At 74.0% G+C, this 57,671-nt stretch carries 35 protein-coding genes, 1 tRNA gene and 2 pseudogenes (2 of these 38 running past the window's edge); 11 read left to right on the top strand and 27 right to left on the bottom strand.

Annotation, left to right across the window (positions count from 1 at the left end):
* From ACIGXJ_RS30035 to ACIGXJ_RS30000, 8 genes are all read right to left on the bottom strand, one after another.
* Positions 1–2,001: the 5' portion of a beta-ketoacyl synthase N-terminal-like domain-containing protein gene (locus ACIGXJ_RS30035; protein ID WP_399651856.1), read on the bottom strand. It extends 396 nt beyond the left edge of the window; only the first 2,001 of its 2,397 coding nucleotides appear in the window; its start codon is at positions 1,999–2,001; its stop codon lies beyond the left edge, outside the window.
* Positions 2,002–2,012: 11 nt separating this feature from the next.
* Positions 2,013–10,961, bottom strand: coding sequence for an SDR family NAD(P)-dependent oxidoreductase (locus ACIGXJ_RS30030; protein ID WP_399651853.1), 8,949 nt, complete (start codon positions 10,959–10,961; stop codon positions 2,013–2,015).
* A gap of 55 nt (positions 10,962–11,016) precedes the next feature.
* A complete protein-coding gene (locus ACIGXJ_RS30025; protein WP_399651851.1) occupies positions 11,017–17,292 on the bottom strand; it encodes an SDR family NAD(P)-dependent oxidoreductase in 6,276 nt (2,091 codons plus the stop codon).
* A complete protein-coding gene (locus ACIGXJ_RS30020) occupies positions 17,289–18,956 on the bottom strand; it encodes an NAD(P)/FAD-dependent oxidoreductase (RefSeq protein WP_399651848.1) in 1,668 nt (555 codons plus the stop codon). The genes ACIGXJ_RS30025 and ACIGXJ_RS30020 overlap by 4 nt, the downstream gene beginning before the upstream one ends.
* A gap of 83 nt (positions 18,957–19,039) precedes the next feature.
* On the bottom strand, positions 19,040–20,305 hold the full coding sequence (locus ACIGXJ_RS30015) for a cation:proton antiporter (protein ID WP_399651845.1): 1,266 nt from the start codon (positions 20,303–20,305) through the stop codon (positions 19,040–19,042).
* A gap of 37 nt (positions 20,306–20,342) precedes the next feature.
* Positions 20,343–21,611, bottom strand: coding sequence for an NAD(P)/FAD-dependent oxidoreductase (locus ACIGXJ_RS30010; RefSeq protein ID WP_399651842.1), 1,269 nt, complete (start codon positions 21,609–21,611; stop codon positions 20,343–20,345).
* A gap of 259 nt (positions 21,612–21,870) precedes the next feature.
* Entirely contained in the window at positions 21,871–23,055 is a 1,185-nt protein-coding gene (locus ACIGXJ_RS30005) for an AMP-binding protein (RefSeq protein WP_399651840.1), read from the bottom strand.
* Between the two features lie 295 nt (positions 23,056–23,350).
* Positions 23,351–24,145: a BTAD domain-containing putative transcriptional regulator gene (locus tag ACIGXJ_RS30000; RefSeq protein ID WP_399651837.1), complete on the bottom strand. Its 795-nt coding sequence runs from the start codon at positions 24,143–24,145 to the stop codon at positions 23,351–23,353.
* A 236-nt stretch (positions 24,146–24,381) separates the two neighbouring features.
* On the opposite strand from ACIGXJ_RS30000, the gene ACIGXJ_RS29995 reads away from it, so the two are divergent.
* From ACIGXJ_RS29995 to ACIGXJ_RS29980, 4 genes are all read left to right on the top strand, one after another.
* Positions 24,382–24,801, top strand: a complete 420-nt coding sequence (locus ACIGXJ_RS29995; RefSeq protein ID WP_399651834.1) for a hypothetical protein — start codon at positions 24,382–24,384, stop codon at positions 24,799–24,801.
* Between the two features lie 45 nt (positions 24,802–24,846).
* Complete coding sequence (locus ACIGXJ_RS29990; RefSeq protein ID WP_399651831.1) at positions 24,847–27,144, top strand: TOMM precursor leader peptide-binding protein; 2,298 nt, start codon at positions 24,847–24,849, stop codon at positions 27,142–27,144.
* Between the two features lie 112 nt (positions 27,145–27,256).
* Positions 27,257–28,513 (top strand): sensor histidine kinase, encoded by a 1,257-nt coding sequence (locus ACIGXJ_RS29985; protein WP_399651829.1) that lies wholly within the window; start codon positions 27,257–27,259, stop codon positions 28,511–28,513.
* Between the two features lie 100 nt (positions 28,514–28,613).
* Positions 28,614–29,228, top strand: coding sequence for a DNA-binding response regulator (locus tag ACIGXJ_RS29980; protein WP_399651827.1), 615 nt, complete (start codon positions 28,614–28,616; stop codon positions 29,226–29,228).
* 150 nt (positions 29,229–29,378) lie between these two features.
* Here ACIGXJ_RS29980 and ACIGXJ_RS29975 read toward each other — a convergent pair.
* From ACIGXJ_RS29975 to ACIGXJ_RS29920, 12 genes and pseudogenes are all read right to left on the bottom strand, one after another.
* Positions 29,379–30,464, bottom strand: a pseudogene (locus ACIGXJ_RS29975) (acyltransferase domain-containing protein); the annotation flags it as partial.
* A 70-nt stretch (positions 30,465–30,534) separates the two neighbouring features.
* Entirely contained in the window at positions 30,535–32,202 is a 1,668-nt protein-coding gene (locus tag ACIGXJ_RS29970) for a fatty acyl-AMP ligase (protein ID WP_399651824.1), read from the bottom strand.
* A 220-nt stretch (positions 32,203–32,422) separates the two neighbouring features.
* Entirely contained in the window at positions 32,423–33,055 is a 633-nt protein-coding gene (locus tag ACIGXJ_RS29965; RefSeq protein WP_399651822.1) for a hypothetical protein, read from the bottom strand.
* Positions 33,042–34,655 (bottom strand): alpha-isopropylmalate synthase regulatory domain-containing protein, encoded by a 1,614-nt coding sequence (locus ACIGXJ_RS29960; protein ID WP_399651819.1) that lies wholly within the window; start codon positions 34,653–34,655, stop codon positions 33,042–33,044. Before ACIGXJ_RS29960 ends, ACIGXJ_RS29965 begins: the two co-directional genes overlap by 14 nt.
* Positions 34,656–34,853: 198 nt before the next feature.
* A tRNA-Leu gene (locus ACIGXJ_RS29955) sits at positions 34,854–34,941 on the bottom strand.
* A 157-nt stretch (positions 34,942–35,098) separates the two neighbouring features.
* Entirely contained in the window at positions 35,099–35,548 is a 450-nt protein-coding gene (locus ACIGXJ_RS29950) for a MarR family winged helix-turn-helix transcriptional regulator (RefSeq protein WP_399651816.1), read from the bottom strand.
* An 88-nt stretch (positions 35,549–35,636) separates the two neighbouring features.
* Entirely contained in the window at positions 35,637–36,635 is a 999-nt protein-coding gene (locus tag ACIGXJ_RS29945) for a sugar phosphate isomerase/epimerase family protein (protein WP_399651813.1), read from the bottom strand.
* Between the two features lie 14 nt (positions 36,636–36,649).
* Entirely contained in the window at positions 36,650–37,864 is a 1,215-nt protein-coding gene (locus tag ACIGXJ_RS29940) for a Gfo/Idh/MocA family protein (protein ID WP_399651980.1), read from the bottom strand.
* 98 nt (positions 37,865–37,962) lie between these two features.
* Positions 37,963–39,009, bottom strand: a complete 1,047-nt coding sequence (locus ACIGXJ_RS29935; protein WP_399651811.1) for a substrate-binding domain-containing protein — start codon at positions 39,007–39,009, stop codon at positions 37,963–37,965.
* 21 nt (positions 39,010–39,030) lie between these two features.
* Positions 39,031–40,050: an ABC transporter permease gene (locus ACIGXJ_RS29930; RefSeq protein ID WP_399651808.1), complete on the bottom strand. Its 1,020-nt coding sequence runs from the start codon at positions 40,048–40,050 to the stop codon at positions 39,031–39,033.
* Positions 40,047–41,564 (bottom strand): sugar ABC transporter ATP-binding protein, encoded by a 1,518-nt coding sequence (locus ACIGXJ_RS29925; RefSeq protein WP_399651806.1) that lies wholly within the window; start codon positions 41,562–41,564, stop codon positions 40,047–40,049. Before ACIGXJ_RS29925 ends, ACIGXJ_RS29930 begins: the two co-directional genes overlap by 4 nt.
* 264 nt (positions 41,565–41,828) lie before the next feature.
* A complete protein-coding gene (locus tag ACIGXJ_RS29920; protein ID WP_399651803.1) occupies positions 41,829–43,010 on the bottom strand; it encodes an ROK family protein in 1,182 nt (393 codons plus the stop codon).
* Between the two features lie 229 nt (positions 43,011–43,239).
* Between ACIGXJ_RS29920 and ACIGXJ_RS29915 the strand changes: the two genes are divergently transcribed.
* Positions 43,240–44,475, top strand: coding sequence for a low temperature requirement protein A (locus ACIGXJ_RS29915; RefSeq protein WP_399651800.1), 1,236 nt, complete (start codon positions 43,240–43,242; stop codon positions 44,473–44,475).
* An 11-nt stretch (positions 44,476–44,486) separates the two neighbouring features.
* Here ACIGXJ_RS29915 and ACIGXJ_RS29910 read toward each other — a convergent pair whose 3' ends face one another.
* On the bottom strand, positions 44,487–45,164 hold the full coding sequence (locus ACIGXJ_RS29910; protein ID WP_399651797.1) for a GntR family transcriptional regulator: 678 nt from the start codon (positions 45,162–45,164) through the stop codon (positions 44,487–44,489).
* Positions 45,165–45,380: 216 nt separating this feature from the next.
* Entirely contained in the window at positions 45,381–46,328 is a 948-nt protein-coding gene (locus ACIGXJ_RS29905) for a beta-ketoacyl-ACP synthase III (RefSeq protein ID WP_399651794.1), read from the bottom strand.
* Between the two features lie 248 nt (positions 46,329–46,576).
* Between ACIGXJ_RS29905 and ACIGXJ_RS29900 the strand changes: the two are divergent.
* Both ACIGXJ_RS29900 and fdhD read left to right on the top strand, forming a co-directional pair.
* Positions 46,577–46,726, top strand: a pseudogene (locus ACIGXJ_RS29900) (Fe-S-binding domain-containing protein); the annotation flags it as partial.
* A gap of 7 nt (positions 46,727–46,733) precedes the next feature.
* On the top strand, positions 46,734–47,582 hold the full coding sequence (fdhD, locus tag ACIGXJ_RS29895) for a formate dehydrogenase accessory sulfurtransferase FdhD (RefSeq protein WP_399651791.1): 849 nt from the start codon (positions 46,734–46,736) through the stop codon (positions 47,580–47,582).
* A gap of 139 nt (positions 47,583–47,721) precedes the next feature.
* On the opposite strand, the gene ACIGXJ_RS29890 is transcribed toward fdhD, so the two are convergent.
* Together ACIGXJ_RS29890 and ACIGXJ_RS29885 are read right to left on the bottom strand one after the other, a co-directional pair.
* Positions 47,722–48,258: an isochorismatase family protein gene (locus tag ACIGXJ_RS29890; protein WP_399651788.1), complete on the bottom strand. Its 537-nt coding sequence runs from the start codon at positions 48,256–48,258 to the stop codon at positions 47,722–47,724.
* Between the two features lie 172 nt (positions 48,259–48,430).
* A complete protein-coding gene (locus ACIGXJ_RS29885; protein ID WP_399651785.1) occupies positions 48,431–49,471 on the bottom strand; it encodes a bile acid:sodium symporter family protein in 1,041 nt (346 codons plus the stop codon).
* A 262-nt stretch (positions 49,472–49,733) separates the two neighbouring features.
* Between ACIGXJ_RS29885 and ACIGXJ_RS29880 the strand changes: the two genes are divergently transcribed.
* Positions 49,734–50,588 (top strand): LysR substrate-binding domain-containing protein, encoded by an 855-nt coding sequence (locus ACIGXJ_RS29880; protein ID WP_399651782.1) that lies wholly within the window; start codon positions 49,734–49,736, stop codon positions 50,586–50,588.
* 29 nt (positions 50,589–50,617) lie between these two features.
* On the opposite strand, the gene ACIGXJ_RS29875 is transcribed toward ACIGXJ_RS29880, so the two are convergent.
* On the bottom strand, positions 50,618–51,592 hold the full coding sequence (locus tag ACIGXJ_RS29875; RefSeq protein ID WP_399651779.1) for an Lrp/AsnC family transcriptional regulator: 975 nt from the start codon (positions 51,590–51,592) through the stop codon (positions 50,618–50,620).
* Between the two features lie 117 nt (positions 51,593–51,709).
* On the opposite strand from ACIGXJ_RS29875, the gene ACIGXJ_RS29870 reads away from it, so the two are divergent.
* The 3 genes from ACIGXJ_RS29870 (at position 51,710) to ACIGXJ_RS29860 (ending at position 56,359) form a co-directional block, all read left to right on the top strand.
* Positions 51,710–53,236 (top strand): MFS transporter, encoded by a 1,527-nt coding sequence (locus ACIGXJ_RS29870; RefSeq protein WP_399651776.1) that lies wholly within the window; start codon positions 51,710–51,712, stop codon positions 53,234–53,236.
* Between the two features lie 364 nt (positions 53,237–53,600).
* Positions 53,601–55,427, top strand: coding sequence for an AMP-dependent synthetase/ligase (locus tag ACIGXJ_RS29865; RefSeq protein ID WP_399651773.1), 1,827 nt, complete (start codon positions 53,601–53,603; stop codon positions 55,425–55,427).
* Positions 55,428–55,522: 95 nt separating this feature from the next.
* Positions 55,523–56,359, top strand: a complete 837-nt coding sequence (locus tag ACIGXJ_RS29860; RefSeq protein ID WP_399651771.1) for an aldo/keto reductase — start codon at positions 55,523–55,525, stop codon at positions 56,357–56,359.
* A gap of 109 nt (positions 56,360–56,468) precedes the next feature.
* Here ACIGXJ_RS29860 and ACIGXJ_RS29855 read toward each other — a convergent pair whose 3' ends face one another.
* Positions 56,469–57,362, bottom strand: coding sequence for a class I SAM-dependent methyltransferase (locus tag ACIGXJ_RS29855; protein ID WP_399651768.1), 894 nt, complete (start codon positions 57,360–57,362; stop codon positions 56,469–56,471).
* A 154-nt stretch (positions 57,363–57,516) separates the two neighbouring features.
* Positions 57,517–57,671: the end of a glycoside hydrolase family 6 protein gene (locus ACIGXJ_RS29850; protein ID WP_399651765.1), read on the bottom strand. Its footprint extends 1,579 nt past the window's final position; only the last 155 of its 1,734 coding nucleotides appear in the window; the start codon falls outside the window, past its right edge — the gene reads right to left on this strand; its stop codon occupies positions 57,517–57,519.

Genomic DNA, 57,671 nt, shown 5'->3' with positions numbered 1-57,671 from the left:
GGCGCCGGGGCCGCGCAGCGCGTCGAGCCGCAGCTCCGCCCCGGCCTCGAACAGCTCGGCGAGCGCGTCGAGCAGCCCGGTCGCCGCCGCGTCCGGGGTGTCCCCCGCGAGGACGCGCTCACGGCGGCGCCCGTCCGCCTCGAAGACGAGCCGGGCCGGACCGGTCCCGGCCTCCCGCTGCACGGTGCAGCGCGGCCCGAGGCCGCCGATCAGCGCGGCGAGCCCCGCGGCGGGGTCTGCGGGCGGCTCGGGGAAGGCGTACGGGAACGCCTCGGTGAGGGCGGCGTACAGCGGCGAGAGGTCGGTGTCCTCGCCCACGACGAGCCGTGCGGCGCGCGGCGGGGCGCCGGGGGCCGGTCCGGCGATACGGGCGGCGAGCGCGTCGGCGAGCTCGGCCGTGCTGGTGCCGGTGACGGCGATGCGGTGGGGCAGCGGGGCGCGTCCGGCGCGCAAGGTGTGGCACAGCGAGGTCAGTTCGGCCGGCTCGGCGCGGCGCAGCCGGGCGACGACGGCCTCGGTGAGGTCGGTGAGCGCCTGGGCCGACCGGGCGGAGAGGGTGAGCAGTTCGGGCCGGCGGGCCGGGGCCGGGGCGTCGTCGCCGGACTGCGCCTCGTACGCCTCCAGGACCGCGTGGACGTTGGTGCCGCTCATGCCGAAGGAGTTGACCCCGGCGACCCGGCGGTCGAGGCCGGCGGGCCAGGGCTGCCGGGTGCGCGGGACCTCGAAGCGCAGGTCCCGCCAGGGGATGTGCGGGTTGAGGGCGCCGTCGTCGGGTGAGGCGGCGGGCGGTATCTCGCCGTGGTGCAGCATCAGGACGGTCTTCATCAGCGCGGTCACCCCGGAGGCGGCCTCGGAGTGGCCGACGCGGGACTTGACGCTGCCGAGCTGGAGCGGGATGCCGCGTTCGCGTACGGCGGGGCCGACGACCGCGTCCAGGGCGCCGACCTCGATGGGGTCGCCGAGGACCGTGCCGGTGCCGTGGGCCTCGATCCAGCCGAGGTCGGCGGGGTGGACGCCGGCGTCGTCGAGCGCGGCCCGGATGACCTCCTGCTGGGCGGGGCCGTTGGGGGCGGTGAGCCCGGAGGCGGCGCCGTCGTGGTTGACGGCGCTGCCGCGGACGACGGCGAGGACCGGCCGGCCCTCGCGTTCGGCGTCGGCGAGCCGCATCAGGGCGAGGGTGCCGACGGCCTCACCGCGGCCGTAGCCGTCGGCGTCGGCCAGGAAGGACTTGGAGCGGCCGTCGGGCGACAGGGCGCGGGTCTGGCACAGCGACACCATCAGACTCGCCGAGAGGACCAGGTTGGAGCCGCAGACGAGCGCGTAGCGGCACTCCCCCGCGCGCAGGGCGCGCACGGCGAGGTGGAAGGCGGTCAGGGAGGACGAGCAGGCGGTGTCGACGCTCACCACGGGCCCGCGGAAGCCCATGACGAAGCTGATCCGGCCGGCGCCGAAGCACAGTCCGCCGCCGGTGGTGTAGTAGGGGCCGATGCGCGACATGTCGTCGCGGTCCTCGAGGCGTTCGTTGTACTCGGACGCCATCATCCCGAGGTAGACGCCGACGTCGAGCCGGTCCGCGCGGCGCACGGCGAGTCCGGCCCGCTCCAGGGCCTCCCAGGCGGTCTCCAGGAGCATCCGCTGCTGCGGGTCGAGGAGTTTCGCCTCGCGGTGGGAGATGCCGAAGAAGTCGGCGTCGAAGTCGGCGATGTCGTCGAGGAATCCGGCGCGGTCGACGTAGGAGCGGCCGGGCCGGCCGGGCACCGGGTCGTGCACGGCGCGCAGTCCCGGCCGGTCCTCGGGGATGCCGGTGAGGGCCGTGCGGTCCTCGCACAGGAAGTCCCAGTAGCCGTCGGGGGTGTCGATGCCGCCGGGCAGGCGCAGGCCCATGCCGACGACGGCGAGGGGGGCGTGTTTCTCCGCCTCCAGCTCCCTGATGCGTGCCTGGAGGCGTCGGGAGAGCTTGAGTTGCTCCTCCATCAGCTTCCGTACCTGAGAGGAGTCCATCGTGTCCGTCCTCATTTCTCGTGTCTCACGTCCGCCTCGACGGCCCTGAGGAGTTCCTCGAAGGTCAGGTCTTCCGGGTCGGCCTCGTCCTGCCGCGGGAGCGGGACGGGGGTGTAGGCGGGGGCGGTCGCGGCAGGCGCGGGGCTCTCCGTGGGGAAGAGCCGTTCGACGAGGTGTGCGGTGAGCCTGCCGACGGTGGGGTGGTCGAGGGCCACGGTGGCGGGCAGGTCCTCGCCGAGCGCGTGGGAGAGCCGGGTCCGCAGGTCGATGACCATGATGGAGTCCAGGCCCATGTCGCCGAACCCGAGGTCGTCGTCGACGGCGGATCCGTCGCCGAGTACGTCGCCGACGGCCTCGCGCACGCTGTCGCGCAGCCGGTCGTCGCGGGGTTCGGGGTCGAGCCCGCCGAGCAGGTCGCGCAGCCAGCCGCGGGGCGGGGCGGCACCGGCCGCGTGCTGCGGGCGGGCGGTGCCGAACAGTGCGGCACGCGGGTGGCCGGCGAGCTGGGTGGAGTAGCGCTCGCGGTCGACGGCCACGGCGACCAGGCGCGGCCGGGCGGCGCTGACCGCGAGGCGCAGCAGCGGTTCGGCCTCCTCGTCGGTGAGCGGGCGGATGCCCAGCTTGGCGATGGCCTGTGCGGTGGCCTCGGTCGCGGCGAGGCCGCCCTTGCCGGCGCGCGGGGTCCAGGGGCCCCAGTCGACGCTGGTGGCGGGGACCCCGGCGGCCCGCAGCGCCTGCGCGAAGCCGTCGAGGAAGCCGTTGGCCGCGGCGTAGTTGGCCTGTCCCGCCGAGCCGAGGACGCTGGAGGCCGAGGAGAACATCACGAAGGCGGCCAGCCGGTGGTCGCGCAGGGCGGTGGCGAGATTGACGGCGCCGCGTGCCTTGGCGGCGAAGACCTCCTCGAACGAGGTGCGGGTGAGGTGTTCGAAGGCGTGGTCGTCGGTGGCGCCCGCCAGGTGCAGCACGGTCCGCAGCGGCAGGTGCCGGCCCGCCTCGCGCACCGCCCGGGCGCAGGCGTCGGGGTCGGTGACGTCGCCGCGGACGACCTGGACGACGGTGCCGCGGGCGGTGAGTTCGCCGATGACCTGGCGGGCGGCCGCGTCGGGGGCGGAGCGGCCCATCAGCGTGATGACCCGGACGCCTTCCCGGGCGAGGAACCCGGCGACGCTCAGTCCGAGCGCGCCGAGGCCGCCGGTGATCAGGGCGGCTCCGTCGCCGGGCGGCGGCGTCTCGGGCTGGGCCTCGGCGGCGTCGGAGGTCAGCGGGGTCAGCCGGGCCACCCGGACCGAGCCGGAGCCGATGCGCAGCCGGGTCTCCGGGATGGACTCGTCCAGGGACCGGGACAGGGCGCCGGCGAGGGTGCCGGGCTCCCAGTCTGCGGCGAGCGCGATCCGCAGCAGCCTGCGGTCGTGCTGCTCGGCGGCCACCCCGGCGAGCAGGCCCCACAGCGCCTCGCGGACCGGGGCCGCGGTGTCCTCGGCGCCCTCGCCGACCGGGCAGAGGGTGGCGTACGGGATGTGGCGGGGCGCCTCGTTGAGGGTGTGGGTGAGGGCGAGCACGGCCGTGAGGGCGTCGTCGTAGGAGCGCCGTACGGCCGCGGAGGCGTACCGGGTGTCGAGGATCAGGTCGGCGTCCAGGGACCGCAGCCCGTCCGGGCCGGCCTCGGTGACCTGGTGGCCGAGCGCCTCCAGGGCGGCCCTGAGGGCGGGCTCGGGGTCGCCGAGGACCGCGATGCGACGGGGTGTCGGCCGCGGCTGGGCGGGGTCAGGGCGGACGTCCTGCTCGCTCCAGCCGAGCGCGTAGGCGTGGCGCACGTTCTGCCTCAGGGACTGCTCCAGCAGGGCGCGGGGGGCGCTGCGGAAGCGGAAGGCGTCCACGGCGAGCACGGTGGCGCCGACGCTGTCGAACAGGTGCAGGTCGGCGGACTCGACGTGCAGGAAGTCCCGGGAGTCGGCCGCCTGGCGCACGGCCCGTACGTGGCCCCACAGTTCCTGGCCGGGGACGGGCCGGCCGGGGAAGTCGACGCGGGCCGCGGCGAAGGGGATGGCGAGGGCGTCGGCCTCGGGGACCGGGCCCTCGGCGGCGGGGCGGACGGCGAAGCCGACGGTGCTCTGCAGCAGGGAGTCGAGGAGGCCGGGGTGGATCTCGTAGTCGGCGGCGGCCTCGTTCATCTCGTCGGGTTCGGCGAAGCGGATCAGTTCCTCGTCGCCGCGGATCCAGATGTCGCCGATCCAGCGGAAGGACGGGCCGAGGTGGTAGCCGAGGCCGCGCAGATGGGCGTAGAAGTCGGCGCCGGTCAGGTGCCGGTCGGCGGTGGCGATGAACGCGCGCGGGTCGGGTGCGGTGCGCGCGCCCGCCCGGCCGGGGGCCGTCACGCGGGCGGCCAGGTGCTGCTGCCAGCGGCCGTGTTCGGGGTCGACGAGGCTGTGCACGCCGACCACGCGGGTGCCGTGCTCCTCCTCGCGTTCCACGGTCTGCGTCTCGTAGCGCTCGCCGTCGTGCAGCACGAGCGCGCGCGGGAAGTGCAGGTCCTCCAGGGCGACGGGGTCGCCGCCGTGGCCGAGCGCGGACAGCACGGTCGCGGTCTGCGAGGCGCCGGGCACCGACACCACGCCGAACAGGCGGTGGTCGGTGAGGTGGGGCGGGTAGGCGGTGCTGCGCTCGGTGACGAAGACCCGGCCCTGAAGCGCCGGGGAGCGCAGTTCGACCCCCCAGGGCGGTGCGGACCCGGCCGGTGGCGCGGGTGCGGCGGGTGCCGCGGCGGCGGGCGCCCAGTAGCGGGTGTCGGCGAACGGGTACAGCGGCGCGCTGCCCCGCGGGTAGCGGCCGGCCGGGTAGATCCGCCCCCAGTTGAGGTCCTGGCCCTGTTCGTAGAGCGCCTTGGCGGCGGTGAGGAGCGCGGCCCGGTCGCTGCCGCCGCGCCGCAGCGAGGACACGGCGCCGCCGGAGGGGGTGAGGCCCGCGGTGCGGACGAGGTTGACGAGGGTGCGGTCGGGGCCGATCTCCAGGCAGACGTCGATGTCCTGGGCGGCCAGCTGCCGGGCGCCGTCGAGGAAGCGGACGGGGCGGCGGGCGTGCCGGCACCAGTAGTCGGCGTCGTAGGTGTCGGGTCCTGCGAGACGCCCGGTGACGTTGGAGACGACCGGGATGTCGGGCGCGCCGAACTCCAGGGCCTCGCAGTGCCGTCGCAGGCCGGGCAGCACCGGGTCGAGCAGCCGGGAGTGGAAGGCGCGTGAGACGGTCAGCCGGCGTACCCGGACGCCGTCGGCGGTGAGGCGGGCGGCCAGGGCGTCGACGGCGGCGGCGTCCCCGGCGACGACGGTCGCCTCGGGCGCGTTGACGGCGGCGATGTCCAGGCCCGTGCCGTCGGTCCACTCCAGGACCCGCTCCTCGGGCGCGACCACGGAGAGCATGGCGCCCTCGCCGGTGGAGTGCATCAGCCGGGCGCGTTCGGCGATGAGGCCGAGTCCGGTGGGCAAATCCATCACCCCGGCGTGCACGGCGGCGGCGATCTCCCCGACGCTGTGTCCCATGACGAGGGCGGGCGTCACGCCCCAGGACTCCCACAGGGCGGCCAGCGCGAGTTCCAGGGCGACCAGCGCGGGCTGGGTGACCCGGGTGTCGTCGACGGCTCCGGGATCGGCGCCGTAGAGGGTGAGGTCGGCGAGGGAGGCGCCGAGCCGGCCGGCGAGTGCCTGGTCGCAGCGGTCGAACACGTCCCGGAACACCGGCTCGGTCTCGTACAGTTCGCGGCCCATGCCGAAGTACTGGCTGCCCTGCCCGGAGAACAGGAAGGCGATCCGCGGCGGCCGTGCGGCCGGGCCCCTGGCCGGCAGCGCGCGCAGTCCGGCGGCGAGTTGCTCGCGGGTGCGGCCGAGGAGCGCGGCGCGGTGGGGGAAGTGGGCGCGCCGGGCGGCGGCCGCGGCGACGGCGGCGAGGTCGTCGTCGGCCGTCCCGGCCAGCATCTCCCGCCAGGTCTCGGCGAGGCGGGCCAGGCCCTCGGCGTCCGGCGCGGACAGCGGGATCAGCTGGGTGGCGTCCGGGGCGGCGGGCGGCTGCTCGGCGGGCTGCGGGGCGGGCGGGTCGGACAGCACGACATGGGCGTTGGTTCCGGTGAACCCGAACCCGGACACCCCCGCGACGCGAGGCCGCTCGCCCCGGCGCCACGGGGTGGGCGCGTCGACGACCCGGACGTTCATGTCCGCCCACGGCACATGCGGGTTGGGCCGCGCGAAGTGCAGATTGCCGGGGATGACGTCGTGCTGGAGGGCCAGCACGGTCTTGATGACGCCGACGACGCCCGCGGCCGACTCGCAGTGTCCGACGTTGCTCTTGACCGAGCCGAGGTGGAGCGGCTCGCCGGGCCTGCGGCCCTCGCCGAGGGCCCGCCAGGCCGCGCCGACCTCGATGGGGTCGCCGAGCGAGGTGCCGGTGCCGTGCGCCTCCAGGTAGGAGACCTCGGCGCCGCCCACGCCGGCGTCGGCGAGCGCGGCCCGCAGCATCGCCTCCTGCGCGGTGCCGCTGGGGGCGGTCAGGCCCGAGGAGGCGCCGTCCTGGTTGACGGCGGTGCCGCGGATCACGGCCAGCACCCGGTCGCCGTCGCGGCGGGCGTCGGTCAGGCGCTTGAGGACGAGGACACCGCACGCCTCGGAGCGTACGAAGCCGGCCGCGTCGGCGGAGAAGGTGCGGCAGCGGCCGTCGGGCGACAGCATGTGGGCGCGGCTGACGGCGATCCAGGACGCCGGGTCGAGCAGGACGTTGACGCCTCCGGCGAGCGCCGCGTCGCTCTCGCCCGAGCGCAGCGAGCGCACCGCGAGGTGCAGCGCGACCAGCGACGAGGAGCAGGCGGTGTCGACGGCGAGGGCCGGACCGTTCAGGCCGAGGGTGTACGACAGCCGTCCCGCGGCCGCGTTGAGGGCGGTGCCGGTGCTGTAGTAGGCGTCGAGGCGGTCGGGGCCGCCGGCCGCGAGGACGCGGGCGTAGTCGCTGTAGCTGACGCCGACGAACACGCCGGTGCGGCTGCCGCGCAGGCTCCTGGGGTCGATGCCGCCGTGCTCCAGGGCGTGCCAGGACGACTCGAGCAGCATGCGCTGCTGCGGGTCGAGGTTCTCCGCCTCGCGGACGGGGATGTCGAAGAACGCGGCGTCGAAGCGGTCGATGCCCTTCAGGAAGCCGCCCTGGTCGGTGACGATGCGGCCGGCGCCGAGCGCGTCGTCGGAGCCGGTGAAGCGGGAGGTGTCCCAGCGTCCGTCGGGCACGGTGGTGACGCCGTCGCGGCCCTCCATGAGCAGCTGCCAGAACTCCTCGACGGAGTCGGCGCCGGGGAACCGGCCGGCCATCCCGACGATGGCGACGGGCTCGTCGGTGCTCTCCCCCGGCCTCTCCCCCGGCTGCGGGCCGGTGGCCTCGACGGGCGCCGGCGCGGCGGGCACGGTTCGCCGTACGGGCGCGGCGGCCGGCTGCGCGAGCAGGTGCGCGGCCAGGCGTTCCACGGTCGGGTGGTCGAAGACGTCGGCCACGGTCACGTCGGTCTCGAAGGCCTGGGCGAGCCGGGCCGCGAGGTCCACGGCCATGATGGAGTCGAGGCCCAGGTCGAGGAATCCGGCGTCGGTGCGGATCGCGGCGGTGTCGGCGTGCCCGAGCAGGCCGGCCGCAAGCCGGGCGACATGGCCGCGGGCGGCGCCGGCCCGGGCGCGCGCGGGCAGCGCCGCGAGCTCGGCCACCACCGACGGCTCACCAGGCTCCCGGGGCTGCCCGGGCCCGTTCGGGTCCGCGCCGCCCGCCGCGGGGGCGAGCAGGGCGCGGGCGCGGACGGCGGCGGTGACCTCGGCGAGCCGGGCGAGGTCCAGCGGACAGGCGACCACATGGCCGGCCGGCCCCTCGGCGGTACCGGTCAGGGCGGCCCGCCCGGTGGCCGCGTCGAGCGCGCCGACCCCGGCCCGGGCGTACTGTCGGCGGCCCTCCTCGTCGGCCATGCCCTCACCCCCTGCGACGGCCCACGGGCCGTAGGCGACGGCGGTGGCGGGCAGGCCGAGCGAGGCGCGGTGGGCGGCGAGGGCGTCCAGCGCGCCGTTGGCGGCCGCGTAGGCGGCGCAGCCCTCGGTGCCCCACACCGCGGACACCGAGGAGATCAGCGTGAAGAAGTCCAACGGCCGCTCGCGCAGGGCGAGATGCAGCCACCAGGCGCCGTCCGCCTTCCCGGCGAGCGCGTCGGCGAGGCCGGCGGCGCCGAGCCGGTCGAGCGGGACGCGCTCCAGGGTGCCGGCCGCGTGCACAACACCGCGCAGGGGCGGCATGCCGTCCGGCAGGTCGAGGCAGGCCGCGACGGCCTCCCGGGTGTCGCAGCCGCCGCCCCGGTACTCGGCCCGTACGCCGTCGGCGCGCAGCCCGGCGAGGAAGCCCGCGGCCCGCTCCCCCAGCTCCGGCTCGGCGCGGCGGCCGACGAGCAGCAGATGGCGGGCGCCGCGCCGGACGAGTTCCGCGGTCAGTTCCCGGCCGACGGCGCCGAGGGCGCCGGTGACGAGGTAGGTGGCGTCGGCGCGCACGGTGAGCCCGGGGCGGTGGCCGGGCGCGGGCCGCAGCCGGGCGCCGAGGAGGGTGCCGTCGCGTACGGCCACCAGATCCTCGGCGGACTCGCCGCGGCCGCGCCGCAGTTGGGCGGCGGCCAGACCGAGCAGCGCCCGCGCGTCGGCGGGCCCGCTCTCGGCGGGCAGGTCGACGACGCCGCCCCACACGGCGGGGGCTTCGAGCCCGAGGGCGGGGGCGAGGCCGTGCAGGGCGCCGTGGTCGGTCGCGGGGACGCTGTCCTGTCCGGTGGTCCGGCGGGCGGCGCGGGTCACGACGAAGGCCCGTCCGTCGGTCTCGGTCATCGCCCGGACCGCGGTGGTGACCGTGGCGCACACGCCGGCGCCGGAGAACCCGCGCTCCCCGGAGGCGGGCAGGTCGTGGGCCCTCGGGGCGAGCACCAGCGCGGCGGGCCCGTCCCCGGTGCGGCCGGCCCAGAAGGCCCGCCAGGACGGCTCGTCGGTGGGCAGCGGGGCGACGGTCCAGCCGGGCTCCGCGGTGAGTGTGCCCTCGGGCACGAGGAGGGTCCCGCCGTCGGCGGCAGCGGCGAGCCGCCCGAGCAGCTCGACGTCGTCGCCGGCCAGGACGAGCGGGCAGCTGCCGCCGTCCTGGGTCAGGGGTTCCCACACGAGCTGGTGCGCGACGGGGCCGGACGGCTCGGGGGCCGCCGCCGCCAGGGTCTCGGGCGCGTAGCGCTGCCGCTGCCACGGGTAGGCGGGCAGGTCGGCCACCCGCCGGGGCGACGGCGGAGCGGCGGGCCGATCGCCGATGTCCTCGCCGACGACGACGGCGGCCGAGGCGCGGCCCTCCGCCAGGGCGCGCAGCGCGTCGACGGCGGCTGCCGGGTCGGCGGCGGCGACGCGGGCCCGGACCTCCAGGCGGGCGCGCCCGTGGGTGGCGGTGTCGGCGAAGGCGGGGTAGTCGGCCGGGTCGAGCGCGGCCAGCCGGTCGGCGCAGCGCGCGGCCAGCTCCCGCAGCGCCTCGGGCGTACGGGCGGACAGCTCGAACCCGGTCACGGGTCCGGCCGGTGGGGCGCCGGTCTCCTCGGGGGCGGGGCCGAGCACGACATGGGCGTTGGTGCCGCTCATCCCGAAGGAGCTGACGCCCGCGTAGCGGCCGGCCCCGCCCGGCCAGTCGGTCAGCTCGGTGGGCACGGTGATGCCGGTGCCGGTCAGGTCGATGCGCGGGTTGAGGGTGCGGAAGTGCAGCACGGGCGGCACCTGGCGGTGCCGGATCGCCAGCAGGGCCTTCACCAGGCCGGTGATTCCGGCGGCGCTCTCCAGGTGGCCGAGGTTGGTCTTGACGGAGCCGACCGGGAGCGGGGCGCCGCCGTTGCGCCGGCCCAGCGCGGTGGCGAGCGCCTCCATCTCGATGGGATCGCCGAGCGAGGTGCCGGTGCCGTGTGCCTCGATGTGGCCGATGTCGGCGGGTTCCAGGCCGGCCTCGGCGAGCGCGGCCTCGATGACGGCGACCTGGGCGAGGACGTTGGGCGCGGTGAAGCCGCCGGCCCGGCCGTCCTGGTTGACGGCCGTGCCGTGGATGACGCCCAGGATCCGGTCGCCGTCGCGCCGGGCGTGGTCGAGGCGCTTGAGGACGAGCGCGGCGCAGCCCTCGCCGCGTACGAATCCGTTGGCGCGGGCGTCGAAGGTCTTGCAGGTGCCGTCGGGCGACAGCGAGCGGGTCTCCTGCACGAGCCGCATGGTGCGCGGCGACATGATCAGGTTGGTGCCCGCGGCGAACGCCACCTCGCACTCGCCGCGTCTGAGGGCCTGCACGGCCAGATGGACGGCGACCAGCGAGGAGGAGCAGGCCGTGTCGACGGACAGGGCGGGCCCGGTGAGCCCGAGGGCGTGGGCGATGCGGCCGGCCGCGAAGTTGTGGCCGTTGCCGGTGGTGGCGTACGCGTCCGGCTCGTGTTCCAGCCACTCGCGGTAGTCCTGCCACATGATGCCCAGGTAGAGGCCGGTGCGCAGGCCGCCGAGCCGGTCGGCGGGCAGGGCGGCGTGCTCCAGCGCCTCCCAGGCCACTTCGAGCAGCAGCCGGTGCTGCGGGTCGAGGTGCCGGGCCTCGCGCGGGCTGATCCCGAAGAACGCCGCGTCGAAGTCGAGCACCTCGTCGAGGAACCCGCCGCGCAGCGGGAGGCCCTCCCACTGCGCGGCGAAGGGCTCCCTGCGGTGCGGCGGCAGGGTGTGCACCAGGTCCCGTCCGCCGGCCAGGGCGTTCCAGTAGCCGTCGAGGTCGTCGATCCCGCCGGGCAGCCTGAGGCCGGCGCCGATCACCGCGACGGGCTGGGTGCCCTCGCGTTCGGCGAGTTGCCGGCGCAGCACCTTGATGGTGTCGAGTGCCCGGGTGAGCGGGGTCGCCTTCTTCGTCTCCGGTGTGCTGGTCTCTTCCATCAACTCGGTTCCTCGCGACGGGACGGGGTGTCGGGCTGCGGTGCCGCCGGGCCTGTCAGCCGGCGGTCTCGGGCGGCTCGCCGCCGGGTGCGGGCGCGTCCGCGAGCAGGTCGCTCAGAGCCCCGGCCAGGGCCTTCGGGGTGCCGTAGGCCCACAGCAGGGTCGGGGACAGGCGCAGGCCGAGTGCGCCTTCGAGCCGGTTGCGCAGCTCCAGGCTCATCAGGGAGTCCAGGCCCAGGGACTTGAACGGGGTGTCGTCGGCCATCCGGTCGGGCGCGATGCGCAGCACCCGGCCGGCCACGTCCCGGACGGTGTCCTCCAGCAGGGCGGCCCGGTCCTCGGCGGGGGCGGCGAGCAGCGCGGCACGCAGGCCGCCGGCGGAGGCCGGGCCCTGCCGGTCCCGCTGGGCCAGTTCGTACATCGGGCGCCAGCTGCCGCAGGCGACCGTGTCGGGGTAGGCGTCGAACCAGCGGCGCGGGTCGAGCTCCACATAGCCGGTGACCGGGTGCTCGCCGTCCAGGAGGGCCACCAGCGCGTCCCAGGCCTCCTCGGGCGCGAACCCGCCCATGCCGCGTTCCTCCAGACGGGCGCCGCGCCGGCCGTCGTGCGCGGCGAGGCCGACCTGCGTGAAGGGGCCCCACTGGACGCTGAGCGCGGGCAGGCCACGGCGTCTGCGGGCCTCGGCGAGAGCGTCGAGACTCGCGTTGGCGGCGGCGTAGGCGGCCTGGCCGACGTTGCCGACGAGGGCGGCCGCGGACGAGAACAGCACGAAGAAGTCGAGCGGGTCGCCCGCGGTGACGGCTTCCAGATGGCGGGCGCCGACGGCCTTGGGCCGCAGCACCTCGGCAATCTGATGATCCGTCAGGTTTTGTACGGTGGCGTCGGACAGCACGCCGGCCGCGTGCACCACCCCGCGCAGCGGCGGGAGTTGACCCCGGACGGCGTCCAGAGCGGTCCGCAGCGCGGCCTCGTCGCCGACGTCGCACCGCACGGCCTCGACCCGCGCGCCCTTCTCGCGCAGCCCGTCGAGGACGCCGGGTGCCGGCGCGGAGCGGCCGAGCAGGATCAGGGCGCCCGCGCCGCGCTCGGCGAGGAAGCGGGCCAGGGACAGGCCCAGTCCGCCGAGTCCGCCGCTGATCAGATAGCTGCCGTCGGCGCGCAGCCGGCCGCCGGGCAGCGGCTCGGCGGTGACGCGGTCCACGGTGCCGGGGCCGAGCAGCACGAACCGCTCGGCGGAGGCGCCCGTGGCGAGTTCGCGCAGGGCCGGGCCGGCCTCGGCGAACCCGTAGGGCCGTACGGGCAGCGGGTCGAGCTTGCGCTCGACGATCCGCTCCCACACCTCGGCCAGCGCCCGCGCGAACCGGCGGGGCCTGCGCTCGCGCAGTCCCGGCATGTCGAGTGCGGCGTAGCTGATGCCCTTGGCGAAGGCGTCCAGGCCGAGGAGGCGTCCCTGGCGGATGTCGGCGCGGCCCAGTTCGACGAACCGGCCGTCCTCGGCGAGCAGGTCGAGCCCGGCCCGTACGGCCGCGCCCGGCAGGGAGTTGAGGACGACGTCCACGCCCCGCCCGCCGGTCGCCTCCCGCACCTGCGCGGCCCAGTCCAGGCCGCGGGAGTCGAAGACCCGGGCGACGCCCAGTTCTTCGAGGTAGGCGCGCTTCTCGGCGGTGGCGGCGGTGGCCAGGACGTTGGCGCCGAGCAGCCGGGCGATCTGCACCGCGGCGAGCCCCGCGCCGTCGGCCGCCGAGTGGATGAGGACCGTCTCGTCGGAGTCGACGCGGGCCAGCTCCACCAGCGCGTACCAGGCGGTCGTCATGACCAGCGGCAGCGCCGCGGCGACCTGGTCGTCCAGCTCCGCCGGCACGGGCCGCGCGTGCTCCGCCCGTACGGTGACATGGCTGGCGAGGGCGCCGGGCGCGCACGCCACGACCCGGTCGCCGGCCGCGAACAGCGTCACGTCGGGGCCGACGGCCGTGACCCGGCCCGCGCACTCCGCGCCGAGCGGCCGCGCGGGGTCGGTCCCAGGGTCGCCGAGACCCAGCGCCCGCAGCGCGTCGGACAGTCCGAGCGCGGCCGCGGTGACGGCGACCTCGATCTCGCCGGGGCCGGGGGTGCGGCGGGCGAGCGGGAAGCAGCCGACCGCGTGGTCGCCGCCCGGCCGGACGAGGCCCAGGCGGAACGGCTGGGCCGCGGTGGTGGGCACCGGCAGCGGGACCGCGCCGTCGTCGGCGGCCGAGTCGCCGCGTACCAGCCGGCCCGCCAGCCGCCGGCCCGCCCGCAGGGCGACCTGGTCCTCGTCGTCGTCGGTGAGCAGCTCGGCCGCGCACCGGACGGGCCACTGCGCGTCCTCGGGCTCGAAGTCGACCACTCGGGAGCGCAGTTCGCCGTGCTCTCGCCGCAGCACACGGGCGTAGCCCCAGTACAGGGCCGCGCCGGGGTCGGGCTCGGTGCCGCCCGCGGCCTGCGCGGCCGCGGTGAGGACCACCAGCCGCGGCGGGCCGTCCAGGGCGGTGCAGGCGCGCACCAGCGCGGTCAGCTCCCCGAGCCCGCCCGCTTGGGCGTCCGCTCCGGCGCCGCGCCTCGGGGCGAGGAACACGACCCCGTCGGGCTTCCCGTCGGCGAAGGGGTCGCCGCCGTGGGCGAGGTGCCCGCGTCCGATGTGCTGGACGCCGGCGCCCCGCGCGCGCAGCGCGTCGGCCAGTTCGGCGGCGCCCTCGGTGCCGACGACGGTCCAGGTGCCGGGGCCGGACGTCGTCGAGGCGGCCTCGCCGTCCGTCACGTCCGCCCACACCAGCCGGTGCAGCCGGGCCAGGTGGGCCGAGCCGCCGGCCGTGCCGGGCAGCGCGGTCAGACGGACGCCCTGGAGGTGCATCAGGGGGCGCCGGCCGGTGTCGTAGAGCCGTACGTCGAAGGTGCCGTCGGCGGCGCGTACGGCGTGCGACCACAGTGCGGTGACCGGTTCGGAGAGGTCGCCGAGCAGGGTGACCGCCTCGATCCCGGTGGGCACGAGCGCGCTGCCCGCGTCGATGTCCTCGCACAGGGCGAGCGCGACCTGCAGGGCGCCGTCCCACAGGGCCGGGTGCAGGACGTGCGGGCGGTTCCCGGCGCGCAGCCGGCCGGGGAGGACGACCTCGCCGAGCGCCTCGGCGGATCGCGCCCCGCCGACGCGCAGGCTGGTGACGCCCCGGAAGGCGGGCCCGTACTCCAGTCCGCGTGCGGCGCAGTCGGCGTAGAACTCCTCGGCCGGCCGTGGCGCGGTGTCCTCGGCCCAGGCGGGGAACGCCGGTGCGGCGGGCGGGGCGGCGAGCGGCTCGACCCGGGCGGTGGCGTCGACCTGCCAGGCGCCGGCCGGGTCGGGCAGCGACATGAGCCGGAAGCCGCCCTCGCCGTCCGCCCGGTCGTCGCGCCACTCGGCGGTCAGCCGTACGGGGCTGTCGCCGAGGGCGATCTCCTTGCGGAAGGCGATGTCCTCGATGCGGACCGGGGCCCTGCCGGTGCGGGCGCGGGCCGTGTTGACCGCGAGGGTCAGCATGGCCGTGCCGGGCAGCACCGGTGTGCCGTGCACCCGGTGGTCGCCGAGCCAGGGCAGGTCGGCGAGCGAGAGGTCGAGGGTGCCGTGCCAGGCGCCGGGGTCGGCGGGCGCCGGGGTGAGGGTCACCTCGAAGCCGCGGGCCGGGGTGCCCCGGCCGCGGTCGGGCGTCCAGTGGCGCTCGGAGCGCAGCGGATAGCCGGGCAGCGGGACGACCCCGTGCCGCGGCAGCGTGCCGAACGGCTCCAGGCCGCTCACGTAACCGCGGGCCAGCGCCAGCGCGAAGTCCTGGCGGCCGCCCTGCTCGCGGCGCAGCGACGGCAGCACGGCGACGGGCTCCTCGCGGCCGGCGGCGAGCTGCTCCACGGCCGGGACGAGGAGGGGGTGGGGGCTGATCTCCACGACGTGGGTGACGCCGTCGGCGAGCAGCGCCTCCATGGTGTCGGCGAACAGCACCGGGCTGCGCAGGTTCTCCACCCAGTACGCCGCGTCCATCTCCGGCCCGTCGAGCCGCCGTACGCGCACGGTGGACATCAGGTCGATGCGTCCGGGGCGCGGGCGGGCGGGGGCGAGGGCGGTGAGCAGGTCCTCGCGCAGCGGGTCCATCTCGGGGCTGTGCGAGGCGTAGTCGACGTTGACGAGCCGGCAGAAGACGCCCTCGGCCTCCAGGATCTCCTTGAGGGTCAGCACGGAGTCCTTCTCGCCGGACAGCACGCAGGAGCGGGGCCCGTTGTGCACGGCGAGGGAGACGGAGTCCTCGAACCCGGCGAGTGCCTCCAGCGCGGAGTCGCGGTCGAGGTCGACGGCGAGCATCCTGCCGCGCCCGGAGGTGCGGCGGGCGATCGCGCTGCGCCGGGCCATCACCAGGGCGGCGTCCTCGTAGCTGAGGATCCCGGCGAGGGTGGCGGCGGTGATCTCGCCCTGGCTGTGGCCGAGGACGACGTCGGGTTCGACGCCGGCGGCCCGCCACAGTTCGGCGATGCCCAGCGACATCGCCCACAGGGAGGGCTGGAGCATGTCGATGCGGGTGAGCCACTCGTCGCCGGCGTTCCCGGTGAAGACGTCCGTCAGTTCCCAGTCGGTGTGCGGGCGCAGCGCGTCGGCGCAGCGGCGTACGACGTCGGCGAACAGCGGGCTGTCGCGGAAGAGTTCGCGGCCCATGCCCTGCCACTGGGAGCCCTGCCCGGGGAAGACGAACGCGGTGCGGCCGCGCGGCACGGTCCGGCCGGTGGTGACGCCGTCGGTGTCCTCGGCGCCGGCGGCGTGGGCCCGCAGCCGCTCGGCGAGCTGTGCGGGGCTGTCGGCGACGACGGCCGCGCGCTGCGGGAAGTGGTCGCGCCGCCAGGCGAGGGTGCCGGCCAGCGCGTCGAGCCCGTCGTCGGCGGTGCGCCCGGCGGCGTCGGCGAGCCGGGCCGCGACCTCGGTGAGGGCCGGCTCGGTGTGCGCGGACAGCGGCACGACGGCGGGCAGCCCGGTGCGCGGCCGGTCCTCCGCGGCGGGCTCGGGGCTGTTCTCGGGCGGGGTCATCAGCACCACGTGGGCGTTGGTGCCGCCCCAGCCGAAGGAGTTGACGCCCATGTACAGCGGGCCGGTCCCGGGCAGCGGGTGCGGTTCGCGGACGACGCGCACGCCGAGCTCGTCGAAGGCGATGGCCGGGTTGAGCTCCGCGGAGTGCAGGCTGGGCGGCACGACGCGGTGGCGCATCGCCAGCAGCAGCTTGAACAGGCCCGCCATGCCGGCGGCGGCCTCCAGATGGCCGATGTTGGTCTTCACCGAGCCGACCAGCAGCGGCTGGTCCGCGGCGCGGCCGGGGCCGAGGACACGGCCCAGCGCGCCGACCTCGATGGGGTCGCCGCGGCCGGTGCCGGTGCCGTGCGCCTCGATGTAGGCGGGCTGGCCCGGTGGCAGACCGGTGCCGTCGTAGGCGCGGCGCAGCAGGTCCTCCTGCCCGTCGGGGCTGGGAGTGACCAGGCTGTCGCCGCCGCCGTCGTTGTTGACGACCGTGCGGACGACGACGCCGTGGATGCGGTCGCCGTCGGCGAGGGCGCGTTCGAGGGTCTTGAGGTAGAGGGCCGCGACGCCCTCGCCGCGCACGAAGCCGTTGGCCTGCGCGGAGAAGGTCTTGCAGCGGCCGTCGGGCGCGAGCGCCCCGAAGTGGGTGAGCCCGACGGTGACATGCGGGTCGAGCATCAGGTTGGTGGCGCCGACGATCGCCGCGTCGACCTCGCCCTCGCGCAGCGCCTGCGCGGCCAGGTGCAGGGCGACCAGCGAGGAGGAGCAGCCGGTCTCCACGGTCATGGACGGGCCGCGCACCTTCAGGAAGTACGACAGCCGGGCGGCGATCACGTCCAGGGCGTTGCCGACCAGGCTGTGCGGGGTGGGCGCGGCCCCGCGCTCCTTGCGCAACAGCTCGTAGTCGTGCCAGGAGGCGCCGACGTACACGCCGGTGCGGGTGCCCGCGAGGTCGGCGGCGCGCTGTCCGGCGTCCTCAAGGGCGCGCCAGCCGACCTCGAGGAGCAGGCGCTGCTGGGGGTCGACGGCGGCGGCCTCGCGGGGGGAGATCCCGAAGAACTCGGCGTCGAGGCGGTCCACGTCGTCGATGAAGCCGCCGACCGCCTGGATCTCCTTCTCGGGGTCGAGCTGCTCGCCGCTGTCCCAGCGGTCCGGCGGCACGGGGCCGATGGCGTCGCCGCCCTCGCTGAGCAGCCGCCACAGGGCGTCGGTGTCGGGGGCCTTGGGGAACCGCCCGGCCATCCCCACGATGGCGATGAGCCGGGACGGGTCGTGGCCGGGCGGGACGGTCATGCGTGCCCCCTGGACAGGCGCATCTTCACCAGGCCCTTGCTGGCGTTGATCATGCGGGGGCCGATCTCCGGCGGCGCGTCCCTGCGGCACCACACGGCGTTCTTCGCCATCTTGCCGGGGCTCATGTTGAAGCAGCGGGTGTCGCGTTCGCCGAGCCGGAAGGACGGGGCGATGAAGTCGGCGTGCCGGATGTGCTCCAGGATGCGGGCCGCGGCGGTGCCGGCGTCGAGGGTGCCGGCCTCGACGGCCTGGCAGGCCTCGCGCGCCAGGTCGCCCATCTCGTTGAAGCCCTCGCTGACGGGCAGCGGCGAACCGGGCCGCTTGGACTGCTCCAGCTCCAGGAACACCGCGTCGCTGCCGGTGCGCTGGTAGCGGTAGTAGGCGTCCTCCAGCATGACGTTGCCGAGCATCGTGCCGAGCATCCAGGTGCGGTTGACCGCGTTCCACAGCTCGTAGTCCTTGAAGCCGACGAAGGAGCTGTAGACCAGGCTGTCGTGGAAGTCGAACAGGCCCTGCTGGAGGCTCTCCAGGTAGGAGAACCGCTCGGTGGACCAGTCGCCGTCGCGGGACGCGGCGATCAGCCGCCAGCCCAGCGCGTTGACGATCTCCAGGGTGTTGGTCAGGCCGCGCGAGTACAGCGCGTCGATGAAGCCGGCGGCGTGCGAGGTGAGGCAGAACCGGTCACCGACGACCCGGTGGGCGGAGTACTGCAGCCGCCCGGTCGACACCCACGGGCGTACGGCCTTGGCGCCCTTGAACTGCCAGGCGATCTCGGGGAACCTGGCGAGGAAGTCGTCGAACTCCTGCTGCGCGCCCGCCTCCGACTTGGGGAACTTGCGCGGGTCGTAGGTGAGGCCCACGCTGCACAGCGGGTTGAGGGACTCGGGGTGGTTGTCGAAGGGGATGACCCACAGCCAGCCGCCGTCGAAGACGTGATGCAGCGTGCCGTGGTGCCAGGGGTTGGGCTGGTCGTGCGGGCGCGCGGTCGGGGACGCGTCGAACGGCTTGACGCCGATCATGTGGGTGAACATGGACCGCGAGTGCGTCAGCGCGCGGGTCGGCTTCTCGCGCAGGTCGAACTTCTCCGCGAGCGGCGAGCGGAAGCCGCTGCCGTCGACGACGTAACTGGCCCGGAACTCCTCGCCGTTGTCGGTGCGCAGCACCGCGCCGCTGTCCGGGTCGATCTCGATGTCGGCGATCCGGGTGGCCAGGCGCGGATGGGCGCCGTACTTCACGGCGACATGGAACAGGTAGGAGTCGATGTCCTGGCGGAACAGATGGGTCTCGGTGCGGATGGCGGACGGCACGACCAGCTGGTTGATCCGGCGCGGGTCCTGGGCCCGGCCCTCCTCGTGGTAGACGAAGCCGAAGTTCTGCTTCTGGCCGCACTGGCGCGACACGCTCTGCCGGATGCCCTTGAAGCTGGACAGCGGCTTGAGCTCGGGCACGTCGTAGCGGTCGGCGATCATCCGGGTCATGCCGGAGGTGTAGGGGATCGTCGACTCGCCGACGGCGAACCGCGGATGGGTGCCCGCGTCCAGCAGCAGCACCTTGACGCCGTTGCGCGCCAGCACCGCGCCGAGCATGCCTCCGGCCATGCCACTGCCGAGGATGGCCACGTCGTAGCGGTCGTCGCTCCTGGGCCGAGCGGTCTTCTGGGACAACTCCCTCACCCTTGCCTTCCGTTGCTGTGTGGGGTCGGGCCCTGCGGGCCGGGTTACGCGCGTGTGTGGAGCTGGGACGTTGTTCAGGCCCGGCCCGCCGGGGTCACGGCCGGTTCCGGTTCGTCGGCGGGGGGCACGGCCGGCACCTCCACCGGCTTGGAGTAGATGACCGACAGCAGCGGCCCGGTCATCGCGGTGGTGATCACGGCCATGACGACCATCAGGGAGTACAGCGAGCCGTCCAGCAGGCCCAGTTGCAGGCCGACGCCGAGGATCACCAGTTCGGTCAGGCCCCTGGTGTTCATCAGCGCGCCGAGCGCCGTGGCGGGCCGCGGCGGCAGTCCCTGGGAGCGGGCGCCGAGGTAGGTGCCGCCGAACTTGCCGACGACGGCGACCAGCAGGATCAGGCCCAGGTCGACGAGGTCGTCGCCGCGCAGCCCGCCGAGGTCCACGTTCAGGCCGGCGACCACGAAGTACACCGGCAGCAGCAGCCCGGTGACCTGCCCGGTCCGCTCGTGGATCTCCGCGCGCAGCACGGACGTTCCGGCCTTCGGCATCACCACGCCGAACAGGAAGGCCCCGAAGATGTAGTGCATGCCCATGGCCTCGGTGGCCGCCGCCGACAGCAGCACCCCGATCAGCACCACGGAGAGGTTGCGGGCGCTGAACGGCGCCGGGATGCCGCCCGGCAGCAGCAGGGCGCGCAGCAGCGGCCGCACGACGCCCACCATCAGCAGCAGGTAGGGCACGGTCAGCGCGACCCGCCAGTGCTCCCCGCCGCCGCCGACGGCGGCCTGCACGGCGGCGAGGCCGGTCCACGCGACGACGTCCACGCTGGCGGCGGTGGCCAGGGCGATCCCGCCGAGCGAGGTGCGGCTGAGGGCGCGGTCCTCCAGGATGCGGGCCAGCACCGGGAAGGCGGTGACCGACACCGCGAGTCCGACGAACACCACGAACGCGGCCTCGTGTCCGCCGCCCCGGCCGTCCAGCAGCCGGAAGGCGAGGGCGATGCCCAGGGCGAAGGGCACGACGGTGGAGCCGAGCACCGACCCCACCGTCATCCGGCCACGACCGCGCAGGGTGCCGCCCTCGATCTCCAGGCCCACGAGGAACATGAACAGGGCCACGCCGACGTTCGCCATCGCCGTCAGCAGCGGGCGCATCTCCGCCGGGAACAGCGTCCGGGCCAGCTCCCCGCCGAACAGGGTGGGGCCCAGCAGGACGCCGGCCAGGATCTCCCCGACCACGGGAGGCTGGTGGACGCGCGCCGCCAGCCTGCCGAGGCCCCGGGCCAGACAGAGGATGATCGCGAGGTCGACGAAGAGCAACTGCACCTGAGAACTGGTCATGTCCGGTCTGCCTCACTCGCCAGGTCGTCTCGGCGGGTCACGCCTTGAAGTCGACGGAGTCGCCGACGAGGTCGGACAGGTCGAGGTTGAGCATCGGGTGCTTGCCGCTCAGGCCCGAGATCAGCTGGACGAAGTCCGCGGAGGGCTCCCGGGTGCGCTCGGGGTCGACCATCTCCTGGGCGAGGCTGTAGTAGAACTCCTTGTACTTGGTGCGGTCGTAGAACCGCTCGACGAAGGAGCGGATCTCGTCGAAGAAGCCGCGGTAGGCGGTCGCGTAGCGCTTGAGGGCCTGTCCCTCGATCTCCGGGTGCTTCACGATCTGGTCGGCGATCTTCGACAGGACGCTGCCGGCCAGGGTGGCCAGGGCGACACCGGTGGAGAACAGCGGGTCGACGAAGGCGGCGGAGTCGCCGACGCACACCCAGCCGTTGCCGTAGAAGGTCTCGCTGGTGTACGACCAGTCGCGGGCGGAGCGCCAGCCGGCCGCCTGGTTGGCGGGGGCCAGCATCTTCTTCAGCTTGGTGGACTTCGCGACCTCGTCGGCGAAGATCTCCTGGAGCGAGCGGCCGTCCTTGCTGACGTGCGAGGAGCGGGTGACGTAGCCGACGCTGATGGTGCCCTTGTCCAGCGGGATCGCCCAGAACCAGCCCTCGTCGAGGCCCTCGATGAGGATGTTGGTGTACTCGTCGCCGGGCAGCCGCTCGCAGTTGTCGAAGTACGTCCACACCGCGACGTTGCGCAGCTCCTCGTGCCAGGTGACCTCGGAGTAGCGGCGGCTGAGCAGCCGGGACTGGCCGGAGGCGTCGACGACGAGCTTGGCGCGCGCCTCGTGCTGGGTGTCGACGCCGCGCAGGGTGAAGCGGACGCCGGTGACGCGGCCGTCCTCCTCGACGGGCTCCTTGACGGTGGCGTCCTCCAGGACGAACGCGCCGAGTTCGCGGGCGCGGTCCAGGATCAGCGAGTCCATGTCGGCGCGGCGGGTGTGGAAGGCGTACTCGTAGGCGCCGCCCTCGATGAACGAGAAGTTCCACGGGACCTGCTCGTTGCCCCACACCAGGGTGCCGCCGTACTTGCGCTCGAAGCCGCGGGCGTCCATGCGGTCGGTGATGCCCAGTTCCGCCATGGGGCGCATGAAGGCGGGGATGAGGGACTCGCCGACGTGGTAGCGCGGGAAGCGCTCGCGGTCGAGGACGAGGACCCGGTGGCCACGCTTGGCGAGAAGGCCCGCCGTGGTGGCGCCTGCGGGGCCCGCGCCGATGACGATGACGTCGAATTCGTCGGGGACACCGAAGAGTGTGGACGGCATGCTGAGACCTTCCCTTGTCCGATTCCGTGGTCGGCGCGTGCGGATCCGCAGCCCCGCCGATGCGGCGGGGCCGTCCGTGCGCCTGCTGGAAACCCCGTTCTGCCTGGGGTCGAGAGAACCGGTTCGCGAACCGACTGGTCCGTGACCGGATGCGCTGGTCTTGCGATCAATTCTTTACGGTGTCCTAAAACACGTCATCGCGCCCGTTGCTCAACCAGCGAGACCTGGACCACACAACTCCCGGCCGGCGCAGCCGAGTTCACTTGCGGGCGACGGTCTCGACGGTGCCGTCCGCGCGGCGCACCCCCAGCCAGTCGGAGCGCAGCGGGACTCCGGCGTCCGGTGGTGCCTGCCGGCCGTGGTCGGCTCGTACGGAGTCGAAGGGCACGGCCGCGCCCCCGGCCCACAGCCGGCCCTTGCGCCCGGGCGGCAGCGGCTCACCGTGCGGGTCGAGGACCCACACCTGCACCTGCGGCACGGGCCTGCCGACGCCGCCGGCCGCGGCCGCGGGCGGGCCGGGCGGGGCGAAGTCCCGGGCCGTCCACGGCAGTACGCCGCTGACGGGCGCGAACTCGGCCCGCAGCCGGGTGTCGGGCAGCACCGCGAAGTGCCGCTCGACCAGCTCGTCCGGACAGGGTTCGCCGACCAGGACCACGGCACGCGGGCCGACGGCGTCACCGGCCGCCTCCAGCGCGTCGAGGACCCCGGGATACTCCTCGGGGCTCAGCACGACGGCCGTGGCCTCGCCCCGCAGCACCGTACGGTCGACGGCGTCGGCGTCCGCGCCGGTGACCAGGGTGCCGCCGTTCGCGAACACCCACCACATCGCGGACAGCGCGACCGGCTCCCCCGGTGCCCGGCGCACGGCCACGGCACCCGCGGCCGGGAGCCCCGTGCCCTCGGTGCGGGCCGCGCACAGATGGCCCCACGCCGTGTGGTCGGCCAGCTGTCCTTCCAGGTCGCGCCCGTACCCGGGGCCCGGCAGCAGATAGGAGGCGTCCAGCGCACCGGACAGCGGCAGCGCGGGCTCCACCCGCAGGGCGTTGACCCGGGCCCGGGTCTCCTCGTCGTCGAGGGCCAGCACCAGGTCCTGCCGGGCCCACGGGCCGCGCGTGGCCGCACTGCACAGCACGGCCTGCGCACCACTGACCCGGGCGATGCGGTCGCACCGCTTCCGGCCCGCGTTCCGCGCCACCGGCACGCACACGCCCCCGGCCTTGAACACCGCCAGATGCGCCACCAGCGTCTGCGCGTGGTCCGCGCAACTCACGACGACCGGATCGCCGAGCTGCACCCCGCCACGCACCAGGGCGGTCGCCAGCTGCGTCGCCTTGATCTCGGCGCGCCCGTAGCTGAGCCGGTCCGTACCCTCCCGCACGGCGGTGGCCCCGGGCCGGGCGTGCGCCACGGCGGAGAACACCGCGTCCAGGGTGAGCGGCGGCACGGGCCGCACGGCCGGAGCCGCGCCTCCCGACGGAGCCGGCCGGCCCACCAGGGGCCCGCGCACCGCCGAAACCGCCCTGCCCGCGGGAGCCGCGGTCCATGCGCCGCGCCCCTGCACCGCTGTCGTCCGCCCAGCCATCACCGCGCCCCCTTGACATCCGGTGTCGTCCGGCGACGTCCGGCGGCCTCGCGTCGTCGCCCGGGCTCAGACTGAACCGCGCCGGAAAGGCACGTCACCGCACCCGTTGCCCAACCGGGACACCGGCCGTGGCTCAGCCGCCGGCGGTGGCCGGCCTTCAGCGCGCCATGAGTTCGGCGTGGTCGAGCTCCGTCTCCCCCGCCAGCACGGCCTGCTGGAGCCGGCGCAGCCGGGGCGAGGGCTCCAGGCCGAGTTCCTTCACCAGGGTGGTGCGCAGCCGCTGGTAGGCCTCCAGCGCCCGCCAGGCGCCGCCGGAACGGTGCAGGGCGACCATCAGCTGGGCGCAGAACGTCTCGTGCATGGGATGCCGGGCCACCAGCACCCGCAGCTCGGGCACGAGTTCGCTGTGCCGGCCGAGTCGCAGGTCGGCGTCGATGCGCCGCTCCTGCGCGGCCATCCGGTCCTCCTCCATGCGCAGCATCTCCAGTTCGAGGATGCTGCCCACCTTGACGTCCACCAGGGCCGGCCCGCGCCACAGCCCGAGCGCCTCGCCGAGCAGCGACGACGCCGACTTGTAGTCCCCGGCGTCGTACGCGGCGCGCCCGGCGCAGGCGAGGGCGTCGAAGTCCTGCGCGTCGACCCGTCCGGGCCGCACCCGCAGTGTGTATCCGCCGTGCTGCGTGGCCAGCACCAGCTTGGCCTGGCGTTCCGGCTCGCCGGCGAGCGCGGCGGAGATGTTGCGCCGGAGCTGGAGTATGTACGTCTGCAGGGTCGTCGAGGCGCTGCGCGGCAGTGCGTCGCCCCAGAGCTCTTCCATGAGCGTCGGCACGGTCACCAGACGGTCGGCCTGCAGGGCCAGCAGCGCGAGTATCTGGCGGGGCTTGACGGCGCTCGGCACCAGGGACACACCGCGCTCATGGGCCGTGAGCGGTCCCAGAACCTTGATTTCCATTTGCGCTCCTCCCGGTCCGATCGGCCGTCCATCGACGAGGCGGCCGCTGTTGAAGCGTCGTCCGAGGCTGTCATCACCCGGGGCTCGAGCCCAGTGAGCGGCTCATGCGGCGAATCATGAAAATGTCACACCCAGCCGATGAGTTGTGCACTGCCCGTTCGGGCCGCGCAAGCCCAGAATCAACCGCACTCACAGCCGAACTCGACTGATTCACACACCTTTTGGAGGGACCCGTCATGTCCGAGATGACTGTCGCAGCGCCGGCTCGTGCCACCCGGGACACCGCCGCCGAACAGGACCTGCGCATGGCCAGCCTCGCCGCCCGCGCCGGTCTGGAGCCGGAGCTGGCCCAGCGGTTCGGCAGAGACCCGTACGCGGTTCTGGCCGAATTCGGTCTCGTGCCCGCGCAGGACCCGGGCTGTCCCACCGTACTGGAGCTGGAGAACCTGCAGCCGTACGACGTGACGGCCGTGGCCAACCCGACGCTCATGTGCGTCAACGACTCGGCGGCCGTCGCCAACCCGACGCTCATGTGCGTCAACGACTCGGCGGCCGTCGCCAACCCGACACTCATGTGCGTCAACGACTCGGTGTCCGTCGCCGCCCCGACGCTGATGTGCGTCAACGACAGCGAGCGGCTCGGCCGGCGGAACTGAAGCCACCACCAAGCGAACCGATCCGATCACGGCAGGGGGAGCCGGATGCTGAAGAGTGTCACGATCGACAACGGCCGACCGCTCGGACTGCGCGCGCATCTGCGCGCCGAGGTGGTCCCCGGTGAGGCGGTCTATCTGCTGTCCGCCCGCCACACCCTGGCCCTGCGGGGCCCTCACCTGGAGGCGCTCGTCCCGCTGCTCGACGGCACCCGGACCCTCACCGACGTACTGGGCGAGGCCGCGGACACCGTACCGCCGGCGCAGGCCGGCCGGCTCATCGGGGAGCTGGCGCGGGCCGGTGTGATCGGCTACCGCTCCCTGGCGGGCGAGACGGCGGACCGGGCCGCGGAAGCGTACTGGGAGCTGGCCGGTCTGGACGGCGCGTCGGCGGAGAAGTCGCTGGCGGGCTCGCCGGTGGAGCTGGTCACGGTGGGCCGGGTGGACACGGCCGGGGTGCGGGCGGCCTGCCGGGCCTCCGGCCTGGTCCTCGCGGACGAGGCCGGCGCGAGCGGGCCGGGCACGTTGTCGCTGGTGCTGTGCGACGACTATCTGCACCCGGACCTCGCCGCCGTGGACGCCCGGCACCGGCGCGAGGGCCGGCCCTGGCTGCTGGCCCGGCCGTGCGGCACCGAGCCCTGGGTGGGGCCGGTGTTCGGGGTCGACGACGGTCCGTGCTGGCACTGCCTCGCGCACCGGCTGCGGCTGCACCGCGGCTCGGAGCGCCCGCTTCAGCGCGCGCTCGGCGAGGCGGGACCGCTGGCCCGCCCACCCGCCTCCCTGGCGGCCGGGCGGGCGCTGGCGCTGAACACCACCGTGCTGGAGGTGGCCAAGTGGCTGGCCGGCGTGCGCCATGAGGGGCAGTCCGCGGTGTGCGTGCTGGACACCTTCACCCTGCGGGCCGAGCACCACGGGGTGCGCCGGCGGCCGCAGTGCGCCGAGTGCGGCGACCCGGCCTTGGTCGCCCGGCGCGCGGGCCGCCCGCCGCGGCTGAGGGCGCGCCCCAAGGCGGCGCACGGCGGCAGCAACGACCGCGCGCTGACCCCGGAGCAGATGCTGGACCGCTACGGCCATCTGATCGGCCCGGTCACCGGCGTGGTGCCGGAGGTGCGGCCGGACACCCGGCTGCCCGACGGGCTCGACTGCTGGCTGTCGGGCCGCAACCTCGCCCTCGCGGGGCAGAGCCTCGACGAACTGCGCGGCAGCCTGCGGTCGTTGAGCGGCGGCAAGGGGACCAGTGCGCTGGAGGCCAGGGTGAGCGCCCTGTGCGAGGCGGTGGAGCGCTACTCGGGCACCCGGCAGGGCGACGAGCCCGTCGTCGTGGACACCCTGAACGGCCTGGGCGCGCAGGCCCTCGAACCCAACTCGTGCCAGCTGTTCGCCGACTGGCAGTTCGCGGAGCGGGAGCGGTGGAACGCCACGCACTCCGCCTTCCACCGGGTGTGCGCGCCCTTCGACGCCGGCCGGCCGGTGGAGTGGACGCCGGTGTGGTCCCTGACCGGCGGCGGACAGCGGCTGCTGCCGACGTCGATGCTGTACTTCCATCCGTCCTCCCGCTTCGACCCGCGCGGCCCGTGGGCGGACTCCAACGGCAACGCCGCGGGCAGCAGCCTGGAGGACGCGATCCTGCAGGGGTTCCTGGAGCTGGTGGAGCGCGACGCGGTGGCCCTGTGGTGGTACAACCGCACCCGGCACCCCGGTGTGGACCTCGACGCCTTCGACGAGCCGTGGCTGGCCCGCACGCGAGGGGCGTACGCGCGGATGCACCGCGAGATGTGGGTGCTGGACCTCACCTCCGACCTGGGCGTGCCCGCGATAGCGGCGGTGTCCCGGCGCACCGACAAGGCGGCCGAGGACATCACCTTCGGTTTCGGCGCGCACTTCGATCCCCGGCTCGCGCTGCGCCGGGCCGTCACGGAGATGACGCAGATGCTGCCGGCGGTGGCGGGGGTCCGGGCCGACGGAACGGGATATGTCCCTTCGGCGGCCCGGGATCTGCTGGATTGGTGGACCCGGGCGACCGTAAGAAATCAGCCACACCTGCTCCCGGATTCCGCCGAGTCGGCGACCGCTCCTTCTCGCTACGGGTATTCCCCGCGCGCCGATCTCGCAGCCGATCTGACCGCGGTGAAGGAGCTTGTGACAGCGCGGGGAATGGAGCTGTTCGTGCTCGACCAGACCCGGCCTGACCTGAACCTTCCCGTCGTGAAGGTGCTCGTGCCCGGGCTGCGGCACTTCTGGGCGCGATTCGCGCCGGGGCGGCTTTTCGACGTCCCTGTGCGACTGGGCAGGATCAGCCAACCGCTCGGCGTCCACGAGCTCAACCCGATTCCGCTCTTCGCCTGAACGGGAAACGACTCACGTTGCCATGGCTTCTCGGTGTGAACGGGAATAATATGCGCCCCGCCCCCCAGCCTCCCGCAACTCCTGTTCTCATGGACCCGATCGAGGAGACCTCTTGGCGAACGACGCACACTGCGAGAGCGGCTGTAGCTCGATGGCCGACGAGATCAGGGCACTGGGCGGTCCGTCGGACCCGGAGGACGAACGGGTCCTGCTGGCCCCCAGGACCGCCAGGTCGATCACGGTCTGCGCACTCGTCTGGTTCGCCGCCGTCGCGGTCCTCAACGTCCTGTGGAGCGGCACCGGCGGCAAGAACGTTCTGCTGTGCATCGGTTGCGCCCTCGCCGTGTGCGCCATGGGCATCGTCATCACCTCCGCCCGGGCCCGGAGCTGGAGCCGGGCCGTGCGCATCCGGGCACTGGCCTGCCAGGCCCTGCTCACCGCGCTGCCGTACGCGCTGTTCGGCGCCAACTGGGGCAGCATGGCGGGGCCGCTCGCGGGGTCCCTGCTGTATCTGATCCCGGGCAGGACGGGCCGGCTGCTGTTCGGCGGCGTCATGGCGGGGCAGCTGGCCGTAGCCGTGGCCTCGCACCAGGTGTGGGTGATGACCGCGTACCTGACGCTCGCCACCGGGTTCACCGGAATGGTGATCTACGGCCTGGCCCGGCTGTCGGAGCTGGTGCAGAGGATGCACGAGACGCGCGGCGAGCGGGCCCGGGCCGCGGTGGTGCAGGAACGGCTGCGGTTCGCCCGCGACCTGCACGACCTGCTGGGCTACAGCCTGTCCGCGATCACCCTGAAGAGCGAGCTGATCCACCGGCTGATCCCGACCCGCCCGGACCGTGCCACCGAGGAGGTGCAGTCCGTCCTCGCCGTCTCGCGGCAGGCGCTGGCCGACGTACGGCTGGTGGCCAGCGGCTATCGCAGCATGTCGCTGGCGGAGGAGGCCGACTCGGCGGCCGGGATCCTCGCCGCGGCGGAGATCGACGCCGAGGTGGAGGTGGGGTGCGGGCGGCTGCACCCGGTGGTGGACACCGTGCTGGCCACCACCCTGCGCGAGGGGGTCACCAATCTGCTGCGGCACAGCGTCGCCCAGCGCTGCCGCATCACGGCCGAGCGCAGGGGCGAGGCGGTGCGGCTGACGCTGGTGAACGACGGGGTCACCGGACTGCCCTCGCGGACCTCCGACACCAGCGGCAGCGGCCTGGGCAATCTGCGGATCCGGCTGCAGTCCATCGGCGGCCGGATCGAGTCCGGCGTTCACGACGGCGGAACCTTTCGCCTCGTGGCCGAGGCGCCGGCCCGGCCGCAGATGAGCGAGGCGTTCGAGCGCGCGGCCGCGCGGATGCCCACGGCCGGTACTACGGTGTGAGCCTGCGCCCGAGGGGGAGGTGAGGGCGTCCGGGCGGACGGGTCCGGTCCGCGTCCGCGGACACACGAGCGTGCATGAGGGCAATTCAACGGGGAGAGCAATGTTGTCCGTACGCATTCTGCTGGCCGAGGACGTCCATATGATCCGGGGGGCGCTCGTCGCACTCCTGGAGCTGGAGACGGGCCTCCAGGTGGTCGCCTCCGTGGACCGGGGCGACACCATCGTGCCCACCGCGCTGCAGGTACGGCCCGACGTGGCCGTGATCGACGTCGACCTGCCGGGCATGGACGGCCTGACCGCCGCCGCCCAGCTGCACAAGCAGTTACCGTCCTGCCGCACACTGATACTGACCAGCCTCGGCCGGCCCGGGGTGTTCCGCCGGGCGATGGCGAGCCAGGTCTCCGGGTTCATCCTCAAGGACGCCCCGCCCGCCCGGCTCGCCCAGGCCGTGCGCAGCGTCGCCGCCGGCCAGCGGGTGATCGACTCGCAGCTCGCGCTCACCGCCTGGGACGCCCCGGAGAACCCGCTGTCACCACGGGAGACCGAGGTACTGCGGCGCACGGCCCGTGGCGCCGACGCCTCGGAGATCGCCGCCGACCTCCATCTCTCCCAGGGCACCGTGCGCAACTACCTCACCGCGGTCGTCACCAAGCTCAACGCCCGCAACCGCATCGACGCCGTCCGCATCGCGGAGGACAACGGCTGGATCCCCTGACCCGGCCACGCCGCCGTCCTCGTCCGGCAGCAGCCCGGCGAGGACGTCGGCGAACTCCCACGGCGTGGTCCGCGGGCCCGCGCACACGGTGACCACCGCCGGCCCGCCGTCCCCGCCGGCCAGCTCCCGCAGCCAGGGCGACAGCACCGGGCGCGGGGAGACCTCCACCACGTGGGTGGGCGCCTGCTCGGCCAGCAGCCGCCGGGCGGCGTCAGCGAACCGCACCGTCGACGTCAACTGCTCGGCCCAGTAGGAGGCGTAGAGCGGCTCGGTGGTCGGGCCGCCGCGCATCGCCGAGTAGTACGGCAGCCGGGCCGCGCCGCACGGCAGCCTGCGGGCCGCCGGCTCGAACAGGTCCGCCGCCGCGCTCAGCCGCGACGAGTGGTGCGCGTGCGTGCGCTCCAGCCGCGCGTGGCCGACGCCTGCTTCGGTGAGCCAGGCGCAGATGCGGTCGAGGCCCGCGAGGTCGCCGGAGATCACCGTGTGCCGGGCCGAGTTGATCTCCGCGATGTCCACGGCGGGCTCCTCGGCGACCAGCGCGGCGACCTTGTAAGCGGCCAGGTGCACCTCCGCCATGCCCCCGCCGGCCGGCAGGCTCTGGGTGAACGCGCCGCGCAGCGCGACCAGTTGGGCCGCGCAGGCCAGCGGGAGCGCCTCGGCGACGGTCGCCGCGGCCACCTCGGCGGGCCCGTGCCCGACGACCGCGACCGGCAGCACCCCGGCCTCCTCCAGAGCCCGGGCGAGCCCGTACTGGCAGGCGAACAGCGCCGGCTGGGCGTACGCGGGCTGCAGGACACGGCTGTCTCCGGACAGGATCAGCTCGGTGACGTCCACCCCGGTGTACGGCAGCAGCGCGGCGGCGGCCTCGTCCAGGTGCGCCCGGAACGCGGTCACCCCCCGGTACAGCCCCGCCGCCATCGAGGGGTGCAGCGCGGCCCGCCCGGCGAACGCGAACGCCACCCGCACCGGTGAGCCGCCCTCCAGCCGCAGGTCCCGGCGCGCGAGGAACGCGGCGAGGTCCCTGATCGTGGGGTGCAGCGCGATGTCGGTGGGCTCGATCAGCGGCCCGAAGTCCCGCTCGATGTCGCCGTAGAGGACCAGCGCGTCCGTGGAGGTCAGTCCGCAGTCGCGCAGCGGCACGTCGGCCGGGACACGCTTGTGCAGATGGCGCAGCGCCCAGTCGCCCAGCCATTCGGCGAAGAACGCCTCCGGGGTCTCGGCTGCGAAGTCGGCCATCAGCGGGCCTCCCTTCGGAAATCCTCGTATCGGCCTGTCGTACGTGCCCACGAGCCGTTCGGCGCCGCCATCAGGCCGCCCTCGCGGGTATTTCCTCGTAGAGCGCGTCGATCTCGCCGCGCAGGAACAGCCGGCGCGTCGCGGACCGGCGGACCTTGCCGCTGGTGGTGCGGCGCACGGTCCCGGGCCGCACCAGCACCAGGCCGCCCCCGGTCACGGCGAACTCCTCGTCCAGACGCCGCCGTACGCGCCGGGCCAGATCGGTGAGGTCGAGGTCCCTGGCCTGCCGGGCACGCAACTCCTGCACGAGCACGACCTGTTCGCGCTGACCCGGCAGCGTGAAGGCGACACCCGGACCGAACAGGGCGCTGATCTGCCGTACGGAGTGCTCCAGTTCGTGCGGGTGCAGACTGCGTCCCGCGACGACGAGCACGTCCTTCAGCCGACCGCCGACGAACAGCTCCCCGTCGGCCAGCAGGCCCAGGTCCCCGGTGCGCAGGAAGCCGCCCTCCCCGTCCGCGGTGACCGCGCCGAAGACGTCCGCGCTCTCACGGACCCGGTCCCAGTAGCCGCGCGCGACCCCGGCGCCGCGCACCCAGACCTCGCCGGTGGCTCCGTCGGGGAGCACCGCGCGGGTCTCGGGGTCGACGACCCGGACCTCGCAGCCGACGGGCTGCCCGCAGGAGACGGTCCCGCCGGGGGGCGTGCTCGCGCGCCGGGCCGCCGCGGAGTGCGCGGGACGTCCCGCGCAGACCAGGAGGGTGCTCTCGGCCAGTCCGTAGCCGACGGTGAAGGCGTCGGCCCGGAACCCGGCGGGCGCGAACCGCTCGGCGAAGGCGCGCAGCGTCGAGGCGCGCACCGGTTCGCCGCCGCTGACGGCGCTCTGCCAGCAGGACAGGTCGAGCGCCGCGAGGTCCTCGTCGGTGGCCTGCCGTGCGCACAGCTCGTAGGCGAAGTCGGGGGCCGCGCTCACCGTCAGCCGGTAGCGGGAGATCGTCTCCAGCCAGGCCACCGGCCGCCGTACGAAGGTGGTCGGCGACATCACCACCGAGGTCGCGCCCAGCCACAGCGGGTGCAGCAACTGGCCGACCAGGCCCATGTCGTGGTGCGGCGGCAGCCAGCCGCCCGGCCGGGAGGCCCGCGTGGTGCCGAGAGCGGCCTGGAGCGCCTGCTGGTTGGCGATCAGGTTGGCGTGGCTGACGGCGACTCCGCGCGGCTCGGCGGTGGAGCCGGAGGTGTACTGCAGCAGCGCCACGCTGTCCGGGTCCGGCTCCCGGGGCTCCACCGGCTCGCCGGCCGGTACGGCGTCGACGGCCAGGCAGGGCACGCTGCCGTGGCCCGTCCGGGCGAGCGTCCGCGACAGCTCCGCGGCCCGGTCGGCGCAGGTGAGCGCCAGACAGGGCCTGGCGTCCCTGACGACGCCGGCCACCCTGCCGTCCAGGCGTGCGCCGCCCGGCGGTGGCACGGGGACCGCGACGGCACCGGCGTACAGACAGCCGAGCAGCCCCACGGCGAACAGATCGGGAGCGGCCGCCGCGACCAGGACGCGCTGCCCCGCCGCCCCGTACTCCGTCAGCCAGGCCGCCAGCCGGCGCGCCCGCGCGTCCAGCCGGCCGTACGTCAGGGTCCGCGGTGCCGCGTCGGTGCCGTGGCCGGGCACGACGACCAGCGCGTCCCGCTCGGGCAGCCGCGCGGCCCGCTCCCGCATCACGCCCGTGAAGGTCCGGTGACCCGCCAACGCCCCTCCTCCTTGCGACTCGTCGCACCGCACCCGCCGGCTGTCGCGGGCGGCCCGGTGCGCGCCCTGCTGTCGCGAACCATGGTCCGCACGGACCCTCGAACCCGGCTCGGACGGGGCAGGCGCAACGGACGACAGGCGGGAATCGGCCAGCGGCACGCGCGGGGGCCTTCCACCGGGTCGCGGGCCCGGGTCCACGGGGGTGCGCCCCGCGGGCGCCTCACACGGGGCCCGGGACCTCGCAGGCCACCAGGCTGCCGCCGTACGTCGTGAGGGTGGCGAGGCCGCCGATGCGGTGACGCGCGACGCTGTAGCCGGGGCCGGCGAGGGCGGCGTCACGGCACTGTTCGTCGCGCCAGGCGAGGACGCCGAGGTAGCGCCGCCCGCGCAGGGTGGACCGCAGCAGCTCGCCGCCGCCGAAGCCGTCGCTGTTCACGCAGTGCCCCACCAGCGTGCCGAAGGCGAGCTCGAACTCCCGCCACGAGTCGGGGACATCGGCCTGCAAGAGCACACAACTGCGCAGTTCCTCCGCCGACGGCCCGCCCCGCATCCGCCCCACGCTGCGCATCTGGTCCACCTCGACGTCGGCCAGCGCGTCCAGCGCCCAGTGCCGCCGCCCCACACCCTCCTCGTACGCGGCGGTGAAGAACCCGCGCACGCTGCTCCAGTAGTCGAGGGCGACATAGGCTCCGGGTTCCTCCGGCACGGTGAACGCGAGATGGGCCAGGAAGTCGTCGCGGGCACACAACTGCCGGGCGTAGGCCTGCCGTTCACGCTCGAACACCGCGGGGTCGCCCCGTACGACGTAGCGGTTCACCATCGCCACTGGAAGCTGACGTTCAGCCTCCGTCATATCCAGACGACCTCCGTCGGAGCGGGTGGCGCTTGCTCAGCAGAGCGTAGGCCACGGCGTCGAGCAGGGCTTCCCACACGGCGGCGACGGTGTTCTCGTGGACGCCGACAGTGCCCCAGCCGCGCTGCCCGTCGTGGAAGCACGCTACAGCGCGCACGAGCGGCCGGGGGTCCGAACCGGAATCCTCGGCGCCGCGCCGGGGCGGGCCGTCGAGCATACGGATGCGGTAGTCACGCAGCCGCACGGGGGCGAACTCGGGGAAGAACGGATCGAGGGCGGAGTGCAGTGCCGCGTGCAGCGCGTCCACGGGGCTGTTGCCGGTCGCGGTCGCCGTCAGCGGCACGCCGTCGACCCGCAGCCGGACGTGCCCCTCGGTGCGCAGCCCGCCGTCCCGGTCGCGGTTCACGCCGACCCGCCAGGACTCCACCCGGATGGGGTGCGGCTCGGCCTGCCCGGCCAGCTCGGACCACAGCAGCAGTTCCAGCGACGCCTGGGCGTCGTCGAAGCGGTATCCGCGTTCCTCGCGCTCCTTGACGCGCGCGGCGGCCCGCGCGTGCGCCGCGTCACCCACCTCGCCTCCCGCCGCCGGCCCGCCGGCGCGCGCGGTGACGGCGGCCCGCCCGCGCGCCACCGTGCGCAGCGCGGTCATGCCGCCCTGCCGTGCCGCGGGCACCCGGGCCGTGCCGCGGACCGGCGCCGACGGCGTCTCGGGTGCGGGGCGCCCGGCGGGCCGCAGCGGAGGCAGGGGATGCCGGAGCACCTCCTCGAAGGAGCGGGCGGCCAGAGCCATCTCCCGCAGCCGATCGGCCGGTACGACGTGCAGTCCGCGCTTGCGGACCAGGTGCTGGGCGACGGTGAGCAGGTCGGCGCCCGCCTCGGGGTGCGTCGCCTCGCGGAGCGCGGTGCCGTGCACGTGGTCGGCCCCGGCCGCCACGGCGGCGAGGGTCGCGGCCGTGGCGCAGCCGGAGCGGTTGCCGCAGTGGATGCCGACGGCGGCTCCGGTGAGGGCCACGGTGTCGGCGACGACCCGGCCCACCTCGTCGGGCAGGCTGCCGCCGCGGGAGTCGCACAGCACGACCCGCTCGGCACCCGCGCTCACGGCCGTGCGCACCAGCTCCAGCGCGAACTCCCGGTTGGCGGCGTAGCCGTCGAAGTAGTGCTCCGCGTCGACGAAGACCCGGCAGCCCTCGCGGGCCAGGCCGAGGACGGTGCTGTGCAGGCTCACGAGCCGCTCGTCGAGGGCGTCCAGGGCGAGCCTGCTGTGGTACGGGCCCCCGCCCGGCGGCGTCCGGCACAACAGGGTGACCGCGCCGGTCCCGGCCTCCAGCAGCGTCCGCACCCCCTCGTTCACCGGCCCGGGCCGGCCCACCCGGCCCACCGCGACGAGCTGGGCGGGACCGGCCGGGAGCGTGCTGCGGGCGACCCGGTAGAACTCGGCGGCGTCCGGAAGGTGAGGCGAGCCGCCGTCGACGAAGGGCACCCCGAACGCCTTCAGACAGCGCAGTACGGTGAGCCGCTGCCCGAGCGGAAGGGGGCCGGTCTCGGCGTCGTCGAGGTCACGCAGCGTCGTGTCGTGCAGCCGGATCCGCCGGTCAGCCATCCCGCCTCCCCGTAGCACCGCTGTAGGCCGGCCCCTCGATGCCGCCGTCGCGTCAACGGTAGAAACGAGCCGAACAGCGAGCGACTTCACTGTTGCTCAATTCCCCCGGCCGCCCGGGGAGCACCGGAGAACGACCTGGTCAGGGCCAGGCAAGCACAGAGCGCCGGCCGGGATCGCTCCCGGCCGGCGCTCTGCCGATGGTGTCCGAGGGGGGACTTGAACCCCCACGCCCGATAAAGGGCACTAGCACCTCAAGCTAGCGCGTCTGCCATTCCGCCACCCGGACAAGGTGTCCGCCGCCTTGCGCGGGGTGTTCCCCGCGGCGACATGGACAACAATACCAAGGATTCGGAGTGCCTCTCACCTGCATATCCGCACGTCGGCGGGGTGCGGGCGGCCCCCGTACGCTCCGAGCGCGGACCTTCACGGCCCGTGACCGGAGATCACCCGTGGGTGTCGCTCTCGCCGGTCAGCAGGCGCAGGGCCCGCAGCAGCGCCGCCGCCGTGTCCTCGTCGAGCGGCGCGAGGAAGCGCCGCTCGGCCGCGCACCGGGCCGCGTCCGCGCTCACCAGGCACTCCCGCCCGGCCGGGGTCAGCCGGACGATGTTCTTGCGCCGGTCCAGCGCGCTACGCCGCCGCTCCACCAGGCCGTGGTCCTCCAGCCCGTCGATCAGCGCCGACATCGTGGACCGGTCTACCCCGACCCGCCCGGCCGCCTCCGCCTGCGACAGCGCCTCGTCCCCCGACAGCGCCCCCAGCACGGCCACCTCGTGCGCGTCCACCCCGAACGGCACCAGCGCCTGAGCCGCCGCCCTCGCCAGCTTCCCCTGCACCCGCCCCAGCAACACCCCGAGCCCCGGCTCCGCGCACCCGGCTCCCTGCGGATCGACCATGCGGGGAATGTAACGGGCGGGGGGCGTACGGGGCTCGCCCTGCCCGGGGCCCTCCCCAGGACCGGCGGCCCGGCGCCGCCTCCGTGCCTCAGTTCCCGAAGGCCGCGTCGAAGGGGGCCGACGGCGGGTCGAAGTCGTAGGCCCTCAGGCGGGTGAGGGCCTCGGGGGCGCCCTGCAGGCGGTCCATGCCGGCGTCCTCCCACTCGACCGAGACGGGACCGGTGTAGTCGATGGAGCGGAGCATGCGGAAGACGTCCTCCCAGGGGACGTCGCCGTGGCCGGCGGAGACGAAGTCCCAGCCGCGGCGCGGGTCGCCCCAGGGCAGGTGGGAGCCGAGCCGGCCGTTGCGTCCGTCGAGGCGCTTGCGGGCCTCCTTGCAGTCGACGTGGTAGATCCGGTCGCGGAAGTCCCACAGGAAGCCGACGGGGTCGAGGTCCTGCCAGACGAAGTGGGAGGGGTCGAAGTTGAGGCCGAAGGCAGGGCGGTGCTCGACCGCCTCCAAGGCCCGCCGGGTGGTCCAGTAGTCGTAGGCGATCTCGCCGGGGTGGACCTCGTGGGCGAAGCGGACGCCCTCGGCGTCGAAGACGTCCAGGACCGGGTTCCAGCGGGCGGCGAAGTCCTCGTAGCCGCGCTCGATCATCGCGTCGGGGGCGGGCGGGAACATGGCGACCAGGTGCCAGATGGCGGAGCCGGTGAAGCCGACGACGGTGTCGACGCCGAAGGCCGCCGCCGCGCGGGCGGTGTCCCCCATCCGGGCGGCGGCACGCCGCCGTACGCCCTCGGGGTCGCCGTCGCCCCACACGGAGGCCGGCAGGATGCCCCGGTGGCGTTCGTCGATGATGGCGTCGCAGACGGCCTGGCCGACGAGGTGGTTGGAGACCGCCCGGCACTGCAGTCCGTACTTGTCGAGCAGCTCGTGCCTCGTCGTGAGGTACGACGGGTCGCGCAGGGCCTTGTCGACCTCGAAGTGGTCGCCCCAGCAGGCGAGTTCGAGGCCGTCGTAGCCGAAGTCGCGGGCGAGTCGGCAGACCTCCTCCAGGGGCAGGTCGGCCCACTGGCCGGTGAACAGGGTGAAGGTGCGCGGCATGTGTCCGGGCCTCCTCAGACGGCTATGGGGGTGTAGACGGAGTTCTTCTCGGCGCTCTCCTCCACGGCCGCCAGGACGCGCTGGACCTGGAGCCCGTCGGCGAAGGAGGGCTCGGGGCGGCGGCCCTCCGCGACGGCGTGGACGAGGTCGCGGGCCTGGTGGACGAAGGTGTGCTCGTAGCCGAGGCCGTGGCCGGGCGGCCACCAGGCGTCCAGGTACGGGTGCTCGGGCTCGGTGACGAGGATGCGGCGGAAGCCGGCCCGGGAGGAGGGCTCGGTGGCGTCGTGGAACCACAGCTCGTTGAGGCGCTCCAGGTCGAAGGCCAGGGAGCCGCGCTCGCCGTTGAGTTCCAGGCGCAGGGCGTTCTTGCGGCCGGTGGCGTACCGGGTGGCCTCGAAGGAGGCGAGGGCGCCGGAGGTGAAGCGGCCGGTGAACAGGGCGGCGTCGTCGACGGTGACGGCCTCCCTGCCGGCCGCCGGTCCGGCGGACAGGCCGCTGGTGGCGCCCACGGGCAGGGGGCGTTCCCGGACGAAGGTCTCCGTCAGCGCGGACACCCCCGCGAGCGGCTCGCCCGCCAGGTACTGGGCGAGGTCGACGACATGGGCGCCCAGGTCGCCCAGCGCCCCGGAGCCGGCCCGCTCCTTGCGCAGCCTCCAGGTGAGCGGGAAGTCCGGATCGGCCAGCCAGTCCTGGAGGTAGGTCACCCGCACGTGCCGCAGTGTTCCGAGGCGGCCTTCGGCGACCATCCCGCGGGCCAGCGCGGTGGCGGGCACCCGGCGGTAGTTGAAGCCGACCATCGCCAGCCGGCCGCGCCCGAACGCCTCCTCCGCGGCACGCGCCATGCTCACCGCCTCCTCGACGGTGTTCGCCAGCGGCTTCTCGCACAGCACGTGCTTGCCCGCGGCGAGGGCGGCGAGGGCGATCTCGGCGTGGCTGTCGCCGGGGGTGCAGATGTCGACGAGGTCGATGTCGTCGCGGGCCACCAGGGCGCGCCAGTCGGTCTCGGCGGACGCCCACCCGTGCCGGCCGGCCGCGGCACGCACGGCGTCGGCGTCCCGGCCGCAGATCGCGGCGAGGACGGGGCGCAGCGGCAGATCGAAGACATGACCCGCGGTGCGCCAGCCCTGGGAGTGGGCGGCGCCCATGAAGGCGTAGCCGACCATGCCGATCCGCAGCGGGGGCTTGGCCGACGTGGTCTCCCCCGGGTCCGGCTGCTGCGGCTGGTCCATACGGTGCTCCTCCTCTGATGCGTGGCGCGGGTGGGGGTGCGGGCCGGGCAGCGCCACGACGACCGTGTCCTCGGCGGCCGAAAGGTCGTACTCGCGCGTCACTGGAAGCCCGTGGGCATGTACTGGTCGACGTTGTCCTTGTCGACGACGGCCGAGTAGAGGGTGAGGGACGCCGGGATCTCGAACTCGGCCAGTCCGCCGACGCCCTTGCCCTGGCCGAGGGCGCGGGCGAGGTCGATGGCGGAGGCGGCCATGGTCGGCGGGTAGAGGACGGTCGCCTTCAGCACGCCGTCGTCGCGCTTGATGGCCTGGAAGGCGGAGAGGGCGCCCGCGCCGCCGACCATGAGGAAGTCGTCGCGGCCGGCCTGCTCGACGGCGCGCAGGGCGCCCACCCCCTGGTCGTCGTCGTGGTTCCACAGGGCGTCGAAGTCCGGCTGCGCCTGGAGCAGTTGTGCCATCTTCGCCTGTCCCGACTCGACGGTGAACTCGGCTGCCTGGCGGGCGACCTTCCTGATGTTGGGGTAGTTCTTCAGGGCGTCGTCGAAGCCCTGGGTGCGCTGCTTGGTGAGCTCCAGGTTGTCCAGGCCCGCGAGTTCGACGACGCGGGCGTCGGGCTTGTCCTTGAGGCGCTCGCCGATGTAGTGCCCTGCGTTGAGGCCCATGCCGTAGTTGTCGCCGCCGATCCAGCAGCGGTACGCCTGCGGGGTGTTGAAGATCCGGTCGAGGTTGACGACGGGGATGCCGGCGCGCATCGCCTCCAGGCCGGCCTGGGTGAGGGCCTTGCCGTCGGCGGGCAGCACGACCAGCACGTCGACCTTCTTGTTGACCAGCGTCTCGATCTGCCCGATCTGGGTGGCTGTGTCGTTGGAGCCCTCGGTGATCTCCAGGGTGACGTCGGAGTACTTCTCGGCACGCCGGCGGGCGTTGACGTTGATGGCGTTGAGCCACCCGTGGTCGGCCTGGGGTCCGGCGAAGCCGATGGTGACCGGCTTGCCCGGCCTGTCGTCGGCGGCGGGCTGCTCACCGGGCCCCCGGCTGCCGTCCTCGTCCTTGGTCTCGTGGCTCGTGCAACCGGTGAGGAAGGCGCCGGCGGAGACGCCGACGGCCCCGAGGAGCAGTCCTCTGCGGCTGGTGTTCTCGGTCATGGCGGTGAACCCTTTCCTCACTCAGCTCGTGCTCGCGGTGCGGCGCTGGACCAGCACGGCGGCGACGATGATCGCGCCCTTGGCGATCTGCTGGACGTCGCTCTGCAGGTTGTTCAGGGCGAAGATGTTGGTGATCGTGGTGAAGACCAGGACGCCGAGCACGGACCCGGTGATGGTGCCGCGGCCCCCGCTGAGCAGGGTTCCGCCGATGATCGCGGCGGCGATGGCGTCGAGCTCGTAGAGGTTGCCGTTGGTGTTCTGGCCCGAGCCGGACAGCACGATCAGCAGGAAGGCCGCGATGCCGCAGCACAGCCCTGACAGCAGGTAGAGGTAGAGCCGCTGGCGGCGTACGTCGATGCCCGCCAGCCGGGCGGCCTCCGCGTTGCCGCCGACGGCGACGGTACGGCGCCCGAACGTGGTGCGGTTGAGCAGCAGCCGACCGGCGACGGTGACGGCGGCGAAGACCAGCACGAGCGGCGGGACGCCGAGTACGTAGGCGTCGCGTTCACCGAGGCCGAGGATGCCGTCGACGGTGACGATCTGCGTGCGGCCGTCGGTGATCTGCAGGGCCAGGCCGCGCGCCGATGCCAGCATGGCGAGCGTGGCGATGAACGGGACCATGCCGCCGTACGCGATGAGGAGCCCGTTGACCAGCCCGCAGCCGACGCCGACGGTCACCGCCGTGAACAGGATGCCGGCGAAGCCGTACTCCTGGGTGGCGACGGTCGTGGCCCAGACGGAGGCGAGGGCGACGATCGCGCCGACGGACAGGTCGATGCCGCCGGAGGTGATGACGAAGGTCATACCGACCGTGACGACCCCGATCACCGAGGCCTGGGTGAGGACCAGTTGGAGGTTGCGGGTGTCGAGGAACTCCTCCGGCCTGGTCGCGCCGCCGACGGCGATCAGCGCGGCGAGCACACCGAGGAGTGAGAGGGTGCGGACGTCGGCGCGGGGCAACAGGGCGCGCCAGGCGGGTGGTTCACCGGCCGGGGCCGCCTTGCCGGTGCCGTCCCGCGGCGGGGAGACATGCTGCGTCATGACACCGGGGCTCCTTCCATGACGAGGTCGAGTACGCGGTGTTCGTCGAGTTCGCGGGCGGGTGCGGTGTGCACGACCCGGCCCTCGCGCAGCACCAGGACGCGGTCGGCGAGGCCGAGCACCTCGGGCACCTCGCTGGAGACCAGCAGCACGGCGAGGCCCTCGTCGGCGAGGCGCCGGACGACCGCGTACAGCTCGGCGCGGGCGCCGACGTCGACGCCCCGGGTGGGTTCGTCGAGCAGCAGGACCCGGCAGCCGCGCAGCAGCCAGCGGGCGAGGACGGCCTTCTGCTGGTTGCCGCCGGAGAGGGTGCGCACGGGCACGGAGGGGTCGTCGGGCCGCAGCGACAGCTCCTTGGCCGCGGCCCGCGCCGCGGCCGCCTCCGCCCGGCGGTCGAGGAAGCCTCCGCGGGCGAAGCGGGACAGGGAGGACACGGACACATTGCGGGTGACCGACTCCAGCATCAGCAGGGCCTGCGCCTTGCGTTCCTCGGGGGCGAGCCCGAGTCCGGCACGTACGGCGGCACGCACGCTTCCCGGCCGCAACGCCTCCCCTCGGACGAGGACTTGGCCCGCGTCGGGCCTGCGGGCGCCGTAGACGGTCTCCAGGATCTCGGAGCGGCCCGAGCCGACCAGTCCGGCCAGGCCGACGATCTCGCCGGGGTACACCTCCAGGTCGAGCGGCGCGAACTCGCCCTCCCTGGCCAGCCCCCGCACCTGGAGCACAGGCGCTCCCCGGGGCGGGGCGGCAGGGCGTGCGGGAAAGACGTACTCGACGTTCCGTCCGGTCATCAGGGCCACCACCGCACGGGTCGGGGTGGTCTTCGCGGGCAGTCCGCCGGCCACCGCGCGCCCGTCCTTGAGTACGGTCACCCGGTCGCCGATGCGGCGGATCTCCTCCAGGCGGTGGGAGATGTAGACGACGGCCACGCCGCCGGCCGTCAGGTCGCCGACGATCCGGAAGAGGTTGTCGACCTCGTCCGGGTCGAGCGCGGCGGACGGTTCGTCCATCACGATGAGCCGGACGTCGTGGGACAGGGCCCGCGCCATGGAGACGATCTGCCGCTGGGCGGCGGACAGTTCCCCGACGAGGCGGTCCGGGCCGATCTCCGGATGCCCGAGCCGCTTCACCAAGCGGGCGGTCGCCTCACGGGCGGCGCCTCGGCGTACGACGAAGCCGGCGGCCGTCGGCTCATGGCCGAGGTGCACGTTCTCGGCCACCGACAGGTGCTCCACCAGGTCGAGTTCCTGGTAGATGGTGGCGATGCCGAGGCGCACGGCGGCGCTGGGCGAGCGGAGCGTGACCGGCTCGCCGCACCAGCGGATGGTGCCGGTGTCGGGCTGGTGGGCACCCGACAGGACCTTGATGAGGGTGGACTTCCCCGCGCCGTTCTGGCCGAGCAGGCAGTGGACCTCGCCGGCCTGGACGTCGAGGTCGACGCCGTCGAGGGCCCGGACTCCGGGGAAGGACTTGGTGATCGCGGACATGCCGAGCAGCGGCGGGTGTGGTGCCATGTGGTTCCCCTGGGCAGAGGGCCGGTTTCGGGGCAGGGCGAAGCAGCGCGCTGTACTGGTGGAGTGGTCCGAGTGACGGGTGGAGCCGTGAAGCTGACTCGTGGAGCCGTGAAGCTGACTCGTGGAGCCGTGAAGCTGACTCGTGGAGCCGTGAAGCTGAAGGCCGAGCCGTGAAGCTGAAGGCCGAGCCGTGAAGCTGACTGGCCGAGCCGTACAGGTGCCCGGCGCCGCCGTGGAGGTGTACGGCTTTGCCGTGAGGGTGACTTACGCGGGTGAGAAGACGTGGTCGCTGATCAGGCGGGCCGCGCCGGTGACCCCGGCGATGGGGCCCAGTTCGCCGAGGACGATGGGGAGGTTGCCGGTCGCGAGCGGGAGCGACTGGCGGTAGACCTGGGTACGGACGGCCGCGAGGAGGGTGTGGCCGAGGCCGGTCACCCCGCCGCCGATCACCACCAGGCCGGGGTTGAAGAAACTGACCAGCCCCGCGATGACCTGGCCGGTGCGGGTGCCGCCCTCGCGGATGAGGTCGAGGCAGGTGGCGTCGCCCGCGGCGGCTCCGGCGGCGACGTCCGCGGCGGTGAGGCCGCCATGGGCCGCCAGCCGGGCCGCGAGCTCCGGCGACCGCCCCTGCCGGGCGGCCTCCTCGGCGTCGCGGGCCAGGGCGGCGCCGCCGAAGTGGGCCTCCAGGCAGCCCCGGTTGCCGCAGGCGCAGGGGCGGCCGTCGGGCACGGCCTGGATGTGGCCGATGTCGCCGGCGCTGCCCGTCGTACCGCGGTGGACGTTCCCGCCGACGACGATGCCGCAGCCGATGCCGGTGCCGATCTTGACGCAGAGGAAGTCGGCGACGGTGCGGGCGACGCCCGCGTGCTGCTCCCCCATCGCCATCAGGTTGACGTCGTTGTCGACCATGACCGGGCAGCCGAGTTCCTGGCTGAGTGCCTCCCGCACGGGGAAGCCGTCCCAGCCCGGCATGATCGGGGGTGCGACCGGCACGCCTTCGGGGAAGCGGACCGGTCCGGGGACGCCGATGCCGGCGCCGTCGAAGCCGTCGGCGAGTCCGGCGTCCCTCAACTCGGCCGCCATGGCGAGGACTTGCTCGAAGACGGCGACCGGGCCCTCGCGGACCTCCATCACCTGGGTGAGGTGTCCGAGGATCTCCAGCTCGGCGTTGGTCACGGCCACGTCGATCGACGTGGCGCCGATGTCGACGCCGAGGAAGCGCAGTCCGGGACTGAGCCGGACGTTGTGGGAGCGGCGGCCACCGCGTGAGGCGGCGAGGCCGTCGGCCACCACCAGGCCCGTGTCCAGCAGCCGCTCCACCTCGACGGCCAGCTTCGAGCGGGAGAGCTCGACCTGATCGCCCAGCTGGGCGCGGGAGTGGGGACCGGCGTCGCGCAACAGCGCGAGCAGCCGGGCCTGATGGGCGTTCGCGGGTCGAGCCGTCATACGTCTCACATGCCCCTCCCCGCCTGGTTCGGCCACCGTTCCCGTAGGCCGCGCGCCTCGCTTTCGAGGGGAACGTAGCAGCGGCTGCCGGGACGTGGAAGAAGCAGGGCAGGAATCGCCCCCACTTTTTCCACCGGGAGGACAAAGGGATGCCGCTGCCCACGCGGAACGGGGTCAAACCCCCTGTGCACGTAGGATCTTGGCGCCAGAGGCAATCCAGGGGGCGTACATGAACACCGCAGTGGAGGGGCCGGGGCGCAGGGTGACGACCCTGGAGCTCTTCTTCGACCTCGTCTTCGTCTTCACTCTGATCCAGCTGACCGTGCTGCTCGCCGACGACCTGTCCTTCGTGACGGCCGGTCGTACGGCACTGATCCTGGTCGTTCTGTTCTGGATGTACGGCGCCTACGCCTATCTCACCAACCAGGTACCGCCGGACCGGCCTTCGCGCCGGCTGCTGCTGATGCTGGGCATGGCGGCGTTCCTGGTGTGCGCACTGGCCATTCCGCGGGCCTTCGAGGACACCGGGGTGGTGTTCGGGCTCGGCTTCCTCGGGGTCGTCGTGGTGCACACCGTGCTCTACACCCGCGGGCACGGCCTGGACTCCGTCTGGTACGGCGTCCCCAACGCCCTTGCCGCGCTGGTGGTGACGGCGGCGGGGCTGTTCGACGGGCTCACCGCGGACGGGCTGTGGGTGCTGGCCGTGGTGCTGCAGTTCGTGACGCCGTTCGTCGCCGAGTACGGGCCCCGGCGGCTCGACGGGCGGGCCGGCGACACCCTGCGCGTGCAGCTGGGCAGCCTGGATCCGGCGCACTTCGTGGAGCGGCACGGGCTGCTGCTGATCGTGGCGTTCGGCGAGTCGGTCATCGCGATCGGCATCGGCGTGGGCGATCTGCCGCTCACGGCGGGGATGCTCAGCGGGGCGTTCCTCTCCCTGGCGGTGGCGGTCGGGCTGTGGTGGACGTACTTCGTGCGGGACGAGGAGCTGGCCGAGGAGGCGTTCCGGTCGACGCCGACCGCGGCGCGCTGGCGCCTGGCGATGAACGCCTACTACTACGCCTTCCTGCCGATGTTGCTGGGCATCGCCTTCCTCGCCGCCGGGGTGAAGAAGACCCTCGGTCACCTCACCGGCCATCTCGGCACGGGTCCCGCCCTGGCGCTGGCCGGCGGTGTCGCCCTCTTCCTCGCCGGCGACGCCGCGTTCCGCACGGTCCTGCGTCTGCACCCGGCCCGCTACCGCCTGCTGGCGGCCCCAGCCGCTCTCGCCGCGGCCCCGCTGGGCATGGCCCTGGGCGGTCTGACGGAGCTCCTGGCACTGGTGGGCGTACTGACGGCGATGCTGGTCGTGGAGGAGAGGCTGGGAGCAGGCCCCTCAGGGGCACGGGGAACTGAGCGATCGACCGCACACGACCCGCGGTCGCGAGAACACAAGGCCCGGCACGGCGTTACGGCGGAACAGTCCTAGGGAAGCGTCCCTCAGGAAGAACCCTCCGCGCGGTAGGACCGCCGGGTGTGCTCGGTGTGCTCCCGCATCAGACGCCCGGCGCGCTGCTCGTCCGCCGCGTCGATCGCCGCGACGAGCTCCCGGTGCTCGATCCAGGACTGCTCGCCCCGCTGCCGCACCACCGGCGTGCAGTACCACCGCACCCGCCGGCCGACCTGTCCCGCCAGCTCGGCGAGCACGGTGTTGCCGGCCAGCTCCATGATCGTGGCGTGGAATCGGGCGTCGAGGGCGACTGCGGCGTCGGCGTCGTCCGCGGCGACGGCCCGCTCCCCCTGCGCGCACAGCTCCTCCAGCACCCGCACGCCTGCGCTCCCCGCGTTCGCCGCGGCCAGCCGCGCGGCCTCGGCCTCCAGCAGGGTGCGTACGGTGAGGAGCTGGTCGGCCTCCTCCTCGGTCGGCTCGTGCACGAACGCGCCCTGCGCGGGCCGCAGATCGACCCAGCCCTCGGCGTTGAGCCGCTGCAGCGCCTCGCGCACCGGCTGGCGGGACACCCCGAGGTGCCCGGCGAGCTCGCTCTCGACCAGATGCCGGCCGGGCTGGAGGACGCGCGCGCTGATGAGTTCGAGCAGCGCCTCGTAGACCCGCTCGCGCAGCGGCCCGGGCCGCTCCAGCCTGGGCACCGCCCCCTGGGGCAGTCCTGTCGACAGCATCGCGGTCCCCTCCTCTCGGCAGGACGGCCGTGCACAGCACCCGGAACGCCGGTGTGGATCGGATTGCGTGGATGTCGTGGACCGGATTACGTGGATTGCGTGATCGGATGCGTGGATTGGATTTCGTCTACAGTCTACGGGCCGATGGGACGGCGCCCGATGGGCGGGCCATGAACGGCTGAAGCGCCCCGCGGGCCGCTTCACATGCCCCTGAGGTCAGGGGCAGCGCACCACCTGGCCGGCGTACGACAGGTTCCCGCCGAAGCCGAACAGCAGCACCGGGTCGCCGGCCGTGACGGCTCCCTGTTCCACCAGCTTGGAGAAGGCCAGCGGGATGCTCGCGGCCGAGGTGTTGCCGGACTCGGTGACATCGCGGGCCACGACCGCGTCGACCGCGCCGATCTTCACGGCGAGCGGCTCGATGATCCTCAGGTTGGCCTGGTGCAGCACGACCGCCGCCAGGTCGGAGGGCGTGAGGCCGGCCCGCTCGCAGGCCTGCCGGGCCAGCGGCGGCAGCTGCTGGGTCGCCCACCGGTACACGCTCTGCCCCTCCTGCGCGAACCGCGCCGGCTCCCCCTCGATGCGCACGGCGTGCCCCATCTCGGGCACCGACCCCCACAGCACGGGCCCGATGCCCGGCTCCTCACCCGGAGCGCATGCCTCTACCACGGCGGCCCCCGCGCCGTCGCCGACGAGGACACAGGTGCTGCGGTCGCTCCAGTCGGTCACCGCGGACATCTTGTCGGCGCCGATCACCAGCGCACGCCGGGCCGCCCCCGCGCGGACCGTGTGGTCGGCGGTGGCCAGGGCGTGGGTGAAGCCCGCGCAGACCACGTTGACGTCCATGGCGGCGGGCCGCGGGACGCCGAGCCGGGCTGCGACGCGGGCGGCCGTGTTCGGGGAGCGGTCCACGGCCGTGGAGGTGGCGACCAGCACGAGGTCGATGTCGGCCGGGGTCAGTCCCGCCGCGGCCAGCGCCTTGGCGGCGGCGTGGGCGGCCAGCTCGTCGACGGGCTCGTCGGGGCCGGCGATGTGGCGGGTGCGGATGCCGACGCGGCTCCTGATCCACTCGTCGCTGGTGTCGACCATGCCGGCCAGGTCCTCGTTGGTGAGCACCCGTGCGGGCTGGTAGTGGCCGAGTGCGGCGATGCGCGAGCCGTTCATGTCTGGCGGTCCCCCTTGTGGCGTACTTCAGTGGCGTACTCGGTCGGGTACTTCAGTGGCGTACTCGGTCGGGTACTTCGGGTGCGTACTTCGGTTGCGTACTTCGGTTGCGGGATTCACCAGTCTTGTCAGTGACTCACGGGTAGCCCGGCAGGCGATCTCACAGGATTCCCGGGCCGGCGTTGTCGGCTTCTGTCAGAGGAGCGACCGGGCGAGGGCCGCCAGGCGTCCCCTTGCCCTCCCCCCTTGCGTACCGCGGAGCGGGCTGCGACCTCGCCCCGCACGTGCAGGACAATGAGATCGTCGAGGTCACCTCGCCGCACGACCGCCCGGTGGCCCACGGCAACGTCTGCATCAAGGGCCGCTTCGGCCACCAGCACGTACAGAACCGGGGCTGATGGGCACATGGGACGAGTCACGGAACGACGCAAGGTGATCCGCATCCGGGACGGGGCCGTCTCCACCCGCCCGGACACGCTCGTCGCCGAGGAGCCCCTGGAGATCCGGCTCAACGGCAGGCCGCTGGCGATCACCATGCGCACCCCGGGCGACGACTTCGCGCTCGCGGCAGGGTTCCTGGTCAGCGAGGGGGTGCTGGCCGAGGGGGCGGACCTGCTGAACATCGTCTACTGCGCGGGCGCCACGGCCGACGGCTCGAACACCTACAACGTGGTGGACGTGCGGACCGCGCCGGGCGTCCAGGTCCCCGACATCACTCTGGAGCGCAACGTCTACACGACGTCCTCGTGCGGGCTGTGCGGCAAGGCCAGCCTCGACGCGGTCCGTACGACGGCCCGCTGGCCGATCGCGGACACGCCCGCGCTGCGGGTCACGCCCGAACTGCTGGCCGCGCTGCCCGACCGGCTGCGCGCGGCCCAGCGCGTGTTCGACCGGACGGGCGGCCTGCACGCGGCCGCGCTGTTCGACGAGGACGGCGAACTGCTCGACGTACGCGAGGACGTGGGGCGGCACAACGCGGTCGACAAGCTGATCGGGCGGGCGGTGCGGGAGGACCGTCTGCCGCTGTCGCGGGCGGTTCTGCTGGTGTCGGGACGGGCCTCGTTCGAGCTGGCGCAGAAGGCCGTGATGGCCGGGATCCCGGTGCTGGCCGCGGTGTCGGCGCCGTCGTCGCTCGCGGTGGACCTGGCCGCCGAGACGGGGCTGACCCTGGTGGGCTTCCTGCGGGGCGGGTCCATGAACGTGTACACGGGTGAGGACCGCATCGCCCTGCCGGCCCCGGCCGCCCAGGGCTGACCGGGCCCCTCGCCGCACGGACGGCGGGACCCCGGGCCGGTCGCGGAGCGCCCCCAGCGCCGCCGGGGCCCTGCCGGGTCCGCCGGGCCCCGCGCGGCTGCTGATGGGGGCGCCGTCCGAGGGAGGCCCGGCCCGTGGTTCAGTCCTTCCGGAAGGCGATCTCCGCCGCCGGCGCCACCGTGCCCAGGCGGGGGAAGTCCAGCGTCACCGACGCCGTGTGCTCGGGCGCGGTGAACGCGGTCATGGCGTCCTCGACGAAGATCAGCTCGTAGCCGAGGTCGCCGGCGGCGCGGGCGGTGGACTCCACGCCCAGGTTGGTGGCGATACCGCCGAAGACCAGGGTCTCGACGCCCTGGCCGCGCAGCCGGTCGTCGAGTCCGGTGAGGTGGAAGCCGCCGATCGTGCGCTTGACGATCTCGATGTCCCCGTCCCTGAGCAGCCCGTGCGCGAGATCGCTGCCGGGCGGCTGCTCGGTGACGCCCGGCCGTTCCACCCTGACGAGCACCACCGGCGCCCCGGCCGCACGGAAGCGGGCGGCCAGCTCCTCGCAGCGGGCCAGGACTTCTCTCCCCGTGTGGGGTTCCAGGGGCAGTGCGACGATGCGGTCCATCAGGTCGACGAGGACCAGGGCGGTGCGCGCCGGATCGAGCGCGTGGGGTGCGGTGGGTGCGGTCATGCCAGAACGTTATCGGCCCTCGCCCCGCGACCCCGTGGCGTATGACCACGGCCGACTTGCGGGGCATCGGGGCCGCCCGCCTCGCGGGCGCACCCCGCGCTGAGCGGCGGCGGACGGCTGGTGCTCAGCTATGACGTCAACTGGCTGGAGCCGACGGACGCGGCGGCGCGGATCAGCGCTGACGTGGCGCTGTATCGGCCGCGGTTCGTGAGGCTGCGGCCGGGGAATGCCCGCCGGCCGGTTCGACCGGGTCGTGCGAGCGGCGCTTGGCGATCACCGCACACACCATGAGCTGCATCTGGTGGAAGAGCATCAGCGGCAGCACGGCCAGCGAGGCATGCGCGCCGAACAGCACGCTCGCCATGGGCAGCCCGGACGCCAGGGACTTCTTGGAGCCCGCGAACTGGATCGTGATCCGGTCCGCACGGCCGAAGCCCAGCGCCTTGGAGCCGTACCAGGTCAGCGCCAGCATGACCGTCAGCAGCACGGCCTCCACCAGCAGCAGTCCGCCCAGCCGCAGCGGGCTGACCTGGTGCCAGATGCCCTGGACCACGCCCTCACTGAAGGCGGCGTAGACGACCAGGAGGATCGAGGCCCGGTCGACCAGGCCCAGTACCTTCTTGTGCCGGGCGACGAAGCCGCCCACCCAGCCGCGCAGCAACTGCCCCGCCACGAACGGCACCAGCAGCTGCAGCACGATCTCCGTCACCGAGTCCGCCGAGAACCCGCCCACGCCGGACCCCAGCAGCGAGGCCGCGAGCAGCGGCGTGATCACGATGCCGGCGAGCGAGGAGAAGGACCCGGCGCAGATCGCGGCGGGCACGTTGCCGCGGGCGATCGAGGTGAACGCGATCGACGACTGGATGGTCGACGGGACCAGCGTCAGGAACAGCAGGCCCTGGTACAGCGGCTGGGTCAGCAGCACCGGAACCAGGCCGCGGGCGGCCAGCCCGAGCAACGGGAAGATCACGAACGTGCAGGCCAGCACGGTGACGTGCAGCCGCCAGTGCTTCAGTCCGTCCAGCGCCTCACGGGTGGACAGCCTCACCCCGTACAGGAAGAACAGGAACGCGATCGCCGCGGTGGACGCATGGTCGACCACCTCCGCGCCGGTGCCGCGGGCCGGCAGCAGCGCCGCGAGGCCCACCGTCCCGAGCAGGAGCAGGACGTACGGGTCGATCGGCAGCCGGGTCGGCCATCGCAGGCGCTTCACTGTGCTCCGCTTTCGGTGCTCGGTGGTACGTGGTGCTCGGTGGTACGTGGTGCTCGGTGGTGCGTGGTGCTCGGTGGTACGTGGTGTGCGTGGTGCGTGGTGCTCGTGGTGTTCGGAGAGCCGTCGTGGTCGGTGGGCCCTCGTCCTCGGTGGGCCGCAGAGGCCGAGGGTCGGCTCCCCTCCATCCTGCTCCGCACGGCCGTGATCGGGAATCCCGTACACCGCACTGACTGTCATCACGAACGGCGATAGCCTCGGGGCCATGTACGACCCCGCCCAGCTGCGCACCTTCCTCGCCGTGGCCCAGACGCTGAGCTTCACACAGGCCGCCCGGCGGCTGGGGCTGCGCCAGTCGACGGTGAGCCAGCACGTGCGCCGCCTGGAGGACGCCACCGGGCGGGCGCTGTTCACCCGGGACACCCATTCGGTGGAGCTGACCGAGGACGGCGAGGCGATGCTCGGGTTCGCCCGGCGGATCCTGGCGGTGCACGATCAGGCGACGGCGTTCTTCACCGGCACCCGGCTGCGCGGCCGGCTGCGCTTCGGCGCGTCCGAGGACTTCGTCCTCACCCGGCTCCCGGAGATCCTGGAGCGCTTCCGCCACGACCACCCCGAGGTCGACCTCGAACTGACCGTCGAGCTCTCCGGCACCCTGCACGAGCAGCTCGCCGCCGGAAAACTGGACCTGGTCCTCGCCAAGCGCCGGGCCGAGGACCCGCGCGGGCGCCTGGTCTGGCACGACCGCCTGGTCTGGATCGGCGCCGAACGCCTGCGCCTGGACCCCGACCGCCCGGTGCCGCTGATCGTCTACCCGCCGCCCGGAATCACCCGCGCCATGGCCCTGGAGGCCCTCCAGCGGGAGGGCCGCGAGTGGCGGATCGCGTGCACCAGCGGCAGCCTCAACGGCCTCATCGCCGCCGCGAGAGCCGGCCTGGGCGTCATGGCCCACTCCCGCGGCCTGATCCCGCCGGGCCTGGTCCGCGTACCGGACAGGGCGGGGCTGCCTCCCCTCGGCAAGGTCGACTTCGTCCTGCTCACCGGCTCCCGCCGCAGCGCGGCGCAGGGGCCGGCGGAGGCGCTCGCCAGCGCCGTACTGGCCGGCGGTGTGCGCCCGTAGGGCCGCGATCGGCCACGGCGAACGGCCGGTCAGGTACGGCGGTACGTCAACTGCTTCACCCGCCGGAGAAACGGCGAGGCCTCCACGTGCTGCACGCCTTCCAGCCTCCCGAGAGGCCCGCTGAGGTAGTCGTAGAGATGGGCGGTCGACCGCACGACGACCGTGGCGACGATATTGCTGGGCCCTGCCGTCGCCGCCGCGTGGGCGACCTCGTCGTGCGCGGCCAGGGCCTCCCCGACGGAGGTCAGCGCGGAAGGTGTGGTCGTGATCCACAGCACCGCGGCCATCGGATGACCCAGCACCTCCGACCAGTACTCGATGTCGATGTACACCGCCCCCGACCCGAGCAGCGAGTCCAGCCGTCGCTTCACTGACGACTCGGACCGCCCGGTCACCCGCTGGAGCTCGGGATACGTGGCACGCCCGTCCCGCTCCAGGGCCTGCACCAACGGCTCGTCCTCGGCGGAGATCCGCGCGGGCCCCTCGACGGCAGGGTGCCCGGCCCGCAGTGCGGCGACCTGGTCGTCACCGAGGACGCGGAACTTGCGCAGCCACCCCGTGGGACCGCCGTAGAAGCGGTGCAGCACCTGATGCGCCCGGATCTCGAGGACGCGAGGAGTCCGTGGCAGCTTTCCCAGGAGCAGGTCGTCGCGGTCCCCCGGACTGCGCGGGCGCGTCCCGACGACGATCTCCGTGCCGCCCGCGGCGAGCCCGATCCAGTTGGTGTCGGCCCGCTTGGCGAGCGCGTCGGCGATGGTGAGCGCGCTGTCGGGCACACAGCGCAGCCGCAGCGTCCACTGGTCCTGCCCGAGCCGCTCGGCGTCCCGGACGGCGACGACCCGTAGCCCGCCCTCGGCGCACAGCCGCCGGTAGCGGCGCGCGACGGTCTGGTCGGAGACCCCGAGCACCGCGCCGATCCGGCTGAAGGAGGCCCTGCCGTTGACCTCAAGGGCGTCGAGGATCTGAAGGTCGAGCGGGTCGAAGATGTCGGATTCCAGTTCCATGGCAAGCCTCTTGGTCGGATTCCGCCGGGCAGCGGCTTCCTTCCACAGCGATCCGCCGCACACCGCCCATCGTACGGAGCGACAAGGAAACGGACACGACTCGACGAGGAGTGGGACATGCGGACGTGGGGGCGGACGTGGGGGCGGACGTGGGGGCCGCTGACAGCGGTGTGCCTGGGCACGTTCATGCTGCTGCTGGACGTGACGATCGTGGTCGTCGCACTGCCGGACATGGCGGGTGCGCTGGACGCGTCGCTGAGCGACCTGCAGTGGGTGATGGACGGCTACGCCCTGGCGCTGGCCGCGCTGCTGCTGGGCGCGGGGGCCGCGGCCGACGTGCTGGGGCGGCGGCGGGTGCATACGGCGGGCGTGGTGCTGTTCGCGGCGGCGTCGCTGCTGTGCGGGCTGGCGTCCGGGCCGGGTGTGCTGGTCGCGGCGCGTGGGGTGCAGGGCGTGGGCGCGGCGGCGATGCTCGCGACGACGCTGCCGCTGCTGGGCTCGGTCTACCAGGGGCGGCGCCGGTCGGTGGCGCTCGGCGTGTGGGGCGCGGTCAGCGGGGCGGCCGCCGCGGTGGGCCCGGTGCTGGGCGGGCTGCTCACCGACGGGCCGGGCTGGCGGTGGATCTTCTACGTCAACCTGCCGGTGAGCGTGGCCGCGGTGTGGCTGACGCTGCGGGCGGTGCCGGAGTCGAAGGGCGCGGCGGGCCGGCGGATCGACTGGGCGGGCACGGCGCTGTTCGCCTGCGCCGCGGGCGCGCTCACCTATGGGGCGGTGCGGGCCGGTGAGGACGGCTGGGGCGACGGCGGTGCCCTCGCCGCGTTCGGGCTCGCGGCGGTGGCGCTGGTGTGCTTCGTCGTGGTGGAGCTGAGGGCCGCCGATCCGCTGCTGGACCCGCGGCTGTTCCTGCGGCCCGCCTTCACGGGGGTCATGCTGGGCGGGCTCGCGTTCACCGGCGCGGCGTTCGGGCTGATGGCGTACACGTCGATCTGGCTGCAGACGGTGCTGGGGATGAGCCCGGTGCGCGGTGGCCTGGTGTTCCTGTGGCTGTCGCTGGCGGCGTTCGTGGTGGCCGCGGCGGGGGGACGGCTGCTGCACGGGGTGCCCGCGCGGTTCACGGTCGGCGGCGGTCTGGTGCTGATCGGCGCTGGTCACTTCTGCATGGCGTTGCTGGACGCGGGCTCGACCGCGTCGGCGCTGGTGCCGGGGCTGCTGCTGGTGGGCCTGGGCACCGGTCTGGTGGCTCCGGGCATCGCGGGGGCCGCGCTGGCCGCCGTACCGCCGGAGCTGTCGGGGATGGCGGGCGGTGCGGTGAACGCGTTCCGGCAGCTCGGGTACGCGCTCGCGATCGCGGTGTTCGGGACGGTGCTGACCTCGCGGATGGCGGACGACCTGCCGCGCGAGGCGGCGCACACGCTGGCGGGCGGCGGTGCGGAGGCGCTGCGGGGCGGGTTCTCGGAGCAGACGCTGCGCGCGGCGTTCGTGTCGGGCCTGAACACGACGGCGGTGTTCGCCGGGGTGCTGGGCGTGGCGGCGGGTCTGCTGGTGCTGGCGCTGGTCCGCCCGGCGCCCGTCCGGGCGGGCGGAGTGACGGATTCGGCCCCGGCGGCGCTGACGGAGGAGAGGCCGGCCCGCGCCTCGGGGTGACGGCCGGGGCGGGGGCGGACCGTGCCTCGGGGTGACGGCGGGGCGGGGGCGGACCGTGCCTCGGCGGGACGGGCCGCGCCCCGGGCGGGCCCAGAGTGGCGGGAGGCGCGGAACCGGTCGCGGAACCGGACGCGAAACCTGTCGCGGAACCGGATGCTCGGGTCGTACAGATTCCGTGGAGATTGCGGTCCCGGAACTTACTGGATCGTCAGGAATCTGTCCGGCCCCTCCCCATCTGCGCGCATTTTCCCTCGCTGACCGGCTCGGACCTGAACACCCGTCCGGTTCGCGGGCCCTCCCGCCGTCCGGAGCCGTGGGGTAGCTTTCACGGCGCTGTGCGGAGCGCCACATCGAGGGAGCGGGTTTGCGCGAGTTCACCAACCCTCCGTCGGCGTCGGCACCGCCGGTGGGCGGTCTGGCCGACGTCGTCTTCGAGCGCGCTTCCAAGGACCCGCACCACGTCACGCTCGGCCGCAAGGACGAGGCCGGACAGTGGCGGGACGTGACCGCGGCCGAGTTCCGCGACGAGGTGCTCGCCCTCGCCAAGGGGCTGCTCGCGCAGGGCGTCCGGTTCGGCGACCGGGTCGGGATCATGTCCCGCACCCGCTACGAGTGGACGCTGTTCGACTTCGCGTTGTGGACGATCGGCGCGCAGGTGGTGCCGCTGTACCCGACCTCGTCGGCCGAGCAGTGCTTCTGGATGCTGTACGACGCCGAGGTGACCGCCGCGGTCGTGGAGCACGAGGACCACGCGATGACCATCGCGACGGTCATCGGCCGGCTGCCGCGCCTCGGCAGGCTGTGGCAGCTGGACGAGGGCTGTGTGCAGGAGCTGTACGACGCCGGGGCGCACCTGGACGACGACGTGGTGCACCGGCACCGCAACGCGGTCACGCCCGACTCGGTGGCGACGGTCATCTACACCTCGGGCACGACCGGCCGCCCCAAGGGCTGTGTCATCACCCACGGCAACTTCATGTTCGAGGCGGACACCGTGCTCGCGCGCTGGGAGCCGGTGTTCCACTCCAAGCGGGGCGACGAGGCGGCGACCCTGCTGTTCCTGCCGCTCGCGCATGTGTTCGGCCGGATGGTGGAGGTGGCCGCGGTCCGCGGCGGGGTGCGCTTCGGGCACCAGCCGCGGCTGGACGCGGCCGCGCTGCTGCCGGACCTGGCCGCGTTCCGGCCGACGTTCGTCCTGGCCGTGCCGTACATCTTCGAGAAGGTGTTCGCGGCGGCTCGCCGCAAGGCCGAGAAGGAGGGCCGGCCGGGGCCCTTCGACAAGGCCGTCGAGGTCGCGGTGCGCTACGCCGAGGCGGTCGAGGAGAAGGCCTGGGGTACGGGGCCCGGACCGTCGGCGGGGCTGCGGATGCAGCACCAGCTCTTCGACAAGCTCGTCTACTCCAAGGTCCGCGCGGCGATGGGCGGCCGGATCCGCAACGCCATGTCGGGCGGCTCGGCGATGGACCGCAGGCTGGGGCTGTTCTTCGCGGGCGCGGGCGTGCAGATCTACGAGGGCTACGGCCTGACCGAGTCGACCGCCGCGGCCACCGCCAACCCGCCCGGACGCACCCGCTACGGCACCGTGGGGCAGCCCGTGCCCGGCGTGACCGTGCACATCGCCGAGGACGGCGAGATCTGGCTGCGCGGCCCGAACGTCTTCCAGGGCTACCTCAACAACCCCAAGGCCACCGACGAGACCCTGCACGACGGCTGGCTGGCCACCGGCGACCTGGGCCAGCTCGACGAGGACGGCTATCTCACCATCACCGGCCGCAAGAAGGAGATCCTCGTGACCTCCGGCGGCAAGAGCGTCTCGCCCGGCCCGCTGGAGGAGCGCGTCCGCGAGCACCCGCTGGTGCACCAGTGCGTCGTCGTCGGCAACGACCGCCCCTTCGTCGCCGCCCTGGTCACCCTGGACCGGGACGCCGTCGACCACTGGCTGGCCATGCGCAACAAGCCGCAGCTCGACCTCGCGGAGCTGGTGCGCGACCCGGACCTGGAGACGGAGATCCGCAGAGCGGTCGTGGCGGCGAACACGCTCGTCTCGCAGGCCGAGTCCATCCGGACGTTCCGCATCCTCGCGCAGCCCTTCACCGAGGAGCACGGCCTGCTCACGCCGTCGCTGAAGCTGAAGCGCAAGGCGATCGATAAGGCCTACGCGGCGGAGGTGGAGGCGCTGTACCGGGTGTGAACCCGATCGCCGCGTTTCCCGTCAGGAATGCCGGGCCATATGTGATCGTTGACCATGTGAGTACCACCTGACGACAACCGAAGGATCGAGAGCTCGTGAGCAGCAAGGTCCCCCCGATCACCCTCAACAACGGCGTCGAGATGCCCCAGCTGGGCTTCGGCGTCTGGCAGGTGCCGGACGACGAGGCGGAGCGGGCGGTCGCCACCGCGCTGGAGGCCGGGTACCGCAGCATCGACACAGCGGCGATCTACGGCAACGAGGAGGGCACCGGGAAGGCCATCGCGGCCTCCGGCGTCCCGCGCGAGGAAATCTTCGTCACCACCAAGCTCTGGAACAGCGACCAGGGGTACGACTCCACCCTGCGCGCCTTCGACGAGTCCCTGGAGAAGCTCGGCCTGGACTACGTGGACCTGTACCTGATCCACTGGCCGACCCCGTCCCGGGACCTCTACCTGGACACCTACCGCGCGTTCGAGAAGCTCCAGGCCGACGGCCGCGTCAAGTCCGTCGGCGTCTCCAACTTCCTCCCGGAGCACCTGGAGCGCCTGATCGCGGAGACCTCGGTCGTCCCCGCGGTCAACCAGATCGAACTGCACCCCCACCTGCAGCAGCACGCCGCCCGCGAGTACCACGCCGAGCAGGGCATCGCCACCGAGGCATGGTCGCCGCTCGGCCAGGGCAAGGGCCTGCTGGAGGTCCCGGCGATCGTCGCCATCGCCCGCAAGCACGACCGCACCCCGGCCCAGGTCGTCCTGCGCTGGCACCTCCAGCTCGGCAACATCGTCATCCCCAAGTCGGTGACGCCCTCCCGTATCCGGGAGAACATCGACGTCTTCGACTTCACCCTCGACACCGAGGACCTGGCCGCGATCAGCGCCCTGAACGAGGACCGCCGCCTGGGCCCGAACCCGGCGACGTTCGAGATGGCCTGAGCCCTCACTTCCCGTACACCTGCGACGCCCCGGCGGCCCTGCGGCTGCCGGGGCGTCGTCGGCTCCAGGCCCCCGCGCCTCCAGGTGCTCGCCGCGTACCGGGCCCCCGTCACCCGATCCGGGTCGCCGTGTGGACCGTGTGGGCCGCCAGGACGAAGACGTCCGGGCGGTGGTGGACGCTCGCCGGGTCGGCGGGGTCGAGGAGGCGGTCCAGGGTGGCACGGTCGTCGGGGTCGAGGTCGTCAGACAGGCCGTCGCGCAGGCGGGTGAGGTGGGCGGCGACGTAGGCGCGGGCGCGGTCGGGGGCCGGCGCGGGCAGATCGAGGAGGAAGGTGCGGGTGCCGGTGGGCTTGAGGCCGGCTGCCGTGAGCAGGGCGGGCCAGTCCTCCGTCTCGGCGACCGTGTCCGGCAGGGACGCCCGCATCCGGCTGAACCACTCCGACTCCAGGGCGTCGAGGCGGGCCTGGAGGCCGGGACGGCCGAAGCCGATGTCCCGCGGGAGGAAGCGGGCGGGCAGGCCGCCCTCCATCAGGGCGAGGGTGCCGCCGGGCGCGAGATGCCCGGCGAACGCGGCGAGCGCGGCGCGCTGGTCACCGAGGTGGTGCAGGCTGCGGCTGGCCCACAGCAGGTCGGCCGGGTAGTCGAGGTCGCCCAGGACCGCGGGCAGCTCGCCGGCCAGGGTGCCGAAGCGGTCCGCGACGCCCAGCCGCTCGGCCCGGGCGCGGGCCCGTTCCAGCAGCGGCTCGGTGCTGTCGACGGCGACGACCCGGGCGCCGGGGAACGTCTCCGCGAACAGGCCCGCGACCACGCCCGGGCCGCTGCCCGCGTCCACCACCAGGCCGGGGTCCGTCTGCCGTTTGGCGAGCCACGCCAGGGCGTGTTCGTACAGCGGTGTGAAGACCTCCGCCTGCGACTCCAGCAGCGGGCCCATCTCGGCCCAGTCGATGTCGCCGTGGTCGTGCGCGTGGTCGTGAGCGCGGTCGTGGTCGTGGTGGTGCGCCATGGTGGTCAGCCTCTCCTCCGGATGCCATCAGCCTGCGCCGACGCACCGGGGAGAGGCCACTTCTGTTGCCGTAACCGCAAAAACGGGGGGTCTCGGCGTGCTCCGCCGGGACCGGCGCGGGCCGGTTCCGGCGGAGCACGCGTCGGTCACCCGGTCAGGACAGCGGCGGGTAGGCGTTGCGCATCAGCTCCTGGAACTGCGCGGAGAACCACTTCCCCGAGAGCGGGGCGTTCGGCAGGGCGCCGGACAGGTTGTTGTTGTTCCGCGGGTTGCCGGTGTACGTCGGGTCGCACATCCGGTCGAAGCCCT

Origin of the sequence: Streptomyces sp. NPDC053367 (assembly GCF_044545925.1) — a bacterium.
GTDB lineage: Bacteria > Actinomycetota > Actinomycetes > Streptomycetales > Streptomycetaceae > Streptomyces.
This window is presented reverse-complemented; position numbering and strand designations above follow the sequence as displayed.

Excerpts from the sequence above, each read along its gene's own strand:
- ACIGXJ_RS30030 (WP_399651853.1), bottom strand. The coding sequence starts at position 10,961 with ATGGAAGAGACCAGCACACCGGAGACGAAGAAGGCGACCCCGCTCACC.
- ACIGXJ_RS30025 (WP_399651851.1), bottom strand. The coding sequence starts at position 17,292 with ATGACCGTCCCGCCCGGCCACGACCCGTCCCGGCTCATCGCCATCGTG.
- ACIGXJ_RS30015 (WP_399651845.1), bottom strand. The coding sequence starts at position 20,305 with ATGACCAGTTCTCAGGTGCAGTTGCTCTTCGTCGACCTCGCGATCATC.
- ACIGXJ_RS30010 (WP_399651842.1), bottom strand. The coding sequence starts at position 21,611 with ATGCCGTCCACACTCTTCGGTGTCCCCGACGAATTCGACGTCATCGTC.
- ACIGXJ_RS30000 (WP_399651837.1), bottom strand. The coding sequence starts at position 24,145 with ATGGAAATCAAGGTTCTGGGACCGCTCACGGCCCATGAGCGCGGTGTG.
- ACIGXJ_RS29995 (WP_399651834.1), top strand. The coding sequence starts at position 24,382 with ATGTCCGAGATGACTGTCGCAGCGCCGGCTCGTGCCACCCGGGACACC.
- ACIGXJ_RS29990 (WP_399651831.1), top strand. The coding sequence starts at position 24,847 with ATGCTGAAGAGTGTCACGATCGACAACGGCCGACCGCTCGGACTGCGC.
- ACIGXJ_RS29980 (WP_399651827.1), top strand. The coding sequence starts at position 28,614 with ATGTTGTCCGTACGCATTCTGCTGGCCGAGGACGTCCATATGATCCGG.
- ACIGXJ_RS29965 (WP_399651822.1), bottom strand. The coding sequence starts at position 33,055 with ATGACGGAGGCTGAACGTCAGCTTCCAGTGGCGATGGTGAACCGCTAC.
- ACIGXJ_RS29960 (WP_399651819.1), bottom strand. The coding sequence starts at position 34,655 with ATGGCTGACCGGCGGATCCGGCTGCACGACACGACGCTGCGTGACCTC.
- ACIGXJ_RS29950 (WP_399651816.1), bottom strand. The coding sequence starts at position 35,548 with ATGGTCGATCCGCAGGGAGCCGGGTGCGCGGAGCCGGGGCTCGGGGTG.
- ACIGXJ_RS29945 (WP_399651813.1), bottom strand. The coding sequence starts at position 36,635 with ATGCCGCGCACCTTCACCCTGTTCACCGGCCAGTGGGCCGACCTGCCC.
- ACIGXJ_RS29940 (WP_399651980.1), bottom strand. The coding sequence starts at position 37,864 with ATGGACCAGCCGCAGCAGCCGGACCCGGGGGAGACCACGTCGGCCAAG.
- ACIGXJ_RS29935 (WP_399651811.1), bottom strand. The coding sequence starts at position 39,009 with ATGACCGAGAACACCAGCCGCAGAGGACTGCTCCTCGGGGCCGTCGGC.
- ACIGXJ_RS29930 (WP_399651808.1), bottom strand. The coding sequence starts at position 40,050 with ATGACGCAGCATGTCTCCCCGCCGCGGGACGGCACCGGCAAGGCGGCC.
- ACIGXJ_RS29925 (WP_399651806.1), bottom strand. The coding sequence starts at position 41,564 with ATGGCACCACACCCGCCGCTGCTCGGCATGTCCGCGATCACCAAGTCC.
- ACIGXJ_RS29920 (WP_399651803.1), bottom strand. The coding sequence starts at position 43,010 with ATGACGGCTCGACCCGCGAACGCCCATCAGGCCCGGCTGCTCGCGCTG.
- ACIGXJ_RS29915 (WP_399651800.1), top strand. The coding sequence starts at position 43,240 with ATGAACACCGCAGTGGAGGGGCCGGGGCGCAGGGTGACGACCCTGGAG.
- ACIGXJ_RS29910 (WP_399651797.1), bottom strand. The coding sequence starts at position 45,164 with ATGCTGTCGACAGGACTGCCCCAGGGGGCGGTGCCCAGGCTGGAGCGG.
- ACIGXJ_RS29905 (WP_399651794.1), bottom strand. The coding sequence starts at position 46,328 with ATGAACGGCTCGCGCATCGCCGCACTCGGCCACTACCAGCCCGCACGG.
- fdhD (WP_399651791.1), top strand. The coding sequence starts at position 46,734 with ATGGGACGAGTCACGGAACGACGCAAGGTGATCCGCATCCGGGACGGG.
- ACIGXJ_RS29890 (WP_399651788.1), bottom strand. The coding sequence starts at position 48,258 with ATGACCGCACCCACCGCACCCCACGCGCTCGATCCGGCGCGCACCGCC.
- ACIGXJ_RS29880 (WP_399651782.1), top strand. The coding sequence starts at position 49,734 with ATGTACGACCCCGCCCAGCTGCGCACCTTCCTCGCCGTGGCCCAGACG.
- ACIGXJ_RS29875 (WP_399651779.1), bottom strand. The coding sequence starts at position 51,592 with ATGGAACTGGAATCCGACATCTTCGACCCGCTCGACCTTCAGATCCTC.
- ACIGXJ_RS29870 (WP_399651776.1), top strand. The coding sequence starts at position 51,710 with ATGCGGACGTGGGGGCGGACGTGGGGGCGGACGTGGGGGCCGCTGACA.
- ACIGXJ_RS29855 (WP_399651768.1), bottom strand. The coding sequence starts at position 57,362 with ATGGCGCACCACCACGACCACGACCGCGCTCACGACCACGCGCACGAC.